The organism is Gordonia sp. 852002-10350_SCH5691597 (assembly GCF_001665715.1).
Lineage (GTDB): Bacteria > Actinomycetota > Actinomycetes > Mycobacteriales > Mycobacteriaceae > Gordonia > Gordonia sputi.
Genome location: NZ_LZMO01000069.1, coordinates 1 through 54,116, shown reverse-complemented (window position 1 = coordinate 54,116; position 54,116 = coordinate 1). Strand labels below are relative to the sequence as shown.

Annotated in this window: 47 protein-coding genes and 3 pseudogenes; 29 read left to right on the top strand and 21 right to left on the bottom strand. The window is 64.9% G+C overall.

Annotated features, from left to right (window positions below):
• Window positions 1-454: hypothetical protein (locus tag A5777_RS25260; RefSeq protein ID WP_231894950.1), on the top strand; the 454-nt coding region annotated here is incomplete at its 5' end.
• A gap of 462 nt (window positions 455-916) precedes the next feature.
• Here A5777_RS25260 and A5777_RS05045 read toward each other — a convergent pair.
• The 3 genes from A5777_RS05045 to A5777_RS05035 all read right to left on the bottom strand — a co-directional run bounded on the left by A5777_RS05045 (window position 917) and on the right by A5777_RS05035 (window position 4,158).
• A complete protein-coding gene (locus A5777_RS05045) occupies window positions 917-1,585 on the bottom strand; it encodes a TetR/AcrR family transcriptional regulator (RefSeq protein ID WP_005205355.1) in 669 nt (222 codons plus the stop codon).
• A gap of 105 nt (window positions 1,586-1,690) precedes the next feature.
• A complete protein-coding gene (locus A5777_RS05040; RefSeq protein ID WP_005205357.1) occupies window positions 1,691-3,112 on the bottom strand; it encodes an amino acid permease in 1,422 nt (473 codons plus the stop codon).
• Window positions 3,113-3,276: 164 nt separating this feature from the next.
• Window positions 3,277-4,158, bottom strand: a complete 882-nt coding sequence (locus tag A5777_RS05035) for a DUF5995 family protein (protein WP_005205359.1) — start codon at window positions 4,156-4,158, stop codon at window positions 3,277-3,279.
• Window positions 4,159-4,370: 212 nt separating this feature from the next.
• On the opposite strand from A5777_RS05035, the gene A5777_RS05030 reads away from it, so the two are divergent.
• The 4 genes from A5777_RS05030 to A5777_RS05015 all read left to right on the top strand — a co-directional run bounded on the left by A5777_RS05030 (window position 4,371) and on the right by A5777_RS05015 (window position 10,499).
• Window positions 4,371-5,840 (top strand): class I adenylate-forming enzyme family protein, encoded by a 1,470-nt coding sequence (locus A5777_RS05030; protein ID WP_064861846.1) that lies wholly within the window; start codon window positions 4,371-4,373, stop codon window positions 5,838-5,840.
• A 106-nt stretch (window positions 5,841-5,946) separates the two neighbouring features.
• Entirely contained in the window at window positions 5,947-7,782 is a 1,836-nt protein-coding gene (locus A5777_RS05025) for a DUF3556 domain-containing protein (RefSeq protein ID WP_064861845.1), read from the top strand.
• A 3-nt stretch (window positions 7,783-7,785) separates the two neighbouring features.
• Complete coding sequence (locus A5777_RS05020; protein WP_064861844.1) at window positions 7,786-9,207, top strand: phytoene desaturase family protein; 1,422 nt, start codon at window positions 7,786-7,788, stop codon at window positions 9,205-9,207.
• Window positions 9,204-10,499, top strand: a complete 1,296-nt coding sequence (locus tag A5777_RS05015; RefSeq protein ID WP_064861843.1) for a PucR family transcriptional regulator — start codon at window positions 9,204-9,206, stop codon at window positions 10,497-10,499. The genes A5777_RS05020 and A5777_RS05015 overlap by 4 nt, the downstream gene beginning before the upstream one ends.
• A gap of 63 nt (window positions 10,500-10,562) precedes the next feature.
• Here A5777_RS05015 and A5777_RS05010 read toward each other — a convergent pair whose 3' ends face one another.
• Window positions 10,563-11,486 carry a phosphatase PAP2 family protein gene (locus tag A5777_RS05010; protein WP_231894948.1) on the bottom strand — a complete coding sequence of 308 codons (924 nt, stop codon included), beginning with the start codon at window positions 11,484-11,486 and terminating at the stop codon, window positions 10,563-10,565.
• Window positions 11,487-11,785: 299 nt separating this feature from the next.
• Between A5777_RS05010 and A5777_RS05005 the strand changes: the two genes are divergently transcribed.
• The 13 genes from A5777_RS05005 (at window position 11,786) to A5777_RS04945 (ending at window position 25,730) form a co-directional block, all read left to right on the top strand.
• The gene (locus A5777_RS05005) at window positions 11,786-12,169 is read left to right on the top strand and encodes a cupin domain-containing protein (protein WP_049699153.1); all 384 of its coding nucleotides are present in this window, start codon (window positions 11,786-11,788) and stop codon (window positions 12,167-12,169) included.
• Between the two features lie 4 nt (window positions 12,170-12,173).
• The gene (locus A5777_RS05000; RefSeq protein ID WP_064861842.1) at window positions 12,174-12,758 is read left to right on the top strand and encodes a dimethylamine monooxygenase subunit DmmA family protein; all 585 of its coding nucleotides are present in this window, start codon (window positions 12,174-12,176) and stop codon (window positions 12,756-12,758) included.
• The gene (locus A5777_RS04995; RefSeq protein WP_064861841.1) at window positions 12,755-13,771 is read left to right on the top strand and encodes a PDR/VanB family oxidoreductase; all 1,017 of its coding nucleotides are present in this window, start codon (window positions 12,755-12,757) and stop codon (window positions 13,769-13,771) included. The genes A5777_RS05000 and A5777_RS04995 overlap by 4 nt, the downstream gene beginning before the upstream one ends.
• A complete protein-coding gene (locus A5777_RS04990; protein ID WP_064861840.1) occupies window positions 13,768-15,363 on the top strand; it encodes a heme-dependent oxidative N-demethylase family protein in 1,596 nt (531 codons plus the stop codon). The genes A5777_RS04995 and A5777_RS04990 overlap by 4 nt, the downstream gene beginning before the upstream one ends.
• Window positions 15,360-16,361 (top strand): PDR/VanB family oxidoreductase, encoded by a 1,002-nt coding sequence (locus A5777_RS04985; RefSeq protein ID WP_064861839.1) that lies wholly within the window; start codon window positions 15,360-15,362, stop codon window positions 16,359-16,361. The genes A5777_RS04990 and A5777_RS04985 overlap by 4 nt, the downstream gene beginning before the upstream one ends.
• 95 nt (window positions 16,362-16,456) lie before the next feature.
• A complete protein-coding gene (locus tag A5777_RS04980) occupies window positions 16,457-17,512 on the top strand; it encodes a heme-dependent oxidative N-demethylase family protein (protein WP_064861838.1) in 1,056 nt (351 codons plus the stop codon).
• Window positions 17,513-17,587: 75 nt separating this feature from the next.
• Window positions 17,588-18,967: an ammonium transporter gene (locus tag A5777_RS04975; protein ID WP_064861837.1), complete on the top strand. Its 1,380-nt coding sequence runs from the start codon at window positions 17,588-17,590 to the stop codon at window positions 18,965-18,967.
• A gap of 358 nt (window positions 18,968-19,325) precedes the next feature.
• Complete coding sequence (glnT, locus tag A5777_RS04970; RefSeq protein WP_064861836.1) at window positions 19,326-20,672, top strand: type III glutamate--ammonia ligase; 1,347 nt, start codon at window positions 19,326-19,328, stop codon at window positions 20,670-20,672.
• Window positions 20,673-20,765: 93 nt separating this feature from the next.
• Window positions 20,766-21,662 (top strand): glutamine amidotransferase, encoded by an 897-nt coding sequence (locus A5777_RS04965; protein ID WP_064861835.1) that lies wholly within the window; start codon window positions 20,766-20,768, stop codon window positions 21,660-21,662.
• Entirely contained in the window at window positions 21,650-22,381 is a 732-nt protein-coding gene (locus A5777_RS04960; RefSeq protein WP_064861834.1) for a protein glxC, read from the top strand. The genes A5777_RS04965 and A5777_RS04960 overlap by 13 nt, the downstream gene beginning before the upstream one ends.
• A gap of 89 nt (window positions 22,382-22,470) precedes the next feature.
• Window positions 22,471-23,805, top strand: coding sequence for an FMN-binding glutamate synthase family protein (locus A5777_RS04955; RefSeq protein WP_064861833.1), 1,335 nt, complete (start codon window positions 22,471-22,473; stop codon window positions 23,803-23,805).
• A complete protein-coding gene (locus tag A5777_RS04950) occupies window positions 23,802-24,992 on the top strand; it encodes an NAD(P)/FAD-dependent oxidoreductase (RefSeq protein ID WP_064861832.1) in 1,191 nt (396 codons plus the stop codon). The genes A5777_RS04955 and A5777_RS04950 overlap by 4 nt, the downstream gene beginning before the upstream one ends.
• A 3-nt stretch (window positions 24,993-24,995) precedes the next feature.
• Window positions 24,996-25,730 carry a helix-turn-helix domain-containing protein gene (locus A5777_RS04945; protein ID WP_285897871.1) on the top strand — a complete coding sequence of 245 codons (735 nt, stop codon included), beginning with the start codon at window positions 24,996-24,998 and terminating at the stop codon, window positions 25,728-25,730.
• A gap of 57 nt (window positions 25,731-25,787) precedes the next feature.
• Here A5777_RS04945 and A5777_RS04940 read toward each other — a convergent pair whose 3' ends face one another.
• A complete protein-coding gene (locus A5777_RS04940; protein ID WP_082933549.1) occupies window positions 25,788-26,645 on the bottom strand; it encodes a glycoside hydrolase family 16 protein in 858 nt (285 codons plus the stop codon).
• A 276-nt stretch (window positions 26,646-26,921) separates the two neighbouring features.
• Here A5777_RS04940 and A5777_RS25650 point away from each other — a divergent pair, with 276 nt between their 5' ends.
• Window positions 26,922-27,044 (top strand): hypothetical protein, encoded by a 123-nt coding sequence (locus A5777_RS25650; RefSeq protein WP_267625700.1) that lies wholly within the window; start codon window positions 26,922-26,924, stop codon window positions 27,042-27,044.
• Window positions 27,045-27,153: 109 nt separating this feature from the next.
• Complete coding sequence (locus A5777_RS04930; RefSeq protein WP_231894946.1) at window positions 27,154-28,479, top strand: ATP-binding protein; 1,326 nt, start codon at window positions 27,154-27,156, stop codon at window positions 28,477-28,479.
• A gap of 14 nt (window positions 28,480-28,493) precedes the next feature.
• Here the strand turns inward: A5777_RS04930 and A5777_RS04925 are convergent, their stop codons facing one another.
• Window positions 28,494-29,030, bottom strand: coding sequence for a hypothetical protein (locus A5777_RS04925; RefSeq protein WP_064861829.1), 537 nt, complete (start codon window positions 29,028-29,030; stop codon window positions 28,494-28,496).
• A gap of 163 nt (window positions 29,031-29,193) precedes the next feature.
• Between A5777_RS04925 and A5777_RS04920 the strand changes: the two genes are divergently transcribed.
• Window positions 29,194-29,808, top strand: coding sequence for a TetR/AcrR family transcriptional regulator (locus tag A5777_RS04920; RefSeq protein WP_064861828.1), 615 nt, complete (start codon window positions 29,194-29,196; stop codon window positions 29,806-29,808).
• A gap of 11 nt (window positions 29,809-29,819) precedes the next feature.
• Here the strand turns inward: A5777_RS04920 and A5777_RS04915 are convergent, their stop codons facing one another.
• From A5777_RS04915 to A5777_RS04890, 6 genes and pseudogenes are all read right to left on the bottom strand, one after another.
• On the bottom strand, window positions 29,820-30,857 hold the full coding sequence (locus A5777_RS04915; protein WP_064861827.1) for a ferredoxin--NADP reductase: 1,038 nt from the start codon (window positions 30,855-30,857) through the stop codon (window positions 29,820-29,822).
• Complete coding sequence (locus tag A5777_RS04910; RefSeq protein ID WP_064861850.1) at window positions 30,854-31,546, bottom strand: TetR/AcrR family transcriptional regulator; 693 nt, start codon at window positions 31,544-31,546, stop codon at window positions 30,854-30,856. Before A5777_RS04910 ends, A5777_RS04915 begins: the two co-directional genes overlap by 4 nt.
• Before the next feature lie 25 nt (window positions 31,547-31,571).
• A complete protein-coding gene (locus tag A5777_RS04905; protein ID WP_064861826.1) occupies window positions 31,572-33,074 on the bottom strand; it encodes a pyruvate, phosphate dikinase in 1,503 nt (500 codons plus the stop codon).
• Window positions 33,071-33,889 (bottom strand): SDR family oxidoreductase, encoded by an 819-nt coding sequence (locus A5777_RS04900; protein ID WP_064861825.1) that lies wholly within the window; start codon window positions 33,887-33,889, stop codon window positions 33,071-33,073. Before A5777_RS04900 ends, A5777_RS04905 begins: the two co-directional genes overlap by 4 nt.
• On the bottom strand, window positions 33,886-35,328 hold the full coding sequence (locus A5777_RS04895) for an aldehyde dehydrogenase family protein (protein ID WP_064861824.1): 1,443 nt from the start codon (window positions 35,326-35,328) through the stop codon (window positions 33,886-33,888). Before A5777_RS04895 ends, A5777_RS04900 begins: the two co-directional genes overlap by 4 nt.
• A pseudogene (locus tag A5777_RS04890) lies at window positions 35,325-36,526 on the bottom strand (cytochrome P450). Before A5777_RS04890 ends, A5777_RS04895 begins: the two are co-directional and overlap by 4 nt.
• A 190-nt stretch (window positions 36,527-36,716) precedes the next feature.
• On the opposite strand from A5777_RS04890, the gene A5777_RS04885 reads away from it, so the two are divergent.
• Both A5777_RS04885 and A5777_RS04880 read left to right on the top strand, forming a co-directional pair.
• On the top strand, window positions 36,717-38,249 hold the full coding sequence (locus A5777_RS04885; protein WP_064861823.1) for an AMP-binding protein: 1,533 nt from the start codon (window positions 36,717-36,719) through the stop codon (window positions 38,247-38,249).
• A complete protein-coding gene (locus A5777_RS04880) occupies window positions 38,246-38,875 on the top strand; it encodes a hypothetical protein (protein ID WP_064861822.1) in 630 nt (209 codons plus the stop codon). Before A5777_RS04885 ends, A5777_RS04880 begins: the two co-directional genes overlap by 4 nt.
• Window positions 38,876-38,997: 122 nt before the next feature.
• On the opposite strand, the gene surE is transcribed toward A5777_RS04880, so the two are convergent.
• Complete coding sequence (surE, locus tag A5777_RS04875; RefSeq protein ID WP_064861821.1) at window positions 38,998-39,786, bottom strand: 5'/3'-nucleotidase SurE; 789 nt, start codon at window positions 39,784-39,786, stop codon at window positions 38,998-39,000.
• 265 nt (window positions 39,787-40,051) lie between these two features.
• Between surE and A5777_RS04870 the strand changes: the two genes are divergently transcribed.
• Together A5777_RS04870 and A5777_RS04865 are read left to right on the top strand one after the other, a co-directional pair.
• Entirely contained in the window at window positions 40,052-41,785 is a 1,734-nt protein-coding gene (locus A5777_RS04870; RefSeq protein ID WP_064861820.1) for a PEP-utilizing enzyme, read from the top strand.
• Window positions 41,786-41,902: 117 nt separating this feature from the next.
• Window positions 41,903-42,994, top strand: coding sequence for a TIGR03857 family LLM class F420-dependent oxidoreductase (locus tag A5777_RS04865; protein ID WP_064861819.1), 1,092 nt, complete (start codon window positions 41,903-41,905; stop codon window positions 42,992-42,994).
• A gap of 65 nt (window positions 42,995-43,059) precedes the next feature.
• Here A5777_RS04865 and A5777_RS25255 read toward each other — a convergent pair whose 3' ends face one another.
• Entirely contained in the window at window positions 43,060-43,227 is a 168-nt protein-coding gene (locus A5777_RS25255) for a hypothetical protein (protein ID WP_231894945.1), read from the bottom strand.
• 48 nt (window positions 43,228-43,275) lie between these two features.
• On the opposite strand from A5777_RS25255, the gene A5777_RS25250 reads away from it, so the two are divergent.
• Complete coding sequence (locus A5777_RS25250; RefSeq protein ID WP_231894944.1) at window positions 43,276-43,470, top strand: hypothetical protein; 195 nt, start codon at window positions 43,276-43,278, stop codon at window positions 43,468-43,470.
• A 651-nt stretch (window positions 43,471-44,121) separates the two neighbouring features.
• Here A5777_RS25250 and A5777_RS04855 read toward each other — a convergent pair.
• From A5777_RS04855 to A5777_RS04845, 3 genes are read right to left on the bottom strand one after another with little or no spacing between them, the layout of a single operon-like run.
• Complete coding sequence (locus A5777_RS04855; protein ID WP_197502292.1) at window positions 44,122-45,078, bottom strand: adenosine deaminase; 957 nt, start codon at window positions 45,076-45,078, stop codon at window positions 44,122-44,124.
• 22 nt (window positions 45,079-45,100) lie between these two features.
• On the bottom strand, window positions 45,101-45,814 hold the full coding sequence (locus A5777_RS04850; RefSeq protein WP_064861817.1) for a GNAT family N-acetyltransferase: 714 nt from the start codon (window positions 45,812-45,814) through the stop codon (window positions 45,101-45,103).
• A 26-nt stretch (window positions 45,815-45,840) separates the two neighbouring features.
• Window positions 45,841-47,136, bottom strand: a complete 1,296-nt coding sequence (locus A5777_RS04845; protein ID WP_064861816.1) for a TY-Chap domain-containing protein — start codon at window positions 47,134-47,136, stop codon at window positions 45,841-45,843.
• 210 nt (window positions 47,137-47,346) lie between these two features.
• On the opposite strand from A5777_RS04845, the gene A5777_RS04840 reads away from it, so the two are divergent.
• A complete protein-coding gene (locus A5777_RS04840; protein ID WP_064861815.1) occupies window positions 47,347-48,594 on the top strand; it encodes a lipase family protein in 1,248 nt (415 codons plus the stop codon).
• Here the strand turns inward: A5777_RS04840 and A5777_RS04835 are convergent.
• Together A5777_RS04835 and A5777_RS04830 are read right to left on the bottom strand one after the other, a co-directional pair.
• The gene (locus A5777_RS04835) at window positions 48,548-50,299 is read right to left on the bottom strand and encodes a DUF3556 domain-containing protein (protein ID WP_064861814.1); all 1,752 of its coding nucleotides are present in this window, start codon (window positions 50,297-50,299) and stop codon (window positions 48,548-48,550) included. The genes A5777_RS04840 and A5777_RS04835 overlap by 47 nt on opposite strands.
• Window positions 50,300-50,390: 91 nt before the next feature.
• Entirely contained in the window at window positions 50,391-51,551 is a 1,161-nt protein-coding gene (locus A5777_RS04830; protein WP_064861813.1) for an epoxide hydrolase family protein, read from the bottom strand.
• A gap of 148 nt (window positions 51,552-51,699) precedes the next feature.
• On the opposite strand from A5777_RS04830, the gene A5777_RS04825 reads away from it, so the two are divergent.
• A complete protein-coding gene (locus A5777_RS04825) occupies window positions 51,700-52,017 on the top strand; it encodes a DUF2853 family protein (RefSeq protein WP_064861812.1) in 318 nt (105 codons plus the stop codon).
• Window positions 52,018-52,575: 558 nt separating this feature from the next.
• On the opposite strand, the gene A5777_RS04815 is transcribed toward A5777_RS04825, so the two are convergent.
• Both A5777_RS04815 and A5777_RS04810 read right to left on the bottom strand, forming a co-directional pair.
• Window positions 52,576-53,175 (bottom strand): ketopantoate reductase family protein, encoded by a 600-nt coding sequence (locus tag A5777_RS04815; protein ID WP_231894951.1) that lies wholly within the window; start codon window positions 53,173-53,175, stop codon window positions 52,576-52,578.
• A 58-nt stretch (window positions 53,176-53,233) separates the two neighbouring features.
• Window positions 53,234-53,836: pseudogene (locus A5777_RS04810) on the bottom strand (ISL3 family transposase); the annotation flags it as partial.
• Between the two features lie 61 nt (window positions 53,837-53,897).
• Here A5777_RS04810 and A5777_RS04805 point away from each other — a divergent pair.
• Window positions 53,898-54,116: pseudogene (locus A5777_RS04805) on the top strand (IS256 family transposase); the annotation flags it as partial.

Genomic DNA, 54,116 nt, shown 5'->3' with positions numbered 1-54,116 from the left:
TGTCACCTACTCGTGCACCAGCCCCGTTCAAGATCACGTCATCGAGCTATTCCAACGAACTGTGAATGCGTTGCCTGCCGGAACGGCCGCCGATTCCTCCCGCTTCGGCGGGTGGGGCACCACCGTCCCCTGCGACGACAATGCCACGTCAAAAGACGCACCCGTGAACTACAGTGACTCCCGCGACCTCAAACTCCCGCCTGGATCTGACTACAGCGCGGCCGTCGCCCGCGTCGGGGACATCTGGACCTCTTGGGGTTGGAAAGTTATTGAGCGAGAAGACTTTACGAAGCCCAACCGGTTCGCCGAGGCACCCGATGCCTTCAAGTTGCAGATCGAGCTCAACAACGCCAACTACCCGCCAATCGTCACGGCTAGTTCGCCCTGCTTCAGCGGAAGACTTGTCGATTGGAATGTGCCCATGCCGGCCGTCATCGCGCACAAGAATCGGTAAGACGAAACAGTGTGGTGCGATGCGCTTTTCGGCGTCATACGAACCGAGGACTCACAACGGCACCCAACTCGGCCACCACGGCGGCGCGCCATGTGGGCACAGGTCGTACAGCACCCCCGCCTTGTCGTGCTGCCAAGCAACCACCGACCAAATCACAAGCAGCGCAAGGCCTGCCGACACGATCGGTGCTAGCGCCGCCACCCAGAAACTCGCTCGTGTAGCCAGAAGTGCGTAGCTCGACCAGCAGAGAACCAAGGCCGCCAGGCCCGTCAGTGGGGCGTAGACAACAATTCCAGCGGCGCGACTCGGATCCCAGTCGCTAACGCTGCAGGCCGCCCACACCGCAGGAAGCAACCAAAACACGGCAACTCCCGCGCCGACAGCCAGGAGTGGAACCCAAAGGACGCCAAAGCGGCGCAACGTGATCATGCGCCCGGCCGTGACCAAAGCAGTTCGGCCGACCTACTCCGCCCTCGTCACCAACGACAGCAGGACGCCGGTCATGGTGTCGACGGACAGCACGTGCTCGCCCTCGCGCCCGACGTACTCGAGCGAGAGTCCGTTGATCAGCGCCAGAACGAGCACGGCGGCGTCGAGCGCAGGCACCCGCAGTCGCAGGTGTCGAGCAGCCACGACCTCTTCGATGTTCGCCGCGAGCGACTCGGCGAGCTGTGCCCGCGCGGCGGTGTAGTCCTCGAGCAACTGCGGGTCGCGATCGACCTCCGACCGGAACTCCGCGAACACCACATTGGTCCGGTACGTGTCGCGGATCTGTTTGAGGATCATCAGCGCCAGGAAGCGCATGTCCGTCTCGGGGTCGGCGCTCTCCGACGTCGGCACCAGCGCGGGTGCCGTGAAGCCCGTGGCCCGCTCGGTGAACACAGACGACGTCAGGTCCATGAACAACGCGCCCTTGCTGGCGAAGTTCGAGTACACCGCGCCCTTGGAGTAGCCCGCACGCCCCGCGATCATCTCCAGCGACGCGTTGGCGTATCCCCGCTCAAGGAAGACCTCGCGCGCAGCGGCCCTGATGTCGGCTTGGACGTTCGCGCGGCTGGGCCGCCGTTTGGGTTGGTGCTCGGCGTCGGCTCCGGCGGTTGTGGAAGTGGAGCTTGACGATTCCGCAGTCATCGGGACATTATCAATCACGGCTGCCAGTACCAGCGGTATCGAGAAGTGGAGATTCACTCGAGTACGTCGGGGGCGTCGACGAGCTACCCAACGGGCACGTCGACGTCACGAGACCTCTTCTCGATACCGCGTCTGGGCACCCTCGTCGTCGGAGTGATAGTTGCTGCGCCGCTGCACGATGAATCCGGCCGCGACGATGATCACCGCCGAGATCGCGGAGAAGATGATCGCCTGCCTCTGGTCGTTGTCGAAGACCATCAGGATCAGCACGGCCAGAATGAACAGCATCACCACACCGGTGAGGTACGGGAACAGCCACATCCGCACCGGCGGCCGGTGACCCTCCGCGCGCAGCACGCGGCCAAGCCGCCACTGGCTCGCCGCGATCGTCAGGTAAACGAACAGGGCGATCGCACCGCTCGTAGCGAGCAACCACGCAAAGATCTTGTCCGGCAACACATAATTGCCGACCACCGCCAAGAATCCGACGACCATCGACATCAACACCGCAACCCACGGCACTCCCTTCGGCGTCAGGCTGCGCACCACCTGCGGGGCGTCGTGCCTGGTTCCCAGGGAGAACATCATGCGCGACGCCGTGTACAGCGCCGAGTTCAAACACGACGCAACGGCCGTCAGGATGACGATGTCCATGATGATCTTCGACCCCGGAATCCCGATGGCCTGCAACACCGACTGATACGAACCGTTCTCGAGTTTGTTGTAGGGCATCAGCGCAACGACGACGAAGATCGACCCGATGTAGAACAGCGAGATCCGCCAGATCACCGAGTTGACCGCCTTGGTGATGCCGCGCTCGGGATTCGGCGATTCCGCGGCGGCGATAGTCACGATCTCGGTGCCCATGAACGAGAACATCGTGATGAGCATGCCCGCGATCACCGCGCCGAATCCGTTGGGCATGAACCCATCCGGCTTCCACAGGTGACTGACACCGCTGACTTCTGAGCTCGGAATCCACCCGAAGATCGCCGCGACGCCAACGAGAATGAACGCCACGATCGCGACGACCTTGATCAACGCGAACCAGAACTCGAACTCACCGTAATTGCCGACACTCGCGAGGTTGGTGATGGTCAGCAGCAGTGTCACGGCAAGCGCCCAGATCCACTGTTGACCACCGACGAGGTCGGTCAGGATCGCGGCTGCGGCCGTCGCCTCGACCGGTATGACGAGCACCCAGAACCACCAGTAGAGCCAGCCGACGGAGAAACCCGCCCACCGGCCGAGCGCGCGGTCGGCGTACACCGAGAACGATCCGGTGTCGGGGTTCGCGGTTGCCATCTCACCGAGCATCCGCATCACCAGCACCACCAGGGTGCCGGCCAACGCGTAGGAGATCAGCACGGCCGGACCGGCCTTCTCGATGGCGTTCGCCGAACCGACGAACAGGCCCGCGCCGATGACGCCGGCGATCGAGATCATGGTGATGTGCCGCGGCTTCAGATTCGACCCCAGCGAGGTGGGCGCTTCCTCGGTGGAGCTGTGTGACTCGGTGGTTGCCATCGTTGTACGACGTCCCTTCAAAAACGGTATTGACCCGATGTGGTGCGGGTGCTGCTTGTGGCGGTACGGCCCGATGTGTGCGGGCATGTCAGTTACCGACGCTTAACCCTACGGAAGGCCCCGCGACTCCACTGGAAAATGCGGCAACGTCGCGAATGTCCGAATCATCGCAGTACGCCCCATGTTTCGAACGCGGCGAGAGCAGCGTCGCCGGTGTTCCACAGCGCGTTGATATCGCCGACGGCGGCGTCGTGAGTCCGACGATCCTGCAGCGCCAACCCGTTGCCGAATGTCAGCACGTTGTATCCGACGTCGGCCGCGCGCAGCATCGGGCCCGTCGCCTTGCCGGCGCCGACGAGCCGGTCGAGTCCCTCCCCGAAGAAGTAGAAGCGGAACGTCGGCCCGAGGTCGACGTGATAGGCACGATTGGTCTCACGGACGATCGAATCACCATGTGCGGCAATGGCATCGACCAGTCTGAAGTAGTCCGACGCATCGTCGGCCGTCGTGCGCGCATCCGCGGTGGCATACGCGAGGTCGACGGTGATGTGCGCGTTGTATCCGCTGAGCGCGGCGCGTTCACCGGAGACGCTGCAGGTGCCCGTCAACTCGAAGTACCGCTGCCAGTGTGTCGGCACCGAGCCTCCGGAGAACTCGGCGTGCGTTGCGTCGAGAAAACGGTTGAGCAGTCGCAGACTGATCACGGGCGCCCAGCGCGGGTTATGGAACGTCGACGGCTGCCGCTGGAGCGGCATCACCGCGTCGCGCTCGACCGCCGCCAATCCGAGGGCGAACAACCCCCTCCGGTCACGGTGCGCGGTCAGAATGTCGGTGATCTGCCACAGCCGACCCACCTGACGTTCCAGGACCGGAAGTGCCGTACCTGGCGACGCGTCGGCAGTGTCCGACAGTTCGACGATCCGCCGCACCTCGTTCGCCGACAGCGGGCTGCCGCACGCCCGTGAAACATCAGCGACCGTCGGCGCCGCGGCTGCCACACCCGCTCCGGTCATCCCACCACCGGCCACCGCCAGCGCGACGAGCATTCTGACCAGCGCAAATCTGGGTGCGATCATCATCTGATGCTAGGCGCGGCGTCGCTCGACGGCAGCGCTCGTGACAAACCTGCAAGCCAGCGGCGGTTCTGTGCTCGGAGCACAACAGCTCGCCGAAAGTCTGGTGCGCGGGGCCGTTCTCGGTCACACGAACAGCTATTAGTGTTCTGGCTCACATCCACCTAGTAGAGGACCAATTCATCGTGAGCGCACCGTCGTATTTTCCCTGGGAGCTGGCCCATCGTGCAGCCGCACCATGCGTCCGCGACGACCACACCGAACTCGACTACGCGAGCTTTGCCGCCAGAGTCGACGCCGCAGCCGAGCAGTTCGACGCTCTAGGAGTACGACGCGGCGCCGTCGTCGCGACGTTCCTGCCCAATCGCGTCGAACTCCTCATCGCGATCGCAGCCGCCTGGCGCCTCGGTGCCATCGCGACACCGGTCAATCCAGCCTTCACCGCGAGTGAGGCGGAGTATCAGCTCGACGACTCGGGCGCCCGCCTGGTCCTCGTCGACGACGACGCGCTGCCCGCCACGTCGGACCGCAGCATCCTCCACGTCGACGATCTCGCCACCGCCGCTTCGTCGTGGACACCTCCGGAGCCTCCGCAGATGTCCGACGACGCGCTGCTCATCTACACGTCGGGATCGACCGGCCGCCCCAAGGGTGTGCGTCTGGCCCACGACAATCTGCATTACATGGCGTCGGCGATGAAAGAGCTTATGTCGCTGACACCCGCCGATCACGCGCTGCTGGTGCTGCCTCTCTTTCACGTCAACGCCATCTGCGTCAGCTTCCTCGCGCCGGTCCTCGCCGGCGGCCAACTCACCATCACCGGGAAGTTCTCGCCGTCGCGCTTCTTCACCGACCTGCACACACTGTCGCCGACGTACTTCTCGGCAGTCCCGACCATCTACGCGCTGCTCGTCTCCCATCCCGACGTCAGCGCAGAAGCCTTCGAATCGTTGCGCTTCGCGATCTGCGGCGCCGCCCCGATCTCGAAGGAACTGCTCGATCACGTCGAGTCGACATTCGGCGTACCGATCCTGCAGGGCTACGGACTCACCGAGGGAACCTGCGCGTCGGCGTGCAATCCCCTTGACGGACAACGGAAGTCCGGAACCGTCGGACCGGCGCTGCCCGGCCAGACCATCCGTATCGTCGCTCCCGACGGCAACGACGTACCGACCGGCGAACCCGGCGAGGTGCTCGTCTCGGGCCCCAACGTCATGCGCGGCTACCTCAACCGTCCCGACGCCACGGCGAGCACCGTCGTCGATGGCTGGCTACACACCGGCGACGTCGGAACCCTCGACGCCGACGGGTATCTCACCCTGGTCGACCGCATCAAGGACATGATCATCCGCGGTGGAGAGAACCTCTACCCCAAGGAGATCGAGAACGCACTCGCCACGCATCCATCGGTTCTGGAGTGCGCGGTGGTCGGAGCCCCCGACCCCATCTACGGCGAGGTACCGGTCGCATTCGTGGTCGCCTACCCGGACCAGCCGGTCGGCGAAGCCGAACTGACCGACCACGTCGCCTCGATCCTCACAAAGGCCAAGCGGCCCAACGAGATCAACGTCGTCGAGCAGCTGCCCCGCAACCCGGTCGGCAAGATCGACAAACCAGGACTACGACGCCAAGTCCGCGAACCCCAACCAACGTAGAACCAACCCGGCAACGTAAGACCAACCCGCACAACACAGTCCAAGCGCCCGACCACGTCGTCGGTCGGTGGCGCCTGCCCGAGAACCTTCAGATAAGGAGAACACCATGGGTCTCGTACAACCCGACTTCCCACCGGTCGACCCGGAAACCTTCCTCGACAAGCCATTCTTCGACCGAATGCGCGTGCTCAGCACGCACTGGGCCGAGTACGGCTTCGGTACACCCAAGATGCTCCAGGTCATCTACCTGGTGAAGATCCTGGTGCTCTACCTGGGTATCGGTCTGAGCATCGCGACCTTCACCTCCGGTCTCAACGTGCTGCACGTGTCGCAGTGGTGGAACGAGCCGATCATCTACCAGAAGGCCATCCTCTGGACGTTGCTGGTCGAGATGCTCGGCCTAGGCGGCTCCTGGGGCCCGCTCGCCGGCCACTTCAAGCCGATGACCGGCGGGTTGCTCTTCTGGCTGCGCCCGCAGACGATCCGGCTCCCACCGTGGCCCGGCAAGGTGCCGTTGACCAAGGGTGATTCGCGCACCGTGTTCGACGTCGCGATCTACGCACTGCTTCTGATCACTACCGTTGTCGCACTGGTGCTTCCGGGTGTGCAGTCGAGCTGGCTCAACGCTGAGGCACCCACCTCGCACGGCCTCGTCAATCCGGTCCTGATCTACCCCGCGATCGCATTGCTGGTCATCATCGGTCTGCGCGACAAGGTCATCTTCATCGCGGCGCGTGGCGAGCAGTACCTGCCTGCCCTGATCTTCTTCGGCATCCTGCCCTTCGTCGACATGATCCTTGCGCTGAAGCTGCTGATCGTGTCGGTGTGGGTCGGTGCAGGTGTTTCCAAACTGGGACACCACTTCTCGATGGTCATCCCGCCGATGATGTCGAACACGCCGTGGCTGACGATCAAGGCCCTCAAGCGCGCGAACTACCGTAACTTCCCCAACGACCTTCGGCCGTCGAAGGTCGCAGGCGGTATCGGCCACGTGCTTGGCACCATCGTCGAGATCGCGACGCCGTTGGTCCTGCTGTTCTCCACCAACAAGTGGCTCACACTCGCCGCGGTCGTGTTGATGGTGGGCTTCCACCTGTTCATCTTCTCGACGTTCCCCCTCGCGGTGCCGCTCGAATGGAACCTCCTGTTCGCCTACGCAGCGATCTTCCTCTTCTGGGGCCACCCGGCATGGGACGGCTACGCACTCACCGATACGACGATGCCCTGGGCGATGGTCCTCATCGCCATCGCGCTGTGCTTCTTCCCGGTGCTCGGCAACCTGCGCCCGGATCTGGTGTCGTTCCTCCCGTCGATGCGGCAGTACGCAGGCAACTGGGCGTCGGCCACCTGGGCATTCGCACCCGGCGCCGATGAGAAGCTGGAACAGCACATTGTCCGGTCCTCGCCCAACACCCGCACGCAGCTGATGGCGACGTACCCGCCCGAGGTCGCCGACGTCGTGATGCATCAGATGCTCGCATGGCGGTCGATGCACAGCCAGGGCCGAGCGCTGTACTCGCTGATGAGCCGCCACCTCGGCGACGACATCAACACCTACACCCTGCGCGAGGCGGAGTTCGCATGTAACTCGTTGGTGGCCTTCAACTTCGGCGACGGACACCTGCACGATGCCAAGATGATCGCCGCACTGCAGCGACGCTGCAACTTCGCTCCGGGCGAGTTCCTCGTCGTGTGGATCGAGTCGCAGCCGATCCACAAGGGCACACAGCAGTACCAGGTGATCGATGCCGCACTCGGTGTGATCGAACGGGGTTCCTACCGCGTCACCGATGCCATCGCCGAGCAGCCGTGGCTGCCCAACGGGCCGATCCCCATCAACGTCGAATGGACGCTCGACGTTGACGCGGACCGTGCGTTGACTGATCCTGAGGTGATGACCGAACCCAAGATGCGCGGCGCCGATGCGCCGGAACAGGTGTAGCCGGTGACCTCAGCGGTCATAGTCGGCGGCGGGCCCAACGGGCTCGCCGCCGCCCTGCACCTTGCTCGTAACGACGTCGAGGTCACCGTGCTCGAAGCCGCCGACACCGTCGGCGGCGGCGCGCGGTCGGTAGAACTGACGCTCGCCGGCGTCATCCACGACCACTGCTCGGCGTTTCATCCGCTCGCCGTCGGATCGCCGTTCTGGCGAGACGTCGGACTCGAGCAGTACGGACTCGTGTGGCGGTGGCCCGAGATCGATTGCGCCCACCCGCTGGACTCCGGCGAGGCAGGTCTGCTCTACCAATCCATCGACGAGACCGCGGCGGCGCTCGGCGAGGATGGTCGACGCTGGCGACTGTTCTTCGGTGATGTGGCAAGCGGATTCGACGATCTGTCCGCCGATCTCCTCCGTCCGATCATCAATATCCCTCGACATCCCGTGCGGCTGGCCGCATTCGGGCCGCGGGCGCTGCTTCCGGCGTCGGCGGTCGCACGCGTGTTCCGCACACCGCGGGCGCGGGGACTGTTCGGAGGTATCGCTGCGCACGCGTTCAATCGCCTCGACCGTCCGATGACCGCGTCGCTCGGCATGATGATCGCCGCGAGCGGCCACCGCTACGGATGGCCTGTGGCAGAGGGGGGTTCGGGGGCGATCATCGACGCCGCGGTGTCGGCGCTGCGCTCGTACGGCGTCAAGATCGAGACCGGTGTCCGGGTCAGCGCCCGCGCCGACATCCCTGACGCCGATCTCGTCCTCCTCGACCTCTCACCCGAGCAGGCCCTCGCCATCTACGGCGACGAGATGCCGTCGAGGATCGCGCGCTCGTATCGGCGATACCGAGTCGGATCGTCGGCGTTCAAGGTCGACTACGCGATCGACGGCGACATCCCGTGGACCAACCCGGACTGCGGTCGCGCGGGGACCGTGCACCTCGGCGGCTCTTTCGACGAGGTGGCCTCCACCGAAGCCAGTCGCGCCGGCGGTGTCATGGTGCCGAATCCCTTTGTGCTGCTGGGTCAGCAGTACGTCGCCGACCCCACGCGGAGCGCCGGCAACGTCAATCCCGTGTACGCCTACGCCCACGTTCCCAAGGGGTACGAAGGCGACGCCACCGACCTCGTCACGCAGCAGATCGAGCGCTTCGCCCCCGGCTTCCGCGACCGGATACTCGCTACGCGCAGCACGGGAACCCGCCAATTGCACGACTACAACGCCAATTTCGCCGCGGGCGACATCATCGGCGGTGCCAACGACGGGCTGCAGATGCTGATGCGACCACGCACAGCACTCGACCCGTATTGGCTCGGCGTCGACGGGGTGTACCTGTGCTCACAGTCGACGCCGCCCGGCGCCGGAGTGCACGGGCTGTGCGGTGTCAATGCCGCCACGGCGGCACTGAAAAGGCTGGAGCGCAAGCGGTGAGTGCCTCGGTACCTGGTCTTCCACTGCACGATTCGCAGTTGCCGCCGTCCATCACGCCCGAGATGCGCGCGGCAGTCGCGCAGGTGGGTAAGCGGTTGCGGGAGAACGAGTCCGAGATCGTTCGCTATCTCACAGCGTTGATGGCCCGCGATATCGACCAGCTCGACGTCGATCCCGCACTCGTGGAGATGCTCGAAGCCAGTGTGCACGGAAACGTGTCGACGATCCTGCATGTGCTGAGCAACGACATCCCCGTCGAGCACCTCCAACCGACCACTGCCGCAGTCGAGTACGCGCTGCGCCTCGCCCAGCGCGACGTACCGTCGAACTCCTTGGTACGTGCGTATCACATGGGGCAGAACGAGATGCTGCGCATCATCTTCGGTTACGTCGACGAGCTCGACCTCTCCAAGCACGAGAGCCTCGTGGTGATGCGTCGAATCTCCGACGTCGTCTCGCAGTACATCGAGTGGATCACCCTCTACGTGTTCCAGGCCTACGAGGACGAGCGTCGACGCTGGATCGGCGCCGAGGGCAACGTCCTGTCATCGCGCATCCACGAGATCCTCCGCACGCCCGACGTCGACACCGACTCCTTCGAGCGCGAGTCCGACTATTCCCTCGACCAGCATCACGTCGCGGTGATCATGTGGTCGGATGACGAGGGCTCGAGAGATCTCGCGGTCCTCGACCGTGCCGCGCGGATGATGGCCACCAAGTTGTTCGCGGAGGGACCACCGCTGATCACCGCGATTGATCGCACCACCGCCTGGGTCTGGTTGCCGCTGGGGCGCAGCAACCGCGTCGTGGAGACGTCCGACGTCGCACAGCGGGTGACCCTCCCGGCGGGTGTGCGCGTCGCGTTGGGGCTCAACGCCTCCGGCATCGCCGGTTTTCGACGCTCCCACGAGCAGGCGCTCGCCGCCTGGGGACTCGCGACGATGCCCGGCAGTCTGGTCGCCGACGTCGTCGGGTTCGGCGACCGCGGAGTGGCGGTGGTGTCGAGGCTGGCCCGCGACCTCGAGTTCACCCGCGCGTGGGTGCACGAGATCCTGGGCGCGCTGTCCGAGGACTCACCGAACGCCGCCGCACTCCGCGAGACGCTGTCGGTCTACTTCGCCACCGGCGAGAGCCACCTACACACCGCCGAGAAGCTCAACCTCCACCGCAACACCGTCAAGTACCGCGTCGACAAGGCCATGCGCGACACCCGCACCACCGACCGCCTCGACCTCGCCCTGGCCCTGACCGTGTGCGAGTTCCTCGGCACCGAGGTCCTGGCCCAGGACTGACCGTCGACTGGGCACTTTGTATCGCCCGACTGTGCGCCCAATACCGTCGAGTGTGCTGGCGCGTCAGCCGACGAGGTGGTGGTCGCGACGCTCCTGGGCCCACGGATCGTCGACGCGGCTCGCCGCGATCCCGGCGCGGTCGCCGGACTTGAACGCGACCAGGATGCCAATGCACACGCCGACCACGCCCGCGACGAGCGCGGCAATCACGACCTGCTCGATCCGCGGGTAATACACGGCAACGGTGATCGACGCCGCGACCACAGTCAGAAGGCAGACGGCAAACCCTACGACCCGGGGGACGGCCGTCGTGGATCCGCGATGCGGGTCTGGCAACAGCACGGCAGCGCCGACGATGAGCAACGTCGAGATCGCGACATCGCTGGGGCGGTGCCAACCCGCCGCCACGAGACCGAAGTCGATGATTGCCGCCCAGGTTCCGCCCAGCGCGGCAACCCACGGACGCAGCAGCGGGGGAGCGGCCAGAGTCACCGCAACGACCAGCGCCGCGATCGCGGCGGCGTGTCCGCTGGGCGCCGAGTTGTTGGTTTCCGCGATCCAGTCATGGAAACGCGGGCGGTATGTGCCGTCGCGCAGAGCACGGATGAGAACGATGGTGACTGGCGGAAACAGCAGAAGCGTGGCGGTCGTCGCGATCCGCGAACCGACGCCGCGCTGGCCGCGTTCAGAAGGCAACACCGCACCGATCACCACGAGCGCGACGACGATCGCCGCACCGATGACCCAGGTCAGGGGATTCGAGACGACGCTCATAGACAGCCAGTACGGTACCTGCGTCGCGGCCGGGAGTTCACGCCCGTACTCCAGGAGTCGCTGATCGATGACCTGTCCCGCCGATGTCCGCACCGCGAAGACGAAGATGCCTCCTGCTGCGGCGAAAGCCAGCAGCGCTGCCAGCACAGCACTGACCACGTACCCAAGGGGTCGGCGGCCACGTGTCTGGCGCACGGCGGACAGAGAACTCACCGGGTCACCGTATCGGCAGAACCTGGGAGAAATCTGGGATGCGGGCGTGGCGAGTCGCCGCTGTTGATCAATTCGTGCCTGTGGATGACGGAATGGTCGCGGCAGGGACAGCGTTAGCCGCCTTGTTTCACACCAGTAGACAAAGTGTCACACACGTCAACGCACTCGTCATTCAGCCGAAACACACGCCGGGTCTCATATAAGGGAACGAAGTCCACTCACATGAATCACTTCGAATCGTCGATTAAATCAGGCGAAATGGAGTGAACCGGACTTTCCCCATCAGAATAGGAGAAACAATGTCGATCGACAGCACGAGCGCCCTTGAGTTCCGCGTCACGCCGGGTGCCTGGGAGAACCTTCCCAAGATGCCCGACGCCGAGTACCCCGGTACCGAGGGCTTCATCGGCGATGTCTACGAGAATCCCGACGGCAGCGAGATGTGCAGCGGGTACTTCGAACTCCGCCACACCGACTCGCCGCTCTACTACGAGTACGAGTACGACGAGATGAAGGTCGTCCTCGAAGGCGAGTTCCTCCTCGAGAACAAAGAAACCGGACAGAAGACCGTCGCAAAAGCCAAGGACGCCATCTTCTTTCCCAAGGGCTCCAAGATCTACTTCAGCACCCCGGACTACGCGCTCGCGTTCTACGCGGGCCACCGCGATTCGACGCTCCTCTAGAACGATGTCGCAGCTCGCATACTCGAGCGTTCCGGCCTGGGCGCGCGCGCACGGTGAGGCCGCACCGCCGAGCACCAACCTTCCCGACGCTACCGGCAGGGAGTACGTGCTCATCGGTGTGGGCGATCCCCATGCGCAGTCCGCGGCCGGCACGCCGTCGGCGGTCGACCTGGTGCGCATGTGGGCACAGGGGCTGTCTCCAGAGGTCCGACGATCCGTGCTCCTCGGTGATCAAGCAGACAGTCTCGCCGGCCAGCTCCGAGAAACACTGCGCGACAGCACTGTTGGTGTTCGCGTCGTGATCACCGGACCCGCCGGATCGTGTCTGCGGTTGCGCGCCTCCGCGATCGACGCTGGACTCGAGGACGACGAGATCAGCGTTGTCCCCGTCGGTTCCGGTCCGATCGACGTCTTCTGCTCACACTGTCGCACCACGACCCGCACGGTCGCGGCCATCGACGACGTGATCTCATGCGACGGCTGTGCTCGTGACCTCCTCGTCTGCTACCACGTTTCCCGACGCACCGGCGCCTTCCTCGGCTTCATGGTCGACGCCGAGACCGCCGAACCCTCAGGAGTCCCGCGATGACAGCACTTGCGGATGCCGACGCCGTGTCCACGGCGCCCCAGACAGCGAGACAGCCGAGATTGACACCGTCGACGAATATGAGGCTCACGGTCACGTCGATCATCAACAGCGCCAACGGGATACGGACGATCACGCTGGCACACCCGGACGGTTCGGCACTGCCCGGATTTGTTCCCGGCAGTCACCTCGTCGTCGCGGCGGGGACACATTCCAACGCCTACAGCCTCGTCTCCGACGGCGCGAATCCCATCGAGTACACCATCTCGGTGCTCCGCGTCGAAGAGGGCAACGGCGGTTCGCGATGGCTGCACGACGAACTCGCCGAGGGCGATCAACTCGAAGTCCGACCTCCCCGAAGCGCATTCGCACCTGCTGCTCGCGCCGCGAAACACCTGCTCGTCGCGGGCGGAATCGGGGTGACGCCCATCGTGTCGCACCTCCGCGCGGCAGCGAGGTGGCAGCGAAACGTGCAGGTGCTCTACGCATTCCGACCCGGCTACGCCGCACACGTCGACGACGTCTCCCAACTGGCCGGATCCCAAGCCGAACTCTTCACGACGCGGGCCGAGTTCTCCACGAGACTCGCCGCGACACTCGAAGAGCAACCGGTCGGGACGCATCTGTACGTCTGCGGTCCCGCCGGCTTCATCGATCACGTCCTCGACGCCGCAACCGCTGCGGGCTGGCCGTCGTCGCGTCTGCACTCCGAGCGGTTCGGCATCGACGCGCTGGATGCGGGAGATCCGTTCCGGGTCAGACTCACTCGCAGCGAACGCACACTCGACGTCCCGTCCGGAACCAGCCTCCTCGAAGCCCTTGAGGCAAACGACATCGCAGTCCCCAACCTCTGCCGTCAGGGCGTGTGCGGCGAATGCCGGGTCGACCTGTGCGGCGGAGACGAACCCATCCATCGTGACCTTTTCCTCACCGATGACGAGAAGAAGTCGCGCACCGCCATCATGCCCTGCGTCTCACGCGCAGGTGCTGGATGCACCCTGGAGGTACCGCTGTGACCACGGCCCCGGTCCGACGAGAGACGACGACCCCAGATCTCATCTCCGCCTTCCCCTTTCCCTTTGTCGACGACATCTACCGGTACAGCACCAACGTCGAACCCGCCAACCAACAGGTGACCACACCCGCCGGCCAGTGGGGAGATTCGATCGTCGTCATCGACTCCGAGTATCGCAGCGAACTCGCCGAGCGCGCCGCGGTCCTCGACGCCGATCCGACGCGACGAGCGGTCCTACCGCACATGCGACCCGCCGCCTGGGACGCGCTCATGACCATGCTGCGCGAACTGGCGCACGCCTACCCCGACGCCATGCACCTGACGTCGGTCGGACACGCCGAATGGCATTGGCGCAACGACCTTCTCGACGACGAGCGCACCTTCCGCTATGGCGATGAGGCGAGCCTGGGCGACGACCCGCTGCACTACCTCTCGACCCAGGTACAAGAAGACATCGCCCTTCTCGACCAGCGCGACGACCAGCTCTTCGTCGATGCGGGCGTCATCACCTTCGCCGCCGACTGGAGTTTCGGGTTCGACGTCGGGATGAGCTTCCTGGAGATCCACGGCCCAGTCCCGCGGGTACGCAAGATGGGCGTCATCACGCGCGCACACGAGTTCCTCAAGCGCCTGCAACCACACGAACCATACCGTCGTACCAATTGGACGATGACCATCGGACGCCGCCTCGACGTCTCCACAGAGCGCTACCCCGAGTGGGGCCCGGATCGCGAGATGATCCAACATGTCGACGACGCCGAGTTCGGCCGTCTCGTCCACCTGCGCGTCGAGGTACAACACCTCATCCGACTCCCCGATTCCGGCGCGATCATGTTCGTGATCCGTACCTACCTGTTGCCACTGGAGGCATTGGCAACGGTCGAACCGTGGCGCGCACGTGCCGCAGAGGTCTTCGCCGAGCTACCCGACGACATGGCCGACTACAAGGGCATCATCAAGTACCGCACACGAGCGTCGGAGTGGCTGCGCAAGCACGCGGATCCTCAGGTCTCAACCGACGATAACTGCACTCCCACAACAAAACCCGACACCACGCAAGGTATCGCAGAAGCGACTCACGGCCTGCCCGACTGGCCGTCGCGACCGCCAGGGGTCGACGCCGCGGGATCGGAGTTCCTCATCGTCGCAGCGGGAGCCGCCGACGAGACCGCCCACACCGCACGCGCTTGGGTGCGCACCGCCGAGAGCATCGGCCCGACACGCCTGCTCGTGCTCGACTCACTGACGCACGACGATGACCGAACCACACTGGTCGACGCGCTGGCCGCAACCCACACTGGCGCACGGATTCTCGTGACCGGCGGCCAGTACGACGTACTCACCGCTCTGGCACTCGCACGAAAGTCTGGTGCGATCGCCGACGAACTCTCGGCGTTCGTCACCGACACGACCGATCTTCCGGTGTACTGCGCACACTGTCGGGACACGTTCCGTGGGGTCGGGGCGCCGGGCGGCGTTGTCGAATGTCCAGGCTGCGCACGACGTCTGGAGATCCACGAACACCACTCGGCGTCCCGCGGCAGTTTCCTTGCCTCGGCCGTCGACGCCAGGGACCTGGAGGCACTGTCATGACGATCGCGGCGGCACCCGCACACCTACACGACGGCTATCAGACCGGACCACGCACGATGCGGGTCGTCGAGGTCCGACCTCTCACCGACGCCATCACCCACTTCCGCTTCGCGCCCATCGATGGGACGCTGACCCCGTACCAACCGGGTAGTCACCTGATTGTGCAGGCCGGTGCCACGCGTAACGCGTATTCGCTTGTCGACGACGGAATGTATCCCGACTCCTACGGAATCTCGGTGTTGCGCAAAGACACCGGCGGAGGCTCGGAGTGGTTGCACACCAACCTCGTCGAGGGTGAACTGATCGAGATCGAAGGTCCGCGACCGATGTTCGCGCCTGTCCTCGACCAACATCGTGCGCTGCTCGTCGCCGGCGGCATCGGTATCACGCCGATCCTCTCGCACGCACGTGCCGCTGCACGAGAAGGTCTGCCGGTGGAGGTCGTCTACTCCTACCGGCCGGGGCAGGCCGCACACCTCGACGACCTGCGAGCGCTCGCTGATCATCCCGACGTCACCCTGTACGAGGCGACCAGCGTCGACGAGACAATTGAGTTCCTCATCGAACGCCTTGCGGCCCAACCGCTTGGCACTCACGCCTACGCGTGTGGCCCCGCGCCGCTACTGGATTCCTATACGCGGCTGGCCTCCTCGGCAGGCTGGCCGGCGGCGCGTGTGCATCTCGAGAGATTCACCGCACCGGAGCAAGACCCCGGCGATCCCTTCACGGTGAGCTTGGCCGACGGCACTGCGATCGACGTGCCGCCGGGCGTCTCCCTGCTCGAACGATTACTCGACAACGGTGTCGAGGTCGGCAACATGTGCAGACAGGGCGTCTGCGGGGAGTGCCGCATCCCCGTGCGCGCCGGGGACATCACCCATCGCGACTACGTGCTGTCCGACGACGAGAAGGCTGCGGGCGACGCGATGCTCTGCTGCGTCTCGCGCGGCGCCGGCGATTTGGTCCTAGACGTAGCCCGCCCCGCCCCGCCTAGCTGACCGAGGCGACCACCGCTGATCGAGCCCCCCACCGCTGATCGAGCTTGTCGAGATCACTTCAGCCCAACCCGCCCAACCGATTTCGAGGTGAACACATGACACTCACCGCTGACCAGTCCCCAGCCCACGCGGCGGCCGGCGCGGCGGCCGACTTTCTCGCGCAACCCGTCGACCACCTGTCGAACATCCCGTGGCCGTTCCCCGACGAGCTCGAGGAGTTCAACTACTCCGTCAACGTCGAGCCGGCCCGTGTTCCGCGTCGAACACGCGGAGGGGAGTGGGGCCGCAACCTCGTCGACCTCGGCGGCGCCGAGTACACGTCGATCATGGCCGAGCGCAGGCGAATACTCGACGCCGATCCTTCTCGCGTGCGTATCCGACCCGGCATGGAGATCGCGTGCTGGGATCTGCTTCTGTACTACCTACGAGACCTCGCGATCGCCTACCCACAATTCATGCGCCTCGCCGAACTAGGGTCCGGCCGATTCCATTGGCGCAACGACCTTCTCGGCACTGACGCCGAGTTCACCCTCGGCGACGCAGGAACACTGCCCAACGGCCCGATGGACTTCCTCGCCCGTGAGGTTCCCGACGATCTGCTACTCGTGGTCGAACGTGACGGCCGACTGTACTTCGACGCCGGTGTCGTGACCTTCGCCGCGGCCTGGTCGGTGTCGTTCGACGTCGGCATGGATATGTACGAAATACATTCGCCCGTACCGGGTTTGATCCGTGACGGCATCGTCGCCCGCGCTGAGCAGTTCCTGCGGAGGCTGCCCGCCGACCAGGTCTACCGGCGCGTGAACTGGACCCTCTCGGCGTCGGACTCGCACAAGCTCGACGTCAGCCTCGAGGAGCTTCCCGAGTGGGGCCGCGACATCCCGGCTATGGTACGGGACAAGAACTTTGGCTCGGCGCGCTTGCGCATCGAGCTGGAGCACTTCATTCGGCTCCCGATGTCGGGAGCCGTCACGTTCAACATCCGTACGTTCATGGCGTCGCTCGACGAGGTGCGACGTATCCCCGCGTGGTCGGCCCAGCTGGCCACCGTCATCGAGACCCTCGACGAGCGCATCGCCGCGTACAAGGGCTTCCTCGATTACCGCGACGACGTCGTCGCATATCTCCGCCAACCCGCCGACCCCTGCTGATCGACCCCACCACCGCTGATCGACCCCACCACCGCTGATCGAGCTTGTCGAGATCACCAAACCCGAGGACCTGCCATGGAACAACTTGCCGCCCACGCGGATCTGTCGTGGATGCTTGCCGCATTCGTGTTCGTTCTGCTCATGTTTCCCGGGCTCGCCTTCTATTACGGAGGCATGCTCGGGTCGCGCAACGTGCTGAACATGATGACGATGGTGCTCATCACCCTTGGCATCACCAGCGTGCTCTACGTCGTGTACGGGTACGGCCTCGTCTCGGGGCCGTCAGTCAAGGGTTGGGGGCTGATCGGCAACCCATCCGACTACATCGGACTCCTGAACCACCAGACCGACGACGGCTCGGGCGGAACCCAAGTCCTTTACTACGCAGCATGGTTCATCCTGTTCGCCGCGATCACCGTGGCGATCGTGGCCAGCGGCGCCGCTGGCCGTATGAAGTTCTCGGCGTGGCTGGTCTTTGTGCCCATTTGGTTGACGCTCGTCTACTTCCCGGTCGCCCACTGGGTATTCAGCGCAGACACCGACGACGCCAAGGGCGGCTTCCTGCTGAACAAGATCGGCATACACGATTTCGCGGGCGGTACTGCGGTGCACATGAATTCAGGTGTCGCAGCGCTTGCGCTGGCACTCGTGCTCGGTGCACGCCGCAAGCGCATGGAGCGCCCACACAATGTGCCGATGGTCCTGCTCGGTGGCGGTATCCTGTGGTTCGGCTGGTTCGGTTTCAACGGCAGCTGCGCCCTAGGGGCGACCTTCTTGACCCAGTTCGTCATCCTCAACACGCTGCTGGCCGGTAGCGCCGGAATGATCGGCTTCGCCATCATCGAGAAGATTCGTGAAGGCCACGTGACATCGTTGGGTGTCATCACCGGCGCGATCGCCGGCCTCGTCGGTATCACTCCGTCGGCCAATGCGGTCAATTCGATTGGGGCACTCTGCGTGGGACTGCTCGCGGCCGGCGTCGTCGCATTCCTGATGAGCATCAAGTCTCGGTTCAAGGTCGACGACAGCCTCGACGCCTTCATCGTCCACGGCATCGGCGGCATCGTCGGAACGTTCTGCATCGTGCTCTTCGCGGCGTCCGCTGCACCCGCAGGTCTGACGGGCGTCCTCTTCGGTGGCGACTTCGGTCTCCTCTGGCGCGAACTCGCAGGCATCGTGATCACCTGCACGTTCTCGTTCGTGATGACCTGGCTCATCGCGAAGGCCATCGACAAGACGATCGGCCTGCGCGTCGACGCCGAGACCGAGACCCTCGGCCTCGATTCCACCATCCACGCCGAGACCGCCTACGAGATCCCCGCAGCAGGCGTCGGGCACGCTCCGGGTGGATTCTCCGGTCTTCATCCCGAGCGCGCCGCAGAGAACATCGAGCGCGAACTACCCACTGCTACAACCACACAACCGGCTGGCGCCACCACAGCAACGTCATCCTGAGCAGTCCTCCACCGTGAGAACGCCCGTGAGTGCGGAACGACCCGCACACTCACGGGCGTTCTGCGTCCTGACGGCCACGCCAGCCGAGTGGGCATCTCGTTCAGCCCACTGTGCGCACTATTCCGTCCACTGAGCGCTCAATAGTGCCGACTGGGAGCGACGTCCGATCCACTGTGTACCCATCCCGCCCGCCGCCGGTGCGCCACAGCCCGCCGATCGTGCACGCACGCCATCCCGATACCACGACCTCACGCGGGCTTAACGTAACCGCAATATCCGAATCGTCTACTAGGACTAGACAAAGGTTCATACGAGTAGACATACTGGATTCACTCCCACCCGAACTCCCGGAGCAACCATGACTGACACCCAGACCCTCGCCGAGCTCTGCGAGGCCAACAACACCAAGTTCATCCTCGCCATGTTCGTCGACCTGCGTGGAAAGCCATGCGCCAAGCTCGTTCCGGTCGAGGCCGTCGACGAATTGGCCACCGACGGAGTCGGTTTCGCCGGATACGCCGTGGGCGCGATCGGCCAGGAGCCCAAAGACCCCGACCTGATGGCCATCCCCGACGTCTCGTCGTTCCTCCCGGTGCCCTTCATCAAGGAGGGGCTGGCCATCGTCCACTGTGATCCCTACGTGCTGGGCAAGCCGTGGCCGTTCGCTCCCCGCAACATCCTCAAGTCCCTGATCGCCCAGACCGCCGACGCCGGCTTCGAGCCCTGGGTCGGCGCAGAGGTCGAGTACTTCCTCCTCAAGCGCGACGCCAGCGGCTCGCTGATCACCGCAGACGCGGCCGACGATTCCGACCGGCCTTGCTACGACGTCCGCGGCCTCACCCGCATGTACGACCACCTCACGACCGTCTCCACGGCGATGAACCAGCTCGGCTGGAGCAACTACGCCAACGACCACGAAGACGGTAACGGCCAGTTCGAGCAGAACTTCGCCTACTCCGACGCGCTGACCACCGCTGACCGCGTGATCACCCTGCGCTACCTGCTCTCGACCTTCGCCGCCGAGCGCGGCATGGTGGCCACCTTCATGCCCAAGCCCTTCGCCGAACGCACCGGTTCGGGTCTGCACCTACACCTTTCGCTTACGTCGGCCGGAAACCCGGTGTTCCCGAACGCAGCCGACGACGATGAGCGCGGCCTCGGCCTCTCGGCGCAGGCATACGGATTCGTGGGCGGCATCCTCGAGCATGCTCCCGCCCTGCAGGCCGTGATGGCTCCAACGGTTAACTCCTACAAGCGAACCGGCGCCACCGCGACCCGATCGGGCGCATCGTGGGCACCCCGAGTCCCCACCTACGGCGGCAACGACCGAACCCACTACGTCCGCATCCCCGACGAGCAGCGCGTCGAACTACGTGGCGGCGACGGATCGGCCAACCCCTACCTCGCCATCGCGGCGGCACTCGGCGCCGGACTCGACGGCATCAAGCGCAGCCTCGATCCCGGCGCGCTCGGCAGCTGCCCCAGCCACATCTCGTCACTGCCGCTCACCCTGCTGCACGCCGTCGAAGCTCTCGAAGCGGACGCGGTCGTCACAGCCACACTCGACGCCGCGATCCCCGACGAGTGGCCCGCCGACTCGCAGACCGTCTCGCAGTACTTCTCGCACCTCAAGCGCGAGGAGTTCTTCGCCTGGCACTCCGCCGTCTCGCCCTGGGAGGTCGACCAGTACCTGACGGCCTTCTAGGCCACCCGCTGATCGAGCCGGCCACCGCTGATCGAGCCGACCACCGCTGATCGAGCTTGTCGAGATCACCCCAACCAACGAAAGGTCCAAATCATGTGCGGAATCGTCGGGTTGCATCTGCGCAACCCCGATCTCTATCCCCGCCTCGGGGAACTCCTCTCCGGAATGCTCGGCGAGATGCAAGACCGCGGTGCAGACTCGGCGGGCATCGCCGTCTACGGCAACCCGGAGTGGGCGCCAGCCGGACACGGCTGCGTCTGCCTCCTCGATGCCGACGTCGAACCTGCCGACGCCGCAGCCCTTCTCACCTCGACGCTCGGCACACCCGTTGCCGCGCAGAAGGTCGACGACACATTGGTCGTATCGGCAGACCTCGACTCCGCAACCCTCCTCGACGCTGCCCGCTCCGCCTTTCCGACGGCGCTCGTCGCGGGCTTCGGCTCCGACCTGACCGTGCTCAAAGGCGTTGGTGCACCGCGTGACCTGGCGCAGAAGTGGGACCTCGCATCGGCGTCGGGCTGGCAGGGCGTCGGACACACTCGCATGGCCACGGAATCGGCTGTGACCCCGTCGGGTGCACATCCCTTCGCCGTCGGTCCAGAACAGTGCCTGGTGCACAACGGTTCGTTCTCCAACCACGCGACAATCCGCCGCGAATTGCGCTCTCAGGGAGTCGAATTCGACAGCGAGAACGATACCGAGGTCGGCGCACGCTTCGTCGCTCATCAGCTCGCGCAGGGCAAGGACGTCGAAACGGCGCTGAAGGAGGTGTGTGCAACCTTCGACGGCTTCTACACACTCCTCGTCTCCAACCGCGACTCCTTCGCGGTTGTCCGTGACGCCATCGCTTGCAAGCCCGCGGTCATCGCCGAGACACCCGACTGGGTCGCGATGGCGAGCGAATATCGCGCTCTTGCACACCTTCCCGGAGTCGACGAGGCTCGCATCTGGGAGCCCGAGCCCGAGGTGGTCTACGCATGGACACGCTGACAGCAACCCCAACCACATCCCCGTCCACGGAGAATCCGATGACCGATCTGTACTTCGACCTCGACACCACACCACTGCGCGAGATCAATTCGGCTCTGCACGGCGACATCTCGGGCGAGGTGATGATCGACAACCCGCACGGCGCGCATAGCGTCGCTGCAGGCGTGAACGCCCCGGTGAAGATCACGGTGAACGGACACGTCGGCTACTACGCGGCGGGTATGAACCAGCAGGCCGAGATCATCATCAACGGCAACGCCGGGACCGGTGTCGCCGAGAACATGATGAGCGGAACCGTCGTCGTCAAGGGCAACGCGTCCCAGTCGGCCGGCGCTACCGCCCACGGGGGATTGCTCGTGGTCGAGGGCGACGCCGCGGCCCGTTGCGGCATCTCGATGAAGGGTGTCGACATCGTGGTCGGCGGCAACGTCGGCCACAGCAGCGCGTTCATGGCGCAGGCCGGACGGCTGGTCATCCGCGGCGACGCCGGACACGGCCTCGGCGACTCGATCTACGAAACCCGCTTGTACGTCCGGGGTTCCGTTGCATCCCTCGGCGCCGACTGCGTGGCCAAGCCGATGCGCAGCGAGCACCTCGAAGAACTCGCCGGACTCCTCAAGGCCGCAGGCTTCAAGGACGACGACCTGTCCGCATACACCCGCTACGGCTCCGCCCGCGAGCTCTACCACTTCCACGTCGACAACTCGTCCGCCTACTGACTCCCGTCCGCCGGCCGAGCACCCAACCGCTGGTCGAGCACCGCCGCTGGTCGAGCTTGTCGAGCCCACTACCCACAACGGAGAATCCCATGTCCAACCTCAGCAACGCGCAGCGCGGTCTGCGCGAGTCGGCGACGTTCGATCGCTCAACCATCGCCGAGATCCAACGCGCCGCGGAGACAGGCGTTTACGACATTCGCGGCTGGGGCGCCAAGCGCAAGCTGCCGCACTTCGACGACCTCCTGTTCCTCGGCGCCTCCATGTCGCGCTACCCCCTAGAGGGTTATCGCGAGCGCTGCGGCACCGACGTCACGCTCGGCACCCGCAACGCGAAGTATCCGCTGCACCTCGACACCCCGGTCACCATCGCGGGCATGAGTTTCGGTGCGCTGTCGGCGGGTGCCAAGGAGGCGCTCGGTAGGGGAGCGTCAGAGGTCGGGACATCGACCACCACGGGCGACGGCGGCATGACGCCCGAGGAGCGCGGACAATCCAAGAACCTTGTCTACCAATACCTTCCGTCGCGCTATGGGATGAACCCCGACGACCTGCGCAAGGCCGACGCCATCGAGGTCGTCCTCGGGCAGGGTGCCAAGCCGGGCGGTGGCGGAATGCTGTTGGGGCAGAAGATCACTGAGCGAGTGGCTGGCATGCGAACCCTGCCGGTCGGTATCGACCAGCGAAGCGCCTCGCGTCACCCGGACTGGACCGGCCCCGACGACCTCGCGATCAAGATCAACGAACTGCGCGAGATCACCGACTGGGAGAAGCCGATCTACGTCAAGGTCGGCGCCACCCGCACCTATTACGACGTCAAGCTCGCGGTGCATTCCGGCGCCGACGTCGTCGTGGTCGACGGCATGCAGGGCGGAACGGCCGCGACCCAGGAAGTCTTCATCGAGCACGTCGGCATTCCGACACTCGCCGCGATTCCCCAAGCGGTGCAGGCACTTCAAGAGCTCGGAGTGCACCGGGAGGTCCAGCTGATCGTCTCCGGCGGCATCCGCAACGGCGCCGACGTCGCGAAGGCCATGGCATTGGGAGCCGACGCCGTGGCGATCGGTACCGCCGCACTGATTGCCCTGGGCGACAACGATCCTCGATACCAGGACGAGTACGCGGCACTGGGATCGGCCGCGGGCTTCTACGACGACTTCCAGGACGGCAAGGATCCGGCCGGTATCACCACCCAGGACCCGGAGCTCTCTGCGCGCTTCGACCCGATCGCCGGTGGACGCCGACTCGCCAACTTCCTGCGTGTGACCACGATGGAGGCGCAGACCATCGCCCGCGCCTGCGGCAAGGCACACCTGCATCACCTGGAACCCGAGGACCTGGTGGCGATCTCGATCGAGGCCGCGGCCATGGCGCGCGTTCCGCTCGCGGGAACCAACTGGATCCCCGGGACGGGAGCGGGCCTGTGAGTACCGAAACCGCATCCATCGTCATCATCGGCGGTGGCCTCGAGGGCGTCGCGACGGCGTGGGCACTGGCGCAGCGCGGCATCACCGATGTCGTTGTGTGCGAGCGCGATACCGTCGGAGGAGGAATGACCGGCAAGTCGTCGGGCATCGTTCGCTGCCACTACGGTGTCAGTTCGCTCGCGGCCATGGCTGCCATCGGCCTCGAGGTGTTCGAGAAGGCGGAGGAGATCTTCGGCACCGACATCGGCTTCCGTCAGACCGGCTACGTGGTCGGGGTCGGGGAGCCCAACGTCGATAATCTTCGGAAAAGCCTTGCAGCCCAGCGCGAGGTCGGAGTGCAGACCGAGGAGATGGACATCTCCGAGGTGGCAAAGCTCTGGCCCGCGGCCGATCTCGAACCGTTCGCCGCGTTCGGCTGGGAAGAACGCGGCGGCTACGGCGACGCTTATCAGACCGCGCAGGCGTTCGCGGCGTCGGCGCGAGCTGCCGGTGTCCGAATCAAGCAGGGCACCAGCGTTTCCGGACTCCTGACCGATGGGCAGCGCGTCACCGGAGTCGAACTCGCCGACCACTCGACCATCTCCGCCGACACGGTCGTCGTCGCGACCGGTGTCTGGACCAAGCCCTTCCTCGACAAGTACGGCATCGACGTCCCGATCACGGTGCACCGCGAGCAGATCGTGATGATCCATCCGGGCGTGGACCTCGGTGCGGTGCCGGTGTTTTCGGACCTTGTGTCGCTGCAGTACGTCCGACCGGACGTCCGCGGTGAGATCCTGTTCGGCAACTCAGATCTCGCCGAGCTAGAGGTCGCCAACCCAGACGGATACCTCAATCGCGCCGACGAGGCATTCCTTGACCTCACCGTCGACAAGGTCGGCACCCGATTCCCGGCCCTCACCGAGGCGAGCATCACCAGCAGCTACGCGGGCTGCTACGACGTCACGCCCGACTGGAACCCGGTGATTTCCACCGGCCCGCTCGACGGACTCGTCATCGCCGCCGGATTCAGCGGTCACGGTTTCAAGATCTCGCCCGCCGTCGGACGTCTCGTCGCCGACCTCGTCGTCGACGGTCGCAGTAATGATCCGCGCATCCCGGAGTCCGACTTCCGGCTGTCCCGCTTCGACGACGGCGACCTGCTCAAGACCAGATTCCCGTACGTCGGCGCCGGCGAGATGCGGTAGCAAATGTGTGCCCTGCACGGCGGAGCACCGACGTCCGCCGGACCTCGCCGTCTACCCGGAGTGAAGTCCGTCTACCGATATGCTGGCGAGGTGACCGACGACGCTCTGATCCGTAACCAATCGGGGACCGCGCGCGAACGTCCCGTCGATCAACCCGTCGAAGAACTCGAACTCGAATCGGCGATTGCGCACAACGTCCGACGTCTCCGCAGGCAGGAGGGGCTGTCGGTCGGCGACATGGCCGCCAAGGTCGGCATCTCCAAGGCCATGCTCTCCAAGATCGAGAACGCGCAGACCTCGTGCAGCCTGAGCACTCTGGCGGCGCTTGCGACCGCATTCGACGTCTCGGTGACCTCACTTTTTCGTGGCGCCGACCTCGAACGATCCGCCGTGTTCGTGAAGGCCGGGGAGGGCTCGCAGATCGTGCGCGAGGGATCGCGCGAGGGCCACGAGTACGAGATGCTCGGTTCGCTCCGCGGCGAGCACAAGCGCCTGGAATGCCTGCTGGTGACGCTCACCGAGAAGTCGGTGACGCAGCCGCTGTTCCAGCACCCGGGCACCGAGTTCATCTTCATGCTCGACGGAACGATGGACTACGCGCACTCACGCTCGGTTTACCGGCTCAGCCCCGGCGATTCGCTGCAACTCGACGGCGAGGGCGCGCACGGGCCGGTCGAACTGGTCGAACTCCCGATCCGGTTCCTCTCGGTCATCGCGTTCCCGGACTCGGCCATCTGACACCGGAGCCCGCCGGTCGAGCCACACCCGCCGCCGGTCGAGCTTGTCGAGACCACCTCAGCTCGAGTACACGCGGATCCAGTCGAGCGTCATGTACGACGGGTTCGGCGTCGTGAGGTCGGGGTCGCCCGGCCAGTTCCCGCCGACGGCGAGCGTCAGCAGGAGGTACGTCGGCTTGTTGAACACCCACTTCTTGTCGGCGCTCAACTGCGACGCCCGGTAGCTGCCCACCGTCCGCCCATCGAGCGCGACGGTGATCGCATCCTTCGACTTCGTGACGGAGTACGTGTGGAAGGCGGTCGACAGATCGGCGATCGCACCGGAGTTGCCGAGTTGCCATGTCCCGCCCGACGTCGTCGGCCCGTGCAGGTGATTTGTGTATGCCGTTGTCACAGAGGGAGTTTCGATGACATCGATCTCACCGCTCTGGGGCCACCCCACCGAGTAGATGTCGGTGCCCATCAGCCAGAACGCCGGCAGTAGACCCTTGCCCGCGGGAAGTTTGATCCTGGCCGACGCCGTCCCGTAGGTGAATGCCACCTTGCCCAGGGTGTTGAGGCGAGCCGACGTGATCGACGCCCCGATGGAGCGGGCAGCGATCACCAAACGACCGTTGCCGTCGAGGTAGGAGTTCTGCCGCGAGTTGGTATAGGTCTGCCACTCGTTGTTGCCCCAGCCACCGCCCCCGGTTTCGAAGTTCCAGTTCGACGTCGACGGTGAGCTGCCGGCCGCACCGTTGAACTCGTCTGACCACACCAACGTGGCCGCACGAGCCGGCGCGACATGCGAGAGCCCTAGGGCCGTCAACGATGCGACAAGTGTGAGTGCGATCGGACCGGTCAGGCGGCGCAGCCTTGATGTGACGCGGCGTCGTATCGAGTGGGGGAGGGTCGGCCGGGGTGGGCGTCGATTCATCGGGACGTTCTCCTCGTCGGTGCTATCCCCCGGTGATGACAATTCGGACACTATCGAATGACCACCTCGTCTGCCAGCCGAACAGCGAATCCGCGTAGCAATCTGTGATGCCGCGCCTATCAACGGCATTCAGCGTCCCAGCCATCTCCTGGCCTCCCAGTCACTCAGCGATCTCCCAGTCGACGTCGAGTGCCTCGCAAGTCTCGGTTGGCATTGTCGGTGATGTCAGAGAGAGCGCTCACCGACGAGCGGTCCGCCGAAGTGAAAGAGGTAGTCATGCCCATCCCGAACAACAACCAGCAGCAGCGCCAGAACCCCGCTCCGGCACAGCGTCGTCGCCGCGTGCGTCGCTTCGACTCGCGCACCCGTCGCTGGAACTGGGTGTGGGTCAACTACTGATCGACGTTTTCCCACCCACATCTCACGAGACCCCGCCTGGCCAAGGCGGGGTCTCGTCGCGTGAAAAGTCAGTTGCACCGCGTCGTCGACCAGTGCCAAGCTGACACGCTTGCCGCAGAAGGAGGACACCACGCCCGCAACAACATCCACGCTCGACGCGCTCGCGACGGAGCACCCCCATGTACGACGCGCCGTCACCGTGATCGCGCAGTTGCTCAACGATGCGCTCCCCGCAGACCCTGTGTCCATCGACACCTTCCTGACAACACATCTCCGTGCCGACCGGCACGAACTCTTCGTGCAGGTCATGTCCATCAACCCGGCCAGTAGAATCGCCGCAGGCCTCGTACTCGGCGACCTGATCGAAAATGACTCTCCCGCAATCGGTCCGGACGAAGACGACGCACCGCCGCGGTGGGCAGAACGCAGTGTCGGCGACGACGAGTTCTCGGTACCCGCCGACATCTCGCTGGCCTTCACCCCCGATAATCCCTTCGGCAGTGGACCGTTGGTGATTTCGTCGTTGCTCAGCGATGCCAACTCGAGAGCCACCATATCGCTGTACGCACCGAATGAGCTCCGCGGCATGGTCTCTCGTGCCGTCGTCGAGCTGCGTCGTCGTATCGATTCACCTAACCCGCTGCGCGGCAGAGTGTTATCGGTATCGGTGGTCTACAACGAGATCTCGCTGTCGGCTGCCCCCGCGTCGTCGACAACCCGCGCCGACATCGCCATCCCCGACAGCGTGTGGCGCGAGGTGGATCTGAGTATCTCCGCTGTCACGTCTCGGCACGAGATCCTGACCGCGGCGGGAATGTCGACAAGTCGTGGTGTGCTGCTCGCGGGACCTCCCGGTGTCGGGAAGACGGCGATCGCTCGGACGATCGCCGCAGAATTGCTCGGCGATTTCACCGTTGTCCTTGTCGAATCCGCCGCAGTCATGGCGAAACTCGGGTCCGTCTACGCCATGGCCGATGTCCTCGGACCGCTCGTCGTGATCCTCGACGACGTCGACCTCTACGTCCAACGCCGCGGCGACGGCGACGATTCAGCACTCGGTGCGCTGCTGTCGGCACTCGACGGCGCGACGGCCCACGACCGCGTCCTGACGATCGCGACGACGAACGATCCGCGCGCGCTCGACGGGGCCGCCACGCGCGCAGCCCGTTTCGACTCGGTGATCGAGGTCAATCCTCCCGATGATGCTGCAGCAGAGGCGATTCTGTCCGGTGTGCTCGCGAGGATCGACGCCCGCGACGTCGATGTCGCACGGGTCGTCGCAGCACTGCCTCGTGATCGCAGCGGCGCTGATGTGAGCGAGATCGTCCGTCGCGCAATCCTCGTCGACGGAGCCGAACTCACGACAGCGACGCTCCTGTCGGTGATCGGTTCGCGTGCGCACGAGGCCGCACTGCCGACCGGCACGTACCTGTAGCGAGCCGCTGTCGGCTACCGCTGACCGTCGACGGTCAGCGGGCTTCGGCGGGGTGCGCTCTCGACCGTCGGCAGGTGCGTCGACACGCGGCGCAGCGCCAGCACGATGGTCCCCGTCACCGACACGTGCGCGGGAAGCTCAGCGTTGAGAGTGCGGCGATGCCCAGATGTGTCGACCACCGTGATGTCGACGAGGTGTGCCCCGGCGAGTTCGTTGCCCGGGAAGGCGACGTCGTCGATGGCGGTGGTGAGCGGCAACGAGGCGTCGACGTGGAGCACGGCGCGTTCTGCGGTGAGCTGCGCACTGCTGATCCGAGTGACGAACGCCGGGAACCAGACCGCCTCGGGGCACAGCGCCTGACTGACGGGCTCGCCCGACTCATCGAGGAAGAACGCGACCTTGCGCCGCAACGACTCCTCCCGGAGCGACATGTCGTTGACGAGGATGTCGCACCCGGAGCATCGAATGGGCAAGCGCCACTTCGTCGAATCGAACGATCTGGCCACGGTGACCCCTTTCAGAGAGGGCAGTATGTCGAACAGTGTCACCACTTCGGTCTACGCCGGACGCCTGGCCGACGACAGCATCCGGCGCGCTAAGACTTCATCAACGGCGCTAAGAGTTCGTCAACGTGCTGGCGCCGGGGTCATCCATTCATCTGCGCAGTGACTCAAGGGCGCTGTCGCGTGGGCATAAGCGAGTATTCTGACCCGCATGTCACGTGCCCCCGTCAAGCGTCGTACCTCGTCCAGGGCACGGATCCTCGAGTCGGTGGGCACCATCCTGGAGTCGGGTGTGCGCTACGCGGACGTCCCGGTCGAACGCATTCTGACGACTGCCAACGTGTCCCGATCGACCTTCTACCAATGGTTCGACGACAAGGGCGATCTGATCGAGAATGCCGCCGAACCCTTCTTCACCGCGTTCTGGGAGGTGTCGGACCAGTGGTGGATGCGCACCGAGCCGATGGGCCCCGACGACCTCGCTGACACCATCAGCCGCATGTTCCAGCTGGGGCGCGAGCACGGCCCGGTTTGGCGCGCCTTTCTCGAAACGGTCGACGTCGACGCCCGGCTACGGACCGAGTTCGGCGCCTTTCTCGAGCTGTACACGGCGAAGATGGCCGAACGCCTGCGACAGGATCAGGTCGACGGCCTCGCACCCGCCGACCTCGACCCGGACCAGACCGCGCGATTCATCACGGTCACCACGCGGGGCAGCCTCCTCGATCTGGCGAACGCCCCGGAGACATGCGACGCCGAGTTCGCCGCGTCCCTCGCCCGCGCGTATTGGTTGACCATGTACACCGGCACTCGTGCGGAGGCATAAGGTACTGCCGCTCAGTCAAACTCGATCTGCACCGAGTCGGACAACGGCGACGCCTGACAGGTGAGGATGTAACCGTCGTCGAGGTCCTCCGGCTCGAGCGCGACGCCTCCTCCGGGGTTTACCTCGCCGCCGACAAGGCGCGCCATGCACGATCCACAGTCGCCCTCCCGGCACGAGTACGGTGCGTCGACGCCGTGCGACAAGAGTGCGTCGAGAATCGGGGTGCCGCGGCCGCACGGCACCGATGTCGTCTCACCGTCGATGCTGACGCTCACGTCAACGGCCACCCCGCCGGTATCGGGCCGGTCGAGTGTGAACGGGTCACCATCGAGCGAAACATACCGCTCGACGTGTATCGACGAGTGGGGTGCGCCATGTCGGTGCAGGGCGGACTCGACGAGATCCATGAACGGCGCGGGACCACAGATGAAGGCTTCGTCGTCGCCGAGTGCACACAGTGCGTCGACGGCCGCGGCGTCGGGCAGACCACGCTCGGACTCCAACCAGTGGACGATCCGCAGTCGGTCGGGATGTCGTTGCTCGAGATCAGCGAGCTCATCGGCAAAGATCACCGATTCACTGTCGCGATTGGCGTAGAACAGTTCGAGGCGACACTGCCGTTGTGCCAGAGCGAACTTCGCTATCGACATGACGGGCGTGATGCCGCTGCCAGCCGCGAACAGACGAAGTGTGCCGTGCCATCGTGACGGGGTGAACACCCCGGAAGGCGAGAGCGCGTGCAGCGTGGTCCCTGCTGTGACGTTGTCGCACAACCAATTGGATCCGTAGCCACCGTTGGTGCGTTTGACGGTGATCGCCGGGAGGTCGTCGACGCCGGGTGCTGTGCTCAGCGAGTAGCAGCGCGCCACCCAGCCCGTACGTTCGCTCGGTATTCGAACGGTGACGAACTGACCCGGCAGGTAGGAGACGTCGCCGGGAAAGCGCAGCACGAGTGTCCGGGAATCGGCGGTCTCATCTCGCACCTCGTCGACTACGACGTCGACGCCGAGCGTTGTCGCTGAGGGCGGGCGGCTCGCTTGCACGGTCACCGCGCACTCCTTTTGTCGTTGACCAGCGGCAGTGAGCGGTACCAGAACTCGCCCAACGCAGTGCCCAACTCGGTGATCTCCTCGGGGCGTGGAGTGCTGACGGGCAGGCCGACATGGACGTAGGCCATCTGCTCGGTCGCGCACCCCAACGTCTCGGCCAGCATGTGCGGATGCGGCTCATCGATGACGCCCTGCTGGTCCAAGCGGTCGAGCCAGCGCTCGGTGCGTCGCACGAAGTCGGCACGCAGGTTGAGCCACAGTTGTTGGAAACCCTTGTTCTCGCTCGCCGCTGCCGCCTCACGAAGCAACCGGAGCATGTGGCGGTTGCGCGCATACGCCTGTAGATACGTCGTGTTCACCTTGATCAGGGATTCACGCTCGCCGTGCGCGTGGTCGGGACGCAGACGCGCAGTGGCCAACTCCTCCAATGACGGTCGCAGCGCAGCCAGGAACACGTCGTCGAGACCGGTGAAGTGTCGGTAGAAGTTTCCCTGAGCCGTGTTGGCACGGTTGGTGATATCGGAGATGCGCGTGCGGGTGTACCCGTACTCGGTGAAACACTCGACCGCGGCCCGCACGAGCTTCTCACGGGTTTGCTCCCCGCGCCGATTCGGACGCTTGGCGGGAAGCGCCGCATCGTCGAGGAGTCCGGCCGCGGTGTACACCGCATCGATTCCGTCGTTGGTCATGTCGTCTCCACGTGTGTCGAATTCTTCAGTCACGCAATGCCTGCCGCCGGTGCAGAACGCTCAGGGGATGGTCGTCGGGAAGTGTCTCGGGAAGGAATGAGAGTAGTTCATCCAGATGAGGGTCGGTGGCACTCGCGTCACCGCGAGCATCCCCGGCGTACACCACACCGTTGGTGCCGTCGACCGTCACCGTCGTACCTTCCAGGGCACTTGTCACCCCGGCGCCGCAGCCCACGACGCACGGCAGTCCGATCTCGCGACACACCAGCGCCGCGTGACTCGTGGTGCCGCCCACCTCGGTCACCACGGCGACCGAGTCGAACATCGCCGGTACGTCTGCGGGCGAGGTCGACGGCCGGACGAGCACGACGGGGGTGCCCTCCGCCGCAGCAGCCGACGCCTCGTCGGTGTCGGTGAACACCACACGAGACGCGGCGCCGGGACCGGCGCCCACCCCTCGTGCGAGTTCATCCGCGTCGTGGGTCACCCCTACCTCGTCGGCCAACAGCCGTGCCTGGTCGGCGCTGATCCGTGCACATGCCTCGTCGGGGGTGAGGAGCCCTTCGCGCACGAGTTCGACAGCCACGCGCACGGCGGCGCGCGCCGACCGCTTGCCGGAACGGCACTGCAGCATGTACAGGGTGCCGCTCTCGACGGTGAACTCGATGTCGACGAGGTCGCGATGCTCGCGTTCGAGAACCGTTGCGATACGGACCAATTCGCGGTGTAGCTCTGGGTCGTGCGTGCCGAACTGCGTGATGTTCTCGGGCGTGCGCTCACCGGAGACGACGTCTTCGCCCTGTGCCATCGCCAGCCATTCCCCGAAGAGGGTCGACTCGCCGGTGCCGGGATCACGACTGAACACCACGCCGGTACCGGAGTGCGTGTCGCGGTTACCGAAGACCATGGCTTGTACGGTGACTGCCGTGCCGCCGCCCTCGCCGAGTCCGTGACGCTCGCGGTAGGCGCGCACTCGATCGTTTGTCCAGGAACGGAATACGGCCCCGATCGCCTCGCGCAGTTGGTCGTAGGGGTCGGCGGGCGGCATGAGTGCGGAATCGCCGAGCACGATGTCACCGTATCCCGTGCAGAAGCGCTGCCAGGTGTCCTGGGCCCAGTCGACATCGCCGGTGACCTCGCCGAGTTCTCGTGCGAGATCCTCGGTCAGTCCGAGGTTGAGCACGGTGTCCATCATGCCGGGCATGCTCTGTGCCGCACCGGATCTCACCGAGACCAGCAGCGGGAACGGTCCGACACCGAAGCGTTTACCGGTCGTCGTCTCGAGCTCGTGCAGATGATCGAGTACAGCAGACCAGACGTCGTCGGGCAGCGCGCCACCCTCGTCGTGAAAGCGTTTGCACACCGCGGTGGTCAGTGCGAAGGCCGGCGGCACCGGGAGGTCGAGGGCACGCATCTTGTTGATGCTGTACGCCTTTCCGCCGAGAAGCTCGCGATCGGCGGGAGCGGTGCCGTCGAGCGTGAGTACCGACAGCGAGGTGCGGGCGGGCAGTGTGGTTCCAGAAGTCATCGGAGTGCTCCCTTCGCGGAGGTGGAGGTGTTGTCGGGTGCGATCACGGCAGGCCGCTGCGCGGCGGTGCGGAGTGCGGTCAGACCACCCTCGACCGGGATGTCGACGCCGTTGACCCACGAGGCGTCGTCGGAGAGAAGGAATTCGACGGCGGCGGCCGATTCGGCGGCGGTACCGTGCCGGCCGACGGCTCCTGCCGACCGCGCGATCGCGTCGACGCCCATCGATTGCTCGAAGTCGGAGAGTATCGGCGTCTCGGTAGGGCCCGGGCTCACCGAGTTGACGCGGATGCCGCGCGCCAGCAGGTCGGCGCTGAGCAGCACTGTCCAGTCGGTGAGTGCGCGCTTGGATGTGTCATACGCAGCGGGGCCGTCGAGTCGATGCCTGGTGAGCCATCCGCTCAGCCCGGTTCGGCCGGTGACAGCGAGCAACTCGTCGATGGCGTTGGACGGCAGAGTGTTTCGGTGCGCGGCGATCGACGACACGTTGACCACGGACGCGCCGCACTCCATCGAGGCGAGCGCCCGCGCGGTGAGCGCGCGCGGCCCAAGGGTGTTGACCGCGAGGACGAGTTCGGGCGGCGCGGTCCCCGGAACGCCTGCGACGTTGGCCAGCCCGTCGATGTGGTCGGGGAGGTCAAGGGACGCAATGGCATCGAGATCGGAGAGGTCGCAGCGCAGTGAGTGCACTCGCGGGTCGGGGCACTCGGTGAGATCGATGCTGATCAGTCGGAGATCGTTGCGCGACTGCAGTAGTCGGGTCACCAGCGCGAGTCCGATTCCCGACGCCGCGCCGGAGATCACGTACGTTGTCATGCCATCACCGCCTGGATCTCGGTGAACTCGGCCAGCCCGGTAGCGCCGAGTTCGCGTCCGTATCCGGACTGCTTCATGCCGCCGAACGGAACAGCGGGACGTTCCCGGGTACGCACTCCGTTGATCTTCACCTGGCCGACCTCGAGGGCCGCGGCAACGTCGCGGGCGGCGTCGGTGTCCGCCGACCAGACCTCGGCGGAGAGCCCGTAGTCGGAGTCGTTGGCGATCTCGACGGCCTCGTCGACGGTGTCGTAGAACTGGGTGACCAGCACGGGCCCGAAGATCTCTTCCCGTACCGCTCGTGCGGTGGGTCCGAGCTCGGTGATGATGGTGGGCGCGATGAACCCGTCACAGGAACCGACACGGCGGGTGTGGCCGGTTCCGGTGAGTAGGTGGCCGCCATCGGCGCGCGCCTTCTCGATGTGGTCGAGGACCCGATCGGTCTGCAGCCGTGACGCGAGCGGACCCATCGTGGTCGACTGGTCGGCAGGGTCTCCGAGCACCGACGCCCGCGCGGCGTCGACAAGAAGCTGCTCGATCTCGTCCTGGTGGCTGCGGGGGAGTACCAAACGTGTTGTGGCATTGCATGCCTGGCCCGAATTCACGAGTCCGCTCGCGACCACGCGGGGGATCACTGTTGTCAGATCGGCATCGGGCAGGACGACAGCGGGTGATTTACCGCCGAGTTCGAGCGTGGCACGCACCAGGTTTCCGGCCGCAGACCGTGCGACTGCTCGGCCCGCATCCACCGACCCGGTGAACGACACGTGGCCGAGACCGGGATGCGAGGTGAGCAGGCTGCCGGTCTCCGAGCCACGTCCGTTGACCACGGCGAAGAGTTCGGGTGGCAATCCGGCGTCGACGAAGCAGCGGCGGACGTCGATGGCGTCGAAGGGTGTGAGCTCCGACGGCTTGAGCACCACGGCACAGCCTGCTGCGAATGCGGCTGAGATCTTGGCGACGATCTGGTGGACAGGCATGTTCCACGGCGTGATTGCCGCGACAACGCCGACGGGCACGTGCCGCAGTGTCGCGCCGTCGATCGTCCGTTGCCAGTCGAATGTTCCTGCGGCGTCGGCCATTGCGCGGAGCACCGTTGCGGGCATGACCTGTTGAGTGGCCGCGGCGAGTGTTGTCGGCATACCCATCTCACGGGTGACGGTCGCGGCGAGCCCGCGCCGCGGGTCCTCGATGAGTGCTGCGGTGCGACGCAGTATCGCTGCCCGTTCGGCCACCGCGGTGTTCGTCCACGCGCGAGCCGCGTCTGCCGCTGCCGACACCGCAGCGGAGACGGTATCGGCGTCGGCGCACTCGACGGTGCCGACGACGTCTCCCCGGTAGGGGTCGATGACGTCGACGCGTTCGGTCGACTGCACCTCGTCGTCGCCGATGATCGCCGCGGGTGCGTTTCTGTGTTCAGCTGGCTGTTGACCGGTCATGATGACGTCCCGATGGAGACCGGAAGGGTCTTGATACCGCGGAAGAAGTTGCTCTGCAGTCGATTCGGGGCGTCGAGTACATCAATCTGCAGACCGCGCTCGATCACTCGGGTGAAGAAGAGCCTGGCCTCCATCTTGGCGAGATTCGCGCCGAGACACGCGTGGGCGCCCCACCCGAATCCGACGTGCTCGTTGGGAAACCTGTTACCGATGAATGTCTCGGGGTCGTCGAAGATGCGGTCGTCGCGGTTGGCCGAGCAGAACCACATGACCACCTTGTCGCCGGCGGAAATCGTCTTCCCATGCATCTCGACGTCGCGCGTGGCCGTGCGTCGCATCGACAGCACGGGCGAGACCCAGCGCACCATTTCCTCGACCACGACGCGGATCTTCGCCGGGTTCTCGCGCATGAAATCCCACCACTGCGGATTCTCGGCGAGGACATTCACGCCGCCCGACAACAGGTTTCGGGTGGTTTCGTTTCCTGCAACCATCAGGATCAGTAGTAGGCGTCGAGGTAGCCCCGCGACAGAGGGACACCGTCGAGTTCTGCTGCGGTCAGCACACTCACGAGGTCCTGCGCCGGGCATTCGCGTCGTAGCTTCTCGAGGGCGCGGAAGTAGCCGAAAACCTCGTCGCGCGCTTTTACGGCGGTCTCGGGTCCCTCGGAGTAGTCGGGATCCTCGCTGGCCATCTGGTTGGTCCAACGCAGCAGGTTCGGGCAGTCCTCGAGCGGTGCGCCGAGCAGACGGCCGATCATCACCAGGGGCAGTTGAGAAGACACCTTGGCGACGAAATTGATGTCGCCCGCTGCCACGGCACTGTCCAGGAGATCGTCGACCACCGCAGCGATATCGGATTCGAGGGACTTGAGTTTGACCGCGCGCACATGTGGGGTGACGATCTTGCGCAGCGAGTCGTGTTCAGGCGGATCGAGATGGTGGATGCTGCGCGCACCCTCGCCCTCCGCTCGACGACTGGGGATCTGTGTGCCCTCGGTGACAGTGAAGGTCTCGTAGTCCGACGCCACGGTCTTGACGTCGTCGTACCTGGTGACCGACCAGAATCCGGGCCCATCACCTGGCTCGGCGTTCCAGTGGAGCGGATCCTCGTCGCGGAGGTGTGCGAACAGCGCCGCGTCCCTGCCTTCGGCGAAGGGTCGGAGGTCCATCAGGTCAAGGTGCTCGACCGTCGTCATGTCGACTCCCGTAAGTGGTACGAACTGGATCTGGTTTGCGACTGCAATTTCACTAAATCATAGACTATCGTGTGCTGTGAACCACAGCAACGATCAAAAGTGAACCAGCAATCAACCTGATCGCGTGCGCAGAAGGTGCTCACCAGCACCTTTTGCAATGTGACCAGTAGTTCGCAAACTAGGGGAGTTCGTGTATCCACCGACCATCGCTCGCGACCATCCAGACGCAGACGCCTATGTGATGGCGGGTTCTGGGGAGTCGCTGACCTACGGGCAGCTCGACGCCGCGTCGAACCAATTAGCCCATCACTGGCGAACGCGGGGAGTCGGTCCCGGGGACTCGGCGGTCATCGCCATGGAGAACAACCTGGCATGGCCGATCGCTGTCGCCGCCGGAATGCGCAGCGGGCTGTACGTGACGCCGGTCAACTGGCATCTGAAGCCCGCCGAACTCGCCGCGTTGCTGGTCGAAGCGCGACCACGCGCTGTGGTCACCAGTGCGACGCTCGCCGACGACGTCGTCGAGGCGCTACGGCTCGCCGGGCTGGGCGATGCTGGTGACAGCGAGGTCGACGTGACCGTCGTCGGGGGCTCGACACCCGGTTACATGTCGATGGCCGACGCGCTGCAGCGACAGCCGACCACCCCGATCGCCGACGAGCGTCTCGGCGCGCGAGTGCTCTACAGCGGCGGCACGACGGGCCGTCCGAAGCGGTTCGCCCAGCAATTGCTCGACGTGCACCCTGCGCAAGCGCCGCAACGACATTCGGGGCTCGTCGAGAAGCTGGGCATCGATGAGAGCACAGTGCTGCTGTCCCCGGCCCCCAACTATCACGCGGCACCGTTCACGTTCGGACTCATCACCCTCGCCGCGGGCGGGACGGTGATCTGCATGGAACGATTCGACGCGCGCGCGGCGATGGATGCCATCACGCGATACGGCGTCACCCATTCCCAGTGGGTGCCGACCATGCTGATCCGACTTCTTCGCTTATCCGATCGCGCCGACGTCGAACTGTCGGGAACGCATCGGACCGCGTTCACCTCCGGCGCGCCGTGCCCGCCGGAGGTCAAGGAGCAGCTCGCGCAGTGGTGGGGCCCGATCCTGCACGAATACTACGGCGCCTCGGAGGGCTACGGGCACACCTACATCGGTCCCGACGAGGCTGCGAGCCATCCCGGTTCGGTCGGTCGGCCGCTCGGCGCCACGCGTATCAGCATCGTCGACGACGACGGAAATGATCTTCCCGAGGGCGAACGCGGCCGCGTCTGCTTCGAGCAGACAACGCCGTCCGCCTACGACAACGCCGGTCCGCGGCCGGCGCGGCGTCAGATGGGCGACATCGGATACCTGCGCGACGGTTACCTCTACCTCGTGGGCCGCGCCGGGCACATGATCATCTCCGGCGGAGTGAACATCTATCCCGAAGAAGTCGAAGAGGTGGTGCTCTCTCACCCTGACGTCCTCGACGGCGCGGTTCTCGGCGTGCCCGACCCCGAGTTCGGAGAGTCGGTGAAGGCCGTCGTCCAGCGCACGCCCGGGTCAACGCTGACCGCGCAGGAGTTGATCGACTTCTGCCGAGATCGGTTGGCCCACTACAAGACCCCGCGGGTCATCGACTTCGTCGACGAACTGCCCAGGCTGCCAACGGGCAAGCTCAACAAGAAGACGCTCGCCGACACCTACGGCCAGACGCCAACCCCCGAAGGAGAAAAGGTATGACAACGACGACAGACACGACCGTATTGGAACTACTGCACGCACTGGCGGTGAAGGGGCTTGCGTCCGACGCCGTGCTCTCGGCGATGACCGGCCTCGACGACGCCGCACTGACCGAGGTGATCACCGCGGCGCTCGACGACGGTCTCGTGCTCCGCCGTGAAGGACGCGTGTCGGGCACACTCATCACGCCCAAAGGCCGCGAACGCCTTGCGGAACTCCGTACGGCACAACCGTTGTCACCCGAGGAACGTGATGCGGTAGACGCGGCATATGCGGCGTTCCTGCCGGTCAACGGTGACTTCAAACGGGTGTGTGCCGCGTGGCAGATGAAGGACGATGTCACCCCCAACGACCACTCCGACACCACGTACGACGCCGCAGTGATCTCCGATCTCGACCGGGTACACGAGCAGATCGTCGTGGTCCTGGCTCCTGCTGCGGCCGTGGTGGCGCGCCTGCATCGCTACGACGAGCGTCTTGCCCGTGCCCTCGAGCGGGTGCACGAGGGCGATACCGCGGCCTTCGCGAGACCGATGTACGACAGCTACCACGACATCTGGATGGAACTGCACCAAGACCTGTTGCTGACGACGGGGCGTGAGCGCGGGGCCGACGACGAGGGGTGACGGCCGCGCCCCGGTTGGCCCACGCCAGGTCCTGATCGTTTCGGGCTGGCGTGGGCCAGGCGCCCGGGCACCTCGGTGTCTGGAGTGGTCGGATGCTCGCCGGCGCGAGATGCCCGTCAGCGTCAGATGCTCGTCGGCGTCAGATCAAGGGCGCGGGCCAATTCGCGTGCATCGGCCTCGGAGAGAACGCCATTCGCATCCGCGACGGTGTTCAGGCTGGTGATCGACACGTGACCGTCGACCACGGCGGCACCGTCGGTGCCGGGCCGGAATCCGCCGTCGCGTTCCTCGCGGTGCAACACCAGATCGTTCTCGGTCCGCGAGATCCGCAGGGAGAACATGCTTTGCGCGGCGAGGGTGGTGATGACGGCGTGGTCGAGATCGGCGAGGTCGACCGCGGGGACGTTCACGTTCAGCGTGAGGCGGGGCGAGCCACGGTCGGACATCCAACGCACCACGGATCGCGCAACGGCTGCGGCAGTGTCGTAGCGGTGGTGAGGCTCGAACGCGGTGCTGATCGCGACGCCGCTCACACCTGTCACGCGTGCCGCGAGGATCCCTCCGACCGTGCTGGAGAAGAGGATCGAGCGGCCGGTGTTGTGGCCGGGATTGATCCCGCTGACGACGAGCTCGGGGGCAGGTCCGAATGCGCCTGCGCATGCGGCGATGACGGCCAGCGCGGGCGGACAGTCCACCGCGAACACCGGTGTCGTGCCGAGAGCGTCGATGTGCCTTTCCTGCACAGCGATGTGCGTACCGTGCTCGATGGTGCCGATCGAACTCCCACTGCCGCTACGTTCCGTGGTCGGCGCTGCGACGACGACGTCGTGTCCGTCGTCGACCAAAACTGTTGCGACAGCGACCAATCCCTCGGCATCGACGCCGTCGTCGTTGGTGACCAGCACGCGCATGCTGCACTCCCTTCTGCGTCGGGCATCGAACAGAGCCGAGAATCGGCGTCTCAACAAATAGTGACTCAATGATCACATACATGTCCAGTGATCGAGACGCAGGACGGCGCCAATCCCACTCGAATTGCGCGACTCGGCTGCTCATAAGCCGTTGACACAGTGAGCGCCATCACATAATAATGTGACGAAGCGTTCGCTAATAAGTCATCGCAAATTGCTGAGCGATGACAACGCCGCCCTATCCGAACCGGAAGGAGGCCACCGGATGACCGACTGGCCGCTCATGGACGAGACCTCCAAACTCTTCCCCCTGTACTCACGTGCGAATGTCGGGGAGATCTTTCCCGATCCGATCACGCCGCTCAACGCATCGGTGGGCTTCCAGCACTGCCTGGAACCGGGATGGCGAGACGCGTTCGTCGCCTGTCGCGTCTGGGACGACGACCTCTACGACGAGACTGTTCCGTTCAACGTCCTCCCTGCCTTCGGTAGCTATCTGTACATCAACATGTCGCTGATGCGACTGTTCGGCGTTCGCGTGCCGGGAATGTCGGCCGAGGCTGTCGATCTGCAGTACTTCGGAGATATGCCGGGCATCCCGAGCTACGAGAGCGAGAAGCGCGACTTCGACGAGAACCCCGAGTACGAGGAGAAGGCGGGCGCATGGCTCGCCGAGCAGGTTCTCGGCGCCACCGACCTCGCCGCATACGACACCGACCGCGCCGAGGTCGAGCAGATCAGGGCGAACCGCCCCGACATCAAAACGCTCTCGGACGCCGAATTGGTCACGCGCATGCGATCTTTCGAACTGCTGCTGAGACGACTCTTCAAACATCACATCGAGGCGAGCCTGAAGAGCGGCGTGGGGCTCGGTGCCATCGCGCAGCTCGCGGAGGCCATGGGCAAGCCCGAAGAGGCGCTCACGCTGGTTGCGGGACTGGGCAATGTCGACTCGGCCGGACCGTCGCTGCGTATGTGGGAACTGAGCCGAGCGGCTCAGGACCCCGACGTCGCGGCACTGTTCGACGCAGGAACCAAAGGACTCTACGAGCGGCTGCAGACCTCCACGGTGCCCGCCGTCGTCGACTTCACCAAGGCGCTCGACGGATTCCTCGCCGATTGGGACTTCCGAGGTCCGGCCGAGTGGGAGATCCGGGCGATCACCTGGGGCGTCGATCCCGACCTCGCGCTGGCCACGATCGACCGCATGCGCGGTGTCGCCGAAAGCGAAGCGCCGGCGGCCAAGTCGGAAGAACGTTCCGCACAGCGCGACGCCTCGGCGCAGGCAATTCGGGAGATGTTGGCGGCCGACGCCGAGGCTTCAGCCCAGTTCGAGGCGGTGCTCAATGCGTCGGCGCTGTGGATGCGCGGTCGTGAACGCGGACGCACCACGGCCGCGATGCTGATGCACGAACTCCGGCTGTGCGCCAACGAACTCGGTAAGCGCTATGCGGAGAAGGGGGCCCTCGCGTCGCCGCGGCAGATCTACATGCTGTTCGACAGCGAACTCGACGACTTCCTTGCCAATCCAGGGAATTACACGGAGACGGTTGCCGACCGCGAGCGAAGCTACCTCGACTTGTTCGACCGCACACCGCCATTCGTCGTCGATGGCACGGCACCGCCCGTCACGGAGTGGGCTCTGCGCGCCGATCGGACGGCAGAAGTAGCGTCATCAGGTGACGTCATCTCGGGCGTACCCGCATGCGGCGGAACGGCGACCGGCCGCGTGCGCGTGATCACCAGTCCCGACGACCCGTCGGCGCTCGAGCCGGGAGACATCCTGGTTGCTCCGATCACCGATCCCTCCTGGACCCCGCTGTTCGTCGCGGCGTCGGCCGTGATCGTCGACGTCGGTGCACCCTTCTCACACGCCGCCATCGTGAGTCGTGAGCTGGGTATCCCGTGCGTCGTATCGGCGACAGACGCGACGAAGCGCATCGCCGATGGTGCGACCGTCGAGGTCAACGGCACCGCGGGAACCGTCACCATCCTGTAGCGCACAGTCTTCGCTCGGGTCCGGAGTCCGGCGGCCCGGACCCGAGCGAATCCAGGGCGCACATCATGCGCGCCGTCATCGATTGAGATACAGCAGCACTGATAGCGGAGAGTGTGCATGGTCGACACCGCTGCCCGAGCGGCAACTTCGCGGAAGTCACGCATCGGAACCGATCGACTCGGGTTCTATGCGCTCGGTGGACACGTGGAGAGCCCTCGACAGATGCTCGACGAGTTGGCGCTCGCGGAGGAGATGAACCTGGGCCAGGCGTTTTTCTCGGAGCGGCTCAACGTCAAGGAGGCGTGTGCACTGTCGGGAGCTGCGGGAGCAGTCACCGACACGATCGGCATCACGACCGCTGCGACGAACATCAACACCCGTCATCCCGCGATCACCGCAGCCTTCGCGTCCACCATGCACCGGTTGACCGGTGGACGGTTCACCCTGGGCGTGGGCAGGGGTCTGCGCCCACAGATCGCTGCCATGGGTCTGCCACAGACGACCACTGCCGAACTGGAGGAGTTCGCGCACCTCATGCGTCGGCTCTGGCACGGTGAAACCGTGCTCGACTACGCGGGCAGGTTGGGCAACTTCCCAGCGCTCAAACTCGATCCGGGGTTCCATGAGGACATCCCGTTGGCGACAACAGCATTCGGCCCCGACACCCTGGCGATGGCAGGGCGTGCATACGACGTGGTGGTTCTCCATACCTTCTTCGCCGACGACACCGTTGTGCGTGCAGTGGACACCGTCCGGACCGCTGCCGAGCAGGCGGGTCGGGACCCTCACTCGGTCACGATCTGGTCGTGCTACGCGACGGTCACCGACGAGGTGGACGACCAGACGTTCATCAAGAAGACCGTCGGCAGGCTCGCGACCTATCTCCAGGTCTACGGGGATCTTCTCGTGAAGACCAACAACTGGGATCCTGGGCTGCTGGAACGTTTCCGGTCCTCGGACGTGGTGTCAGGTCTCGACGGCTGGGCTGACGCGGTTGGTGATCAGGAGACGTTCGAGCGACTTCGCGAGCAGCTACCAGCCGAGTGGCTCAACTGTGCGGCCGCCGGATCCCCGGCACGCTGCGCCGAACTCGTGCGGCATCAATTCGACCTCGGCGTGGACGGTGTGATCATGCACGGGGCAACGCCGCGCGAACTCTCGTCGACCACAACCGCATTCGAGAAGTTGGAAGCAGGAGAATCCGCATGAGCGGTAGTCCGGTAGTCAACGGCACCGCACTGCCTGCCAACGGGTACTTCTAGCGCCCCTCACTCTTAGAGATGATGGGTTTCGTTTGACGTCTCCATCCGCCGATGACCGGTGGGACTGACGCTGACGCGGGTCACGACAATGCGTGCCTCGACGTCGCGCGCCGCGGCGAGAACAGCAGCGCGTGCGACGTGTGCAGTGGCGTCGATCTCGGCGATAGTCTTGAGCAGCACGGGATCGTGACGTGGTTCGTCGGCAGGTGCGTGGTCGAAGGTGCGTGTGTGACCACGAACAAGTCCGATTGCAATGTCCGACAACAGGATTCCGGCGATGAGCGCCCGCAGGCAGAGCTGCAGCAGGGGAGCATCGTTGGCGATCCGAGACTGCCGAAGATGGCGCCGTCGGCAATCAGGGCACTCCATCGGTCACGGACAGGACCGTCGGGAAGACGTTTCACCTATTCGACGAACCAGTAGTGCGCGCGCAGGATGTGCGCGGCGATCGGGTCGGCCCGTGCGAGATCGATGATGAACTCGACGAGTTCGACAACATCGGCTCCGCCGCCTCTTCACGGTTTGTGATGAATGCGCCGCGATAGCCCGCCGCGGGGTGCGTATCCGGCAGTCGGTCGCGACCGGTCAACTTCGTATGCACGGTGCCCGCTGCGCAATCACGTTGTGCCAGGCCACGATCCCGCAGGACCGGCAGTACGTGCTCCGCGAATTCGACGTATGGCCTCGGCGAGTAGTCGGCAGTCTCCTAGGTAGTTCGGCGCCGACAACTCGCGTATCCGATTGCGGATACGACTCGGCGGCCGAACCGCGACACTAGGTGTCGGCGGGTGCACACGTCCGTCTGGCAGAAGTGTGTAGGAGGACGCGTGTCCGAGAAACCGATTCGACAGCAACGAACAAGCCGACGGACCCTTCGTGTCGCGTTGATAGTGGCTCTCGTCGCCGTCGCGGGGGTGGCGATCATCGCGCTGGTGGCACCGGGTTCGATTGTTCCGGGTGCAGGCAAGGGGTCGTCCCGCAACTACGCCTGCACGTCGGCGGGAGGCCGCAACATGGTGGCTGTTCAGTCTGGAACCGCGGATCATCCTAAATACACGTGCCGACCAAAAGTCTCTACGAAGTGGTGAACGACGCGTCGAACGAGTACTGCGCAATGGCGCGGAGCTGCTCGTCGCTCAGTTCGAGCTCGCGCCGCGCCTCGACAAACGCGTCGCCGACGTACCCGCCGAAATAGGCCGGATCGTCGGAGTTGATGGTGACGACCAGCCCGGCGTCGAGTAGGTCGAGCAACGGATGATCGGAGAGCCTTTCGACGCCGCGCAGCCGCACATTCGACAGTGGGCACGTGGTGAGCGGGATTCGATCGGTGGCCAGGCGCCTGAGCAGTGCGGGGTCTTCGAGGGCGCGGACGCCGTGATCGACGCGCTCGATCCCCAACACGTCGAGGGCCTCCCAGATGTATTGAGCCGGACCCTCCTCTCCTGCGTGCGCCACGACATGCAGGCCCGCCTCCCGTGCACGGTCGAAGACAGGCGCGAATTGTCCTGGCGGAAAGCCCACTTCGGCTGAATCGAGTCCAACCCCGATGAGGCTGCCGAAGAACGGCTCCAACGCGTCGAGGGTGTCGAGAGCCTCTGACACCGGCCGGTCGCGTAGGAAGCACGCGATGAGATCGGCATGCCCACATGTCTCCGCCGCCGCCGTATCCAGTCCACGACGCAGCCCGCGTACGACGACACCGAGGTCGATGCCGCGCGATGTGTGCGCCTGCGGGTCGAAGAAGACCTCCGCATGCGTGACACCCTGCGACGCCGCCTTGCGCAGGTAAGCGGCGGCGAGATCGGCGAAGTCGTCCTCGGTACGCAGCACGGCCATGCACGCGTAGTAGAGGTCGAGGAAGTGGGAAAGGTCGGCGAAGGCGTGCGCGGCGCGCAGCTGGTCGACGGACGCGTAGGGGAGTGCGACGTTGTTGCGTGCTGCCAGCTCGAAGACCATCTCCGGTTCGAGGGTGCCCTCGATGTGGATGTGTAGTTCGGCTTTGGGCAGTGTCAGCAGCTCGGCGTCGTTCATAAGATCCATCCTGCCGGGCGCGTCACTGTGGGGCGCGCACAGCCTGGAAGATCGCCTTCCGTCGACGGGTGAAACCCACGTTCTCGTAGAGCCGGATGGCCGAGACATTATCGGCCGACGCATGAAGGAAGGGCAGGTCACCGCGCTCGCGAATCACGTCCACGACCGCGAGGACCACCGCCCTGGCCAATCCCTCTCCACGGAACGCCGGGTCGGTGCAGACCGCGCTGACCTCACTCCACCCAGGCGGATGCATGCGTTCGCCTGCCATCGCGATCAGCTTGCCGTCGCGTCGGATACCCAGGTAGGTACCGAGATCGATGGTGTGGCGTCGGAACGGCCCCGGCCGCGTCCTTTCCACGAGATCGAGCATGTCGTCGACGTCGGAGTCGTCGAGTTCGACCACCCGCGGGTCGGTATACCCCTCGACGGCGTCGCCGATCAGCTGAACGCCGGTTATCCGCATCGAGCTCGTCCAGCCCTCCGGCGGCTCGACGGTCACGGTGGCGAGCGTGATGGAGCCGTCAGGACCGACCAGCTCTGCCGCATCCTCCCAGTCGGAGATCGTCGGATCATCCGGCAGGGCGCACCAGGGCGCGACGTCGGCGGGATAGCGCAGCGCGTCGCCGTGTGTCTGTGCGAATCGCGAATGCGGCCCGAGGAGGGCGGAACGGGCGGGGTTGTCGAGGACTGTCTCATCGCGAACCGGGCCGTCGGGGGGAAGAACACTCGCCATTCACTCGACGATATGCGCCCATCGCGTCACGCACCTTTCGGGGTCGCGCGAGTGATCGCCTGCTCGAGCAAGAGGCAGAACTGGCGGTAGAAATCCACTGTGTCCGTGTGCAATTCGATCTCCTCCGGCGCGGCGCCACGGATGCGAGATTCCGCGGCCAACACCTTGGCGTTGGCGAGGAGCTCGCGACACACACGGAGATAGTCGGTGAGCCGACCGACCTTCCCGTTCGTCAGATGCAGGACGCGTTCGGGTGTGAGTGCTTCGGAGAAGCCCAAATCGAACAACGTCTGGAGCCCGACGGGTACCGAGCTCTGTACGCAGGTGTGAGCACCGGGGCCGCCGGAGTTGAGCGCGTCGATCAGCTCGCCTGCCTCATTGTTCAGAAAGCGCCGCCAGGTGCGCAGCGCCGCGTCGAGGTTGTGCGGATGGAACACCGCGGCGTCGACGATCCGCTGTGCATAGACGTGCTGATCGTGGACCACGAAGGTGATGCCCGAACACCTCGACGAGTATTCGGCGGTCAGTGTGCCGAGAAGTGCGGGATCGAGGAGCCGGTGCGTGAGAGTCGTCGTGAGTACGAGGCTCGGACCCACATCAGAACCGACAATCGTGCACGGTACGGCGTCGAGCGCGGGCAGTTCGATGCACCCGTTGACGACCGACACCTGCCATCCGAAATGCCTCGCGAGCACGCTCCGGGTGACTTCGAGTAGTTCGTCGACACCCGAGATGACGAACCCGGGAGCGATGCATTCGGGAAGCGCGTCCATGGCTGCGGCCATCTCACGCATCTCGGCGGTGTAGTGCTCATCGGTCGGCGGCTCGACGTTTCGGTCGGGTACCTGCGGGACGACGGTCAGCTGACGTTCGGTGGCGGCCGCGGTCTCGTCGACCTGCGCCGCGTCGGAGTGCGTGCCGAAGGGATCGTTCACCGTGACGAACACGGGGTGAGCCACGTCGAAGATCTCGCGCAGCGTCGACACGGCGATGTCGGCGACGGAGCTCGCGTCACGCTGGCCGGATTCGGCGATGTGCTGGCCCTTTCGGGGGAGAAACCGCCATCCGAGCTGTGCCAGGCGACCGCGAATGCGTATCCACTCCGCCCGCCCGGCCCACGGCAGCGCAGTGCCGTCGAGCGTGCACCGCACCTTTCCAGAACCCGTCCTGGTGAAGACGAGCAGCACGCGATATCGCTGGCCGTCTTGGCGGGCGATCTCGAGAAACTCCTTGCGCCCGAGGTCGGGTACGCGTGATGTCACCGTGGCGGCAAACTCGCGCCATGCGTTCTCGATGAGATTGTCGAAGCCGTGGGTGGACATGCGGTTCCCCATCCTGTTGTGCACCCTGGAGCACTCGCCGAGGTGCGAATGTGTGTTCGATATGCAAGGTAGTCGCAGGGTCTGACACGTCGTGTTTGTCCAGTTCAGGGCGGTTGCTTCGTCTCTTTCACTCGAAGATGAGACGAGCGACTCGGAATTCTCCACCGGCGATCAATGTTGGTAAATACAAGTACGAACGAGGGGAGTGACATGACAGCGCAAACGCTGACAACGACGTCGGTAGGTGCATCGACCGCAGCACGCGACGACGACGCCGAGCGCCCACTGCTGCCCGTCGACGACAACTTCTACGACGCCCCGGCGGATCTCGGTGACTACCGGCCTGGTGAGGTGATCCGGTCACGACAGGTCGAGCTCAAGAACTTCTGGGCGTCGAATCATCAGGCGTGGCAGCTGCTCTATCGATCGACCGACCTCGACGGCAATCCCGACGCGACTGTCACGACGGTCGTCGTGCCCGATCGCACCAAGCATCCGAATCCGGCACTGCTGTCGTTCCAGTGCGCGATCGACGCGGTGACGTCGCAGTGTTTCCCGTCGTATGCCCTGCAGAAGGGTGCCGACGCGTCGCGCGCCGTCGCACCATTTGAATTCATGGTGGTACGTCGTGCGCTCTCGAAGGGTTGGGCGGTCTCGATCCCCGACCACGAGGGCGCCAAGGGGGCGTGGGGTGCGCCCCGTGAGCCGGGTTACCGTGCGCTGGACGGCATTCGGGCCACGCTGTCATTTGAGCCCCTCGGCCTCGACGCGACGGCATCGATCGGAATGTGGGGATACTCGGGCGGCGGACTCGCCACATCGTGGGCCGCCGAGATGGCTCCGGACTACGCGCCCGAGCTGAATATCGTTGGTGCCGTTCTCGGTTCGCCCGTCGGCGACATGGCGTCGACGCTGCTACGGCTCAACGGTGGCCTGCACGCAGGGCTTCCGATCCTCGTGGTGGCCGGCTTGCGTCGGGTCTATCCCGCTCTCGAGCGCATGATCACCGAGCACGCAACGGAATTCGGGCGACACAATCTCGACGAGGCCGCCACTCTTCCGACGCTCGCGGCGATCCGGCGCTTCCGCAACCACGATCTCGACGACTACTTCGACATCCCGCTCGCCGACGTGCTGGCGGATCCGGGCGTCGTCAAGATGATGGACGACCTGCAACTCGGTACACATGCACCCGCCGTGCCGCTGCTGGTCATGCAGGCGGTGCACGACGAGGTGATCGATGCTGCCGACGTCGACGCGCAGGCGCAGCGGTACCGTGACCTCGGCGTGCCCGTCACCTACGTGCGCGACCTCGTCACAGAACACTATTCGCTGTTGCCGCTCTCCGGGCCCCTCGCGGTCAGTTGGCTGACCCATCGACTCGACGGTCGGCCGGGCGAGGATAAAACGATCACTGCGATTGCCGGTCAGCGGGTGTCGCTGTCCAGGTCACGGTGACCGGGACCTCGTCGTCCCACGGCTGACGGGTCACCAGGTCCGCGACACGAACATAGCCGCGCTCGAATTCTCCTGTCGCAGCGTCGATCAGGCGGTACTGCTGGGTCTGCGTGTGAATGGGCTGGGCGTCGACGAGCACGATCCGAACCTCTCCCGGCTCGAACGCGCACCGCTTCTGTAGCGATGCGATCAGCTGTTCGTTGGAGAGGTGGCCGTCGCCGAAGTTCCAGCCCATCGCCGTCGAACAGATTCGTTCGCCGTCGGTGAGCATGTAGTCCGATTCGTTGCGCCCGGTCATCGCGCGATGGGCAAGCGTGAACAGCGCCCGACCGTGACTGTTGAAGGCGCGGAACGCATATCCCATGTACAACGCGACCTGCGCTGCTTCCGGGCTACCGTAGATCCGCTGTAGCTGCGACGCAGGCAGAGCCGCGATCGCAACCATGTTCTTCTCCAACTTCTCCGACGCCGACGGTGTCATGCACCAGATCCCGGTGTCCCAGTTTCCGGCGTAATAGCGCATCCCAGGAAGAAAGGACACCCTGCGCGGGAACAGGTTTCCGATCACCACCGTGCCTGCAACCACCACGAACAGCAAGGCGACCCACCACGGCTGCTCGAGGTCGGCGAGGCCGAGATCGGCGTGACCGACGAAGAGTGCGAGAACTCCGAACATCATGAAGACGTTCCATTCCAACGGAACTCCCATCGGAATGGAACTGAGAATGCCGAAATGGAAGATCAGCATGATCGCCGCGGCAACCCACGTGAGCCATCCTCCATGCGAGAAGAACAGCACGATCGGCACGAGACCCTCGACGGCAGTGGAGAAGTGAGCGATCCACCGGGAAGGCCTACCCGGCCGCAGATCGTCCGGAAAGTGTTCGAAGAATAGTCGTTTCATCTTCGGAGACCGGATGACCGCGTTGTTCGACATCATGGTTGCGATCACAAACGGGAAGTGCTTGTTCAGCTTCGACGTCGCCGCACCGAGCCAGATCACCAGGAAGATGACCTTGGCGGCGACGATCATGTCGACGCCGATGAACAGGAACGTCACGCACAGCGCGCCGTACACCTCGCCACGCGCGGCGAGGAAGATTGTCTTGTCGCGCAACCCGATCAGCGCGAGAAGTGCAAGAATCGTCCAGATCTCCCACAGCGGTAATGCGCCGGTTGCCGTGTTCAAACCCGGAAGTTCCCTGCTACCGGGACTGACGAGCCCCACAACCAGCATCACGAGAAGTGCTGCGTAGAGCGCGATGTCGACCGGGCCGCGCACATCGCCGCGCGTCAGTGGCACACGTGTGGGCCACGGTGGCTGACGAATTGTCCTGGGGCGCAACCAGTACAGAATGGAGCCCAACGGCGGAAAGAAGCGGTTGTTGAGCGGGCCGAAGCCGCAGCCAAGGCCGATGACCTCGAACAGCATCGTGTAGAGCACGACCTTCTGGAAGACGACCGGCTCGCTGTACCACGACGCGACGTCGAAGAATCCGCCGATGCCCGGCGTCGCGGCGACGATCGCCCAGCCGACGAACACGTAGGCCAGGATCTTGCCGACGTAGAACAGGTGCAACACCACAGGGGTGCCGAACCCGACCTCTGCCCACTGGCGTGCCATCGGCCGGATCTTCTCGGCCCGGGAACCCTGACTCCATGTCGGGAAGTCGACGTCGGGTCTGGTCTGTGTAATGAACCCCAATGTTCCGCCCTCACTGCCGGTGGGTGCCGCAGCCTGGACGTTAACAAACCAAGCGAATGCTTGGTTGGGGTTCAGTGGTTTCCGACGCCGCTCATGCGTTGCGGTAGGGACGGAAGAACGTGCGCAGTTCGGTGGCGTAGCTCTCCGGCACCTCGAACGGCGCGAAGTGTCCGCCGCGCGCAGGCTCGGAGTGATAGACCGTGTTCGCCGTACGCTCCAACCAGGCGCGGGGCGGTCGAACAACGTCGCCACCGAAGATTGAGAACCCGGATGGGACGTCGACGTATCGCATACGGTCCTCGACTGGTATGGCCGCGTTGGCTCGGTATGTGCGGATCGACGATCCGATGGTGTTGGTGACCCAGTATTGCGTGACGAGCGTAAGGATTTCGTCTCTCGTGTAGATGCTGTCCAGGTCGCCGGCGCAGTCGCTCCACGACCGCAGCTTCTCGACGATCCACGACGCCACGCCGACCGGCGAATCGGCCAGGCCGATCGCGGCTGTCTGGGGTTTCGTGCTGTGCATCGCCGCGTATGCGCCCTCGGTGGCAGACCAGCGTGCTGCGTCGTCGATCCAGGCGATCTCCTCGGGACTCAATGTTGACCTGTCGATGGTCGCGGGAGGTAGCCCGGCGTCGGTGCGATGCACCGCGACGACGCGGTCAGGATGGGCGAGTGCGAGGTGGCGGGCCACGTGGCTGCCCATGTCGCCGCCCGCGACGCCGTACCGCTCATACCCGAGTAACTGCATCAGTTGACCCCACATTCGCGCGATGTCTCGTGTGTCGGGCGTCGGCCCGCTGGGACGACTTGAGTAACCGAACCCCGGCATGTCAGGAACGATCAACGTGATGGCGTCGGCGGGATCGGCGCCGTGTGCGGCCGGATCGGTGAGGAGCGGGATGACCTTCAGGAATCGCCAGAAGCAGTCGGGCCAGCCGTGGGCCAGCAGGACGGGAAATGCCGCGTCGGGGTCGGATGCAGGGCTGTGGATGACGTGGATGTCGAGGCCGTCGATGGTGACCGTGAAGTGGGGCAGTCCGGCGATCGTTGATTCGATTGCGGCCCAGTCGAAATCCGTGCGCCAGTAGTCGGCGAGATCGCGCAGATACGACACATCCGTACCCATCGACCATCCACTGCCTTCCGGAGCGTCGGTCCACCGAGTGGTGCGGAGGCGTCGTCGAAGATCGTCGACGACGGCCGGGTCGGTGTGTGGAGTGAACGGCTGGATAGCGCTGGTGGCTGCCATGAACCAAGGGTAGGAGGTGCACGACGTGTCGTTGCTCGATGATCGACAGGGGGCGGACATTTCCGACAACCCGCGATTCATCAGACTTGATCGTCTTCACGGGCGTACCGTGTCGCCTGTACCAGCGACAACCCAATGGAGTGTCCCCATGTCTGATGCCCTGGAAACAGTCAAGAAGTACGTCCCCGACGCCGACCCTGCCGTGGTCGAGAAGATGGCGTCGACCTACCGCCTCGCTCTGCAGAACGCCGACGCCGCGCTGGTGTCGGCAAGCGATCCCGCAGAACTCAAGACCGTGCGCGAGAACTTCCTCAAGAAGAAGCTCGGTCTGACAGAAAGCGACGCGTACCTCGACAATGCGATCAAGGACGTGCTCGCGGAGATGAAGGACGGCAAGTCCAATCCGCGGCTTGCCGTGTACTACAAGCTCGCTGACAAGTTCGGCAAGCTCGGCGTGTTCAAGTAGCGCTGTTCACCTGGTTCCCGCGTTCGGCGTCGACGTCTTCACAGAGAAGTCGTCGACGCCGAACGCGTGTAGGCGCTCTAGTGCTGTACGTCACCCGGCATGTCGGAGGGCGTTGAGATGCAACAGGATCCGAAGGCTGCTCTCAGGTCGCGTTGAGAGCGCGGCAAGGGTCGACGGGCACAGTCGAGGCCATGCACGAGACATCCACTGACCCCAACTCGCCGACCGAGATGTTCGCGGTGCCGACGTCGCATCGTGGCATCGGTCCGAGCACGCGCACCGAGCGGTTCCCGAGCTTGCGCGAGAACAGGGATCTTTCGACGCCACTGCGCGACGAACTGGTCTCGCTTCTCGGTTCGCACGGGTCCGACCCCGCTCGACGTCTCGGTCTCTCACCCGACAGCGATCCGCGTGAGATCGCCGCTACAGCGCGCAGGATGTCGCAGGTGTGGCGTGAACGTTCGACAGATCCACAGATGACGTCCCGGGCGAAAAAGTTGTGCGACATCGCGGCGCAGACCTGCGAGGAGATCCTGCACGGTATCGAAAACGGTGCTGCTACAGAAGGTCGAGACTCTCCAGCGCGACGCCCGCATCCGAACTCGCTGCCGACAGCACCTCGCGCGCAAGGCGGTCGGTTTCGTTTTGGACGAGCTCGTTGACCGGCGTCGCCACGCCGTGTAGTCGCCCGAGCAGCACGATTTCACCGGACAGATAGTCGGTCTCGACGCTGCGCGCTCCACGGGCGACGCTCTGCCAGGTTGAACTGCCGAAGGAAGCCTCTCCGGTGTCACGGCGGACGATGGCATCGCCGCGCCGCTGCTTGTCGATGGCCTCGGAGACGACATCGATACCCGCCGCCTCGATGACCTCCTCACCTTCGGCTCGTGCGCGTCGAACAAGCTCGGCGAAGGCGTCGCCGTCGTTGCGGAAGCTGGCGTCGATACCGTTGACCAGGTTCATTATCAGTTTTCGATACTTCCACGCCATGATGTCGGGGCGCGGCTCGGAGAGGAACGTCGCGGCACGCAGTGCTGACGAAATGGATTGCGCCACTTCGTCGATACCCGACGGATAGCGCCCGATGTCGAGGATTCCGGGCTTGTTCGACGACGCCTGAACGACGACACCAGGCTCGAGATGCAAGGCGGGCAGCATCACGCACAGCGAGTAGACGTGCGGAAAGACGCGAAGCAGTTTACGGGCTCTTCCTGATTCAGAGTGCGTGTAGGCGTTCTGCCAGGCCGCCGGAGTGGATGAGTGACCGCAAGATGTAGTGGTTGAGGTTGCGGAAGCCGAGCGCGATCCCGCGTAGGTGTTCCAGGCGCCCGTTGATCGCTTCAACGGGCCCGTTGGAGGCGCCGGTGTCGAAGTAGGCCAGGATCTCGGTCCGTCGAGCCCACAGCGAGCGGCCGAGTTGGGCGAGTTCGGCGAGTTCTTTCGGCACGCCGGTATGGATGCGTTTGAGCAGCTTGTACATCGCGATCTTCCCGTCACGCTTGTGCGGCTGGTCGTAGGCGTCGATCAGGTCCTGATAGACGGCGTAGGTGACCGCGACCGCCAGATGTTCCTCACGCGCTTCGAGGCCGTTGGTGATGCGGGTCTTCTGCTTGTCGGTCAACAAGCCGATTCGGGTGAGCAGGGGGCGGCGGATTCCGTAGAGCGGGTCCCCGGTGCGGCCGCGGTGTCCGCACGTATCCTGTTGCACGCGTTGACGACACACGGTGAGTTTGTCGGCGGCCAAGTGCACCACATGAAACGGATCCATCACCGCACGCGCCTTGTCCAGGGTTTCAGCGGTCGCGGTGCGATACCCGGAGAGCCGTGGGGGTGTCAGATGGTCTGTGTAAGTCCAGTGCTCATCAGTGAGAGGAAGATCTATGAGCATGGCGTTAGACGACAAGCAGCAGGGCCACGACGATCATCAGTTGCCTGAGCTGGCCGAGCCACGTTCGACTGCGGAGGTGGCCGAGGCGTTGGCGGCTTCGGGCATGGTCGATGAGTTGTTGGCCCAGATCGATACCGGGCAGGTTCAGATCACCGGGGACGGTGGCCTAATTCCGGGTCTGATCAAACTCGCCCTCGAACGTGGGCTGAAA

Excerpts from the sequence above, each read along its gene's own strand:
- A5777_RS04910 (WP_064861850.1), bottom strand. The coding sequence starts at position 31,546 with ATGACCAACGACGGAATCGATGCGGTGTACACCGCGGCCGGACTCCTC.
- A5777_RS04900 (WP_064861825.1), bottom strand. The coding sequence starts at position 33,889 with ATGACAACGTACGTGATCTCCGGCGCGGCGTCGGGAATCGGACTCGCG.
- A5777_RS04865 (WP_064861819.1), top strand. The coding sequence starts at position 41,903 with ATGGTCGACACCGCTGCCCGAGCGGCAACTTCGCGGAAGTCACGCATC.
- A5777_RS04855 (WP_197502292.1), bottom strand. The coding sequence starts at position 45,078 with ATGAACGACGCCGAGCTGCTGACACTGCCCAAAGCCGAACTACACATC.
- A5777_RS05040 (WP_005205357.1), bottom strand. The coding sequence starts at position 3,112 with ATGGCAACCACCGAGTCACACAGCTCCACCGAGGAAGCGCCCACCTCG.
- A5777_RS04940 (WP_082933549.1), bottom strand. The coding sequence starts at position 26,645 with ATGAATCGACGCCCACCCCGGCCGACCCTCCCCCACTCGATACGACGC.
- A5777_RS04995 (WP_064861841.1), top strand. The coding sequence starts at position 12,755 with ATGACAGCACTTGCGGATGCCGACGCCGTGTCCACGGCGCCCCAGACA.
- A5777_RS04840 (WP_064861815.1), top strand. The coding sequence starts at position 47,347 with ATGACAGCGCAAACGCTGACAACGACGTCGGTAGGTGCATCGACCGCA.
- A5777_RS04870 (WP_064861820.1), top strand. The coding sequence starts at position 40,052 with ATGACCGACTGGCCGCTCATGGACGAGACCTCCAAACTCTTCCCCCTG.
- A5777_RS04985 (WP_064861839.1), top strand. The coding sequence starts at position 15,360 with ATGACGATCGCGGCGGCACCCGCACACCTACACGACGGCTATCAGACC.
- A5777_RS04850 (WP_064861817.1), bottom strand. The coding sequence starts at position 45,814 with ATGGCGAGTGTTCTTCCCCCCGACGGCCCGGTTCGCGATGAGACAGTC.
- A5777_RS04965 (WP_064861835.1), top strand. The coding sequence starts at position 20,766 with ATGTGCGGAATCGTCGGGTTGCATCTGCGCAACCCCGATCTCTATCCC.
- A5777_RS04920 (WP_064861828.1), top strand. The coding sequence starts at position 29,194 with ATGTCACGTGCCCCCGTCAAGCGTCGTACCTCGTCCAGGGCACGGATC.
- surE (WP_064861821.1), bottom strand. The coding sequence starts at position 39,786 with ATGCGCGTGCTGGTCACCAACGACGACGGCGTCGATGCCGAGGGATTG.
- A5777_RS04960 (WP_064861834.1), top strand. The coding sequence starts at position 21,650 with ATGGACACGCTGACAGCAACCCCAACCACATCCCCGTCCACGGAGAAT.
- A5777_RS04815 (WP_231894951.1), bottom strand. The coding sequence starts at position 53,175 with ATGCTGCCCGCCTTGCATCTCGAGCCTGGTGTCGTCGTTCAGGCGTCG.
- A5777_RS04825 (WP_064861812.1), top strand. The coding sequence starts at position 51,700 with ATGTCTGATGCCCTGGAAACAGTCAAGAAGTACGTCCCCGACGCCGAC.
- A5777_RS05000 (WP_064861842.1), top strand. The coding sequence starts at position 12,174 with ATGTCGCAGCTCGCATACTCGAGCGTTCCGGCCTGGGCGCGCGCGCAC.
- A5777_RS04845 (WP_064861816.1), bottom strand. The coding sequence starts at position 47,136 with ATGTCCACCCACGGCTTCGACAATCTCATCGAGAACGCATGGCGCGAG.
- A5777_RS05005 (WP_049699153.1), top strand. The coding sequence starts at position 11,786 with ATGTCGATCGACAGCACGAGCGCCCTTGAGTTCCGCGTCACGCCGGGT.
- glnT (WP_064861836.1), top strand. The coding sequence starts at position 19,326 with ATGACTGACACCCAGACCCTCGCCGAGCTCTGCGAGGCCAACAACACC.
- A5777_RS04880 (WP_064861822.1), top strand. The coding sequence starts at position 38,246 with ATGACAACGACGACAGACACGACCGTATTGGAACTACTGCACGCACTG.
- A5777_RS04975 (WP_064861837.1), top strand. The coding sequence starts at position 17,588 with ATGGAACAACTTGCCGCCCACGCGGATCTGTCGTGGATGCTTGCCGCA.
- A5777_RS04945 (WP_285897871.1), top strand. The coding sequence starts at position 24,996 with ATGTGTGCCCTGCACGGCGGAGCACCGACGTCCGCCGGACCTCGCCGT.
- A5777_RS05045 (WP_005205355.1), bottom strand. The coding sequence starts at position 1,585 with ATGACTGCGGAATCGTCAAGCTCCACTTCCACAACCGCCGGAGCCGAC.
- A5777_RS04830 (WP_064861813.1), bottom strand. The coding sequence starts at position 51,551 with ATGGCAGCCACCAGCGCTATCCAGCCGTTCACTCCACACACCGACCCG.
- A5777_RS05035 (WP_005205359.1), bottom strand. The coding sequence starts at position 4,158 with ATGCTCGTCGCGCTGGCGGTGGCCGGTGGTGGGATGACCGGAGCGGGT.
- A5777_RS05025 (WP_064861845.1), top strand. The coding sequence starts at position 5,947 with ATGGGTCTCGTACAACCCGACTTCCCACCGGTCGACCCGGAAACCTTC.
- A5777_RS04955 (WP_064861833.1), top strand. The coding sequence starts at position 22,471 with ATGTCCAACCTCAGCAACGCGCAGCGCGGTCTGCGCGAGTCGGCGACG.
- A5777_RS04895 (WP_064861824.1), bottom strand. The coding sequence starts at position 35,328 with ATGACCGGTCAACAGCCAGCTGAACACAGAAACGCACCCGCGGCGATC.
- A5777_RS04905 (WP_064861826.1), bottom strand. The coding sequence starts at position 33,074 with ATGACTTCTGGAACCACACTGCCCGCCCGCACCTCGCTGTCGGTACTC.
- A5777_RS04980 (WP_064861838.1), top strand. The coding sequence starts at position 16,457 with ATGACACTCACCGCTGACCAGTCCCCAGCCCACGCGGCGGCCGGCGCG.
- A5777_RS25650 (WP_267625700.1), top strand. The coding sequence starts at position 26,922 with ATGCCCATCCCGAACAACAACCAGCAGCAGCGCCAGAACCCCGCTCCG.